The sequence below is a fragment of the Perlucidibaca sp. genome, from assembly GCF_057084925.1.
The window spans coordinates 1-57,671 of record NZ_JBXMRC010000022.1 but is presented as its reverse complement, the minus strand read 5'-3'; the positions used below and the strand labels follow the sequence as shown (position 1 = coordinate 57,671).

Below are 57,671 nucleotides of genomic sequence, written 5' to 3'. Positions count from 1 at the left end.
CCAGTTCAGGCCGCATTGCAAGCGCAGGGCGTGATTACTAGCGAAGATATTTGGCTGCGCTTACGCCTGGCGCTTGAGGCGAATGCTGCCGGTTTGGCGCGGCATTTAATGCAAACCTTGGGGGGCGATTTAACGGCAGATGCACTGAAGGCGTTGCAAGCCGACCCTGCTGCGTTTATTGCCAAGGCCGAGGTGAGCGATAGGGCGCAGCGCGAGCTGGTGGCCTATGCCTATGGCCGTTGGGCTCGCCTGGATCTCGCCGCTGCGAGTACGCAGTTATCGACACAAGCCGAGGCGCTGGCCGATCAAGCACCAGTGGCCTGGCGGCACGTCGCTCTAGCCGCTGCACGGAGCTTCAATGCAAACAGCGAAACGTATTTTCAGCGCAGCGAAGCCGCATTCTGGCCAGACAATCATCGTGAAAATCGCCTGCGTTTAAGTATTCGTTTCGGAGACTGGACGCTGTATCAAACGCTGTATCAGGCCTTGCCTGCACGCTTGCAGGATAGTCGTCCGTGGTTGTATTGGCAGGGCGTTGCCAGCAACGAGCTTGGTCAGAAGCGCGCCGCCGACTATATTTTTGTGCACTTGGCGCATGAGGATGACTATTACGGGCTACTGGCCGCTGAGCGGCTCGGCGATAAATCGCACCGCGCTATCGCCTCTGGTGTGATGACGGCCAAAGCCGATGTCGATCGCCTAGTGAAGTCGCCCGGATTCCAACGTGCTTTTGCGTTGCGCGCCTTGGGGCAGCGGTGGGAGTCGGTGAATGAATTTAATTGGGCGGTTAAACAGGCCGATCAATCGCTGGTGCTAGCGGCGGCTCAGGCGGCTAATGACGTGGGTTGGTATGACCGAGCGATTTATGCCGCTGAGCAGGTGTCTGGCGTGGAGGCAGTGCGCCTGCGCTACCTCATGCCGTATCGCGAATTAGCCCTGACGCTGAGTGAAGAACGCTCGCTAGACTCCGCCTGGGTCTATGGCCTGATGCGTCAGGAAAGTCGCTTTGTGCCGAACGCGAGTTCGGTGGTGGGCGCTGGGGGCTTGATGCAAATCATGCCCAACACGGCGCAATGGATCAGCAATAAGTTGGGCGTGCCCTATCAAGCAGAGGCGGTGAATGATCCTGAGCACAATATTCGCATGGGCACGTTCTATTTAAGCCATGTGCTAGAGGAGTTGGGGCATCCGGTCTTAGCGACTGCGGGCTATAACGCTGGGCCGCGTCGGGCTCGCGAATGGCAGAGTGACACCCCGCTAGAGGCCACGCGCTATATCGAAAGTATTCCGTTCTCGGAAACGCGAGATTACGCCAAAAAAGTCATGACCAATGCAGTGCATTACGCGCGCGCACTGGGGCAGGGTGAGACGCGTTTAAGTGCGCGTCTGGGCGATATTCCACCGCGTCCCACCACGGTCATTGAGGGGCCTTAAGCATGACATCGGTTTTTCGTATTTTTGTCTTTGTACTGGCCATTACCACGGGGCTGATCGGGGTCGCGGTCTGGGCAAAGAAAGCCTATTCCGAGCCTGCGGAAGTGCTGCCGGTATTGCGTTTGGGCGGCAATTTTGAGTTGCAGGATGATGCCGGCCGCTCGCGACAGCTCAGTGAATGGCGCGGCCGATTCGTGCTGCTCAGCTTTGGCTTTACGCATTGCCCCGATGTTTGCCCCATGACCTTGGCGCGTTATCGCGCGGTGCTTAAAGCGCTGGGTAAAGAGGCGAACCTGCTTCAGCCGATCATGATTAGTGTGGACCCTGCGCGGGATGCCGGTAAGGTCCTTGGCGATTACGTTCGCTACTTCGATCCGCGCATCGTGGGGTTAACCGGCGACTTGCCCACGCTGGCCGCAGTGCAGCGCTTATACGGCGCGCAAGTGGTGTTGTCGGCACCGGGCGAGCCGGTGTCGGTCAGTCATAGTGACTATTTGTATTTGATCGATGGCCAAGGCCAGACTCGTAAGCTCTTTGATCAGCAGGCGTCGGTTGCCATGATTGTTGAGGCGATTCAATTACTGCAGCGTGAGGCGGATGAGCGCTGACTTCCGGCCTTGGGCCGTCATCATGGAGTTGTCATGACCGTGTGCATTAATCGAGGAAGGCGTTGGATTGCCAGCCTGTTGCTGGTGCTGAGTGCGAATGCGTCGGCGGCGATTCTGGCAGAGCAAGCCTGGATTCGCGAAGTGCCGCCACAAAGCCCGGTGGCCGCCGCGTTTGTTTTACTGACTAATACGGGAAAGTCGGCTGATTATATCGTTGAGATGTCTAGCCCAATGGCCGGGCGCGTGGAGTGGCATGACATGCGCCATGAACACGGGCGCATGGAAATGACACAGCGGCTTCGGCCAGAGCTGCCCGCCGGCGTCACAACACCGTTGGCGCCGATGGCAAGTCACTTGATGTTGATGGAGCTGAAACAACCGCTGCGTGTGGGGATGAACGTGCCCATTCTTTTCAGACTGGCTTCTGGAAAAACACTGCGTGTGAGTGCGGAAGTTCGTGTCAGTGACTAAAAACAGTTCATCGGTTTCTATTAGATCTCGCTATTAAGCGTCAGGATGTGGTCATGCGATTGGTTTCTTTTACGGGGCGTGAAGTAAGCCCGGCCCTGCCGATGCTGGCGATCAGTTTGGCGTTTTTGGTCGGCTGTCAGCCGGCAGGATCTGATGCAGCGGCGGGTGCTAAAAAGCGGCCGCCAGCCAGCGTCGAAGTCATGCCAGTGCGTACCGGCGAATGGCAGTCTAGCTTTGCCACGCTCGGTACTTTGCGGGCCAACGAGTCGCTGGCCTTGCGTCCTGAAGTCGCTGGGCGAGTCACGGCGCTAGGCTTTCAGGAAGGTGCTTCGGTGCGTCGCGGCCAACTCATGGTGCAGCTCGATGACTCGGCCGCGCGTGCCGAGCTGAATCAAGCCCAGGCCAATCGCAAACTCGCCGAGGCCGATCTGGGTCGTGCGCGCAGCCTGGTTGCGTCTGGCCTGATTGCCGTCAACGAGGTTGAGCGCTTGCAAGCCCAAGCCGCGGTGGCCCGAGCCGCCGTGGACAAGGCGCAGTCGGCGCTAAGCAAGACGCGCTTGTTGGCGCCGTTCGATGGTCGCGCCGGTCTGCGCCAGTTCAGTCCCGGCGAGCTGGTGCAGCCCGGTCAGGCGCTGGTCACGCTGGTGTCGCTGTCGCCCATGAAGCTCGATGTGTCGGTGCCGGAGCGGGAGGCATCTAGCCTGCGCGTCGGGCAAGCCGTATCCGCGACCATTCCGGCCTTGAATAGTTTGCAGGTGAGCGGTCAGGTGCAGGCGCTGGAGCCGGCCTTGGACGGTGCTGCGCGAGCGCAGCAGGTGCGGGTGCTGGTGGCGAATCCAGCCGGCAAGCTGCAGCCCGGTTTGAGTGCGCAAGTACGCTTCCTGCAAGCCCAGCCACGCCAGGTTTTGCTGGTACCGGATCAGGCCATCGTGCCGCAAGGCGGACGTCAAGTGGTGTATCGCTTGCAAGGGGATGAAGCGGTGCTGACACCTGTTGGTGTAGGCGAGCGACAGAATGGTTTAAGTGAGGTGGTGTCCGGCTTGAAGGCGGGTGATGTGGTGGTGGTGTCCGGGCAGAACAAGTTACCTAAGCCGAGCCAAAAGGTGCGCGCTGTACCCTATGTCGACACCGTCGGGATGGCTCCGGCAGCGGGGCGCTAAGGCATGTCCTTTTCCGAGCTTTGCATTCGCCGGCCGGTGTTGGCCACCGTACTCAACCTGCTGGTCATGCTGGCAGGGGTGATGGCTTTCGACCGTCTGACGGTGCGCGAGTATCCCAATATCGATACGCCGGTGGTGACCGTGCAGGTCGACTATCGCGGGGCCAGCGCTGCCATCATCGAATCGACGGTGACCAAGGTGCTGGAGGACTCGCTGTCGGGCATCGAAGGCATCGATTTCATGACGTCGACCAGTCGCGCCGAGTCCACGCAAATTTCGCTGACGTTCAATCCGGATCGAGACATCGACAGTGCCTCCAGCGATGTCCGAGATCGCGTGGCGCGGGTACGCCAGCGCCTGCCGGAAGAGGTCGATGAGCCGCGCATTAGTAAGACTGAGGCCGATGCCAACCCCATCATCTGGCTAGCGCTTTCTGCGGACAAAAACTCGCAATCCGAGTCGGCGTCTCCCCTGGCGATTAGCCAGGTCGCTGATCGTGTGATCAAAGACCGCTTGCAAACTTTGCCCGGCGTTGCCGATATTCGTATCAATGGCGAACGCCGTCCGGCCATGCGAATTTGGTTGGATGCCCCTCGCTTGGCCGCGCAGAGCTTAACCCCGGCCGATGTCGAAGCAGCCTTGCGCGCGCAAAATCTGGAAGTGCCTTCGGGACGCATTGAGGGCACGCAACGTGAGTTTTCGGTGCTGGCCGAGACGGATCTGAACACGCCTGAACAGTTTGCTGCCGTTGTGCTCCGCAACAGCAACGGTCTGCTGGTGCGTCTGGGTGATGTCGCGCGCATCGAAGTGGGGCCGCTGGATGTGCGTCGCACCACACGCTTCAACGGTGTTGAGGGCGTCGGCATCGGCATCATTAAGCTATCCACGGCGAATCCGCTAACGGTGTCGCAGGCGGTGACGAAAGCGCTGCCGGAAATCCGTGCGGCCTTGCCCGAAGGCATGAGCCTGAAGCTGGCCTACGACTCCTCGGTATTCATCGATGCCTCCATTCAGAATGTGGCGCAGACACTGATCGAGGCCACGCTGCTGGTGGTGCTGGTGATCTTCCTGTTCTTGCGCAGCGCCCGTGCCACGCTGATTCCGCTGGTCACCATTCCGGTTTCGCTGCTCGGCGCCATGATCTTTATGCAGATCTTTGGCTTCTCGCTGAACACGCTGACACTGCTGGCCTTTGTGCTCGCCATCGGCTTGGTGGTGGACGATGCCATCGTGGTGCTAGAGAACATTTATCGCCACATTGAAGAGGGGCTGGCACCGATCGACGCCGCCATCAAGGGCATTCGCGAGATTGCCTTTGCGGTGATGGCGATGACGCTGACGCTGGTGGCAGTCTTTGCGCCACTGGCATTCACCACGGGCCGTACCGGCAAGCTCTTTACCGAATTTGCGCTGACGCTGGCAGCGGCGGTGCTGGTTTCCGGCTTCTGCGCGCTGACGCTGTCGCCGATGATGGCATCACGCGTGCTGAAGCCGGTGCATGGCACGCCGCCGCGCTGGTCGCAGGCCATCGAACGCGGGTTAAATGGCATCACTCAAGGCTATCAGCGGGCATTGGTTCGGCTTCTGCCCTGGCGCAAGACCGTCGTTGTCGGTGCGCTGGGCTTGCTCGGTATGGCGGTGATGCTGCTCATGGCGCTGCCGAAAGAGCTGTCACCTATCGAGGATCGCGGCATCATCATCGCCGCCGGCTCAGCGCCGGAAGGTTCGACGCCGGCCTACCTCAGCCGCTATACGCAGCAGGTGGAAACCGTCATGCAGGGGGTACCGGAGTGGGCATCGACTTTCATGATCATTGGCTTCCCGGACGAAACCCGCTTCATGAGTTTCAACCGCTTTCAGCCCTGGGCCGAGCGTGAGCGCAAGGTGCAGGAAATGGCTCCGATGCTGGCGGGCAAGCTGGGCAATATTCCCGGTCTGCAGATCGCGCCCATCCTGCCGCCGTCGCTGGGGCAGAGCAACCGCAGCAGCCCGATCGAATTCGTGGTGCAGACCAGCGCCGATTACGAGACGCTGAGCCGCGTCGTCAACGAGCTGATGGCACAGGCCAATGACAACCCCGGCCTGACCAATGTCAGCTCCGACCTCAAGCTCAACAAGCCGCAGCTGTCTATTCGAATTGATCGCGATCAGGCGGCGAGGCTGGGTGTGAGTGCCGCTGAAATTGGCCGGGCGCTGGAGTCTTTCCTTGGCGGCCGTGCCGTCACCACCTTCAAGCGCGACGGCTCGCAATACGATGTGCTAGTGCAGATCGAAGACAGCCAGCGCCGTCAGCCTGACCAGCTCGCGCAACTGTTCGTGCGCGCCGGTAACGGCGAGATGATCCCGCTCAGCAATCTGGTGCAGGTCAGCGAAAGCATCAGCCCGTCATCGCTGGGACACTTCAACAAGCTGCGCAGCGCCACCATCTCGGCCAGTCTCGCGGAGGGTTACTCTCAAGGGGAAGGTGTGGTCTTTATGGAGCAGGCGGCGAAAGCGCTGGCAGATCCCTTAGTGAGCACCGATTGGAGTGGCCCGACGCGCGAATTCCTCGCCGCCAGCGGCGCACTATCGATGACCTTTGTGTTGGCGCTGCTGTTCATCTATCTGCTGCTGGCCGCGCAGTTCGAAAGCTTCAAGCATCCCATTGTGATTCTATTCACCGTACCGCTGGCTATGCTTGGTGCTGTGCTGGCGCTGAGGCTCACTGGCGGTAGCTTGAATGTGTATAGTCAGATCGGCCTCATCACGCTGGTCGGCCTGATCACCAAGCACGGCATCCTCATTGTGGAGTTTGCCAATCAGCTCCGCGATCAAGGCGAGACGCCGGCGCAGGCCGTGCTCGATGCTGCCGTGCAGCGCCTGCGACCGGTGCTGATGACCACCGCCACCATGGTGCTCGGTGCTCTGCCGCTGGCGTTTGCCACCGGTGCCGGTGCCGAAGCCCGGCATCCGATAGGCTGGGTGATTGTCGGCGGCATGAGTCTGGGCACGTTGTTTACCTTGTTTGTGGTACCCGCGGTCTACCTGCTGGTGAGTGCGCGCGGGTCGTCAGGAGAGCTTCGCAGTGCATGAGAAAAACCCGGCGGAAGCGCTGCTGAAACCGCTCAAAGAACGGCTGGATGTGCTCAGCCAGCCGCGTCTGAAGCTGGCGGAAAACGACCACTTCAATGGCAGTCGTTTCTTCAATCCATGGCTGCGCACCGGCCATGGACTGCGTGATGCCCTGCGCTGGATGCGTACGCGCAAGCCCGCCGAATGGCCGCAGTGGCAGCATAATGAGCAGGCGCAAGTGCCGCCGGCCTGCTTCAGTCAGCGGCTGGATGATTGGCAGGTCACCTTCGTTAATCACGCCACCGTGCTGATCCAGATCGGCCCGTGGAATCTCCTCACCGACCCGGTCTGGTCCGATCGCGTCAGCCCGTTGCGCCAGATCGGTCCGCGCCGCGTGCGCAATCCCGGCCTGCGTCTGGACGAGCTGCCGACCATCCACGCCGTGCTGCTCAGCCACGATCACTACGACCATCTCGATGTGCGCTCGCTGATGTGGATTGCCCGGCGTGACGAACCGCTGATCGTGACCGGCCTCGGCGTCGGCGCGGTGCTGCGTCAGCATGGCATCGCGCGCGTCAGCGAATGCGACTGGTGGCAAAGCGTCGAGTTGGGGCCGCTGACCATCCACTTTGTGCCGGCCCAGCATTTCTCCGGACGCGGCGCGCGGGATCGCAATCGTACGCTCTGGGGAGGCCTGTATGTTGGTTGCGAGGCTGGTGGCTGTTTCTTCGCTGGCGATACCGGCTACGGCCCGCACTTTGCCGAAATCCGCGAGCGCCTCGGCGCACCGCGCTTGGCCTTGTTGCCGATTGGTGCCTACGAGCCGCGCTGGTTCATGGGCCCGGTCCACATGAACCCGGACGATGCCGTGCGTGCCCATGTTGATCTTGGTGCGCGCCGTTCGCTGTCGATTCACTTTAATACCTTTCAGTTGACAGACGAGGCCATTGAGCAGCCGGTGCTGGATTTGCAGGTGGCGCTAAATACGCATGGCGTGGCATCGTCTGCGTTTGCGGTGCTTAAAGAGGGTGCTGCGCTGCGGGTTTGAGTCAGCTCAGCTGAACCAGCGCGCCATCGCCACCTGCTCGTGCAGCACTCTTTCGGCCCCCTGCGGCAGCCAGTTGTGATGCGACACACAGGCCTGCTGCAGGAAATCAAACAGGGTGACATGACGGCGCAACACGCGCTCATGGCGATGTGGCAGCAGCGGATTGAACAGCCCCATCGGGTCCAGCAGCTGGCGCGGATTCTTCTTCATCCAGGCCCAGGAGCCCAGCTCCAGTGTGAACGGCAGGAACAGCTTTTCCGGCTGTTTCTGCCGGGCTTCATCGTAGAGAAAATCCCAGAGATCGCCGTGCGTGGTGTAGTTCAGGCACTGCGGCTCCATCAGGTAAAAACTGTGGTTGGGATAGGTACGATTGAACAGCGCGCGCAGGGCTTCGGCCTCGGCCAGATGCGGCAAGGGCTGCTGCGTTCGGGCATAGGGAAACCAGAGCTGATCGCGAAAGCCGAAGCCGGAATGGCAGTCTACCGCCAGGGAAAAGCGATGCGGCAGCAGACGCTCGCGCACGACCTTGAACACGGCTTCCGCTTCCGGCTGTAAGGGTTCGCCAACTGCGCCGCGATACCACGGCAGATGCGGGCTTAGGCGTTGACCGCCGAGCGGCCAGCGCACATCGCCATCGGCCTCGACCGGCGCATGCCGCATCAGATCCACACCGGCCGGGTTGGCGCGCGTGCCGCGGAGAAAGCCGCCGGGATTCACAATCGGAATGAAGACCAGGCGCAGCCGCGTCAGCAGGTCATGCAGCGTCACATCCCATTGCAGGCGCTCAACGAGGTTGCCGAGATAGGCGATCAGCACCTGACTGCCGATGCGCTCCACGCCGTGCACGCCGCCGAAGAAGCCGATGGCGGGTACATCCGGGCTGCGATTGCCCATGCTCAGGCACCACAGCGGCAGGCTGTGGCCATCCACATCAATCCGGGTGACGACTTCGCTGACCAGCCGGGAGCCGGCCTTGTCAATGAGCGCATCAAGCGCCAACAACTCCGGGCTGTTGGCGAGATGGTTCACAGCCAGTTGCGTCGTTTGAAGTAGAGAAAAGGCGTGACCGCCGACAGCGCCATCAGCCCGATGGCGAATGGGTAGCCGGCAGCCCAGTCGAGTTCGGGCATGAAGCGGAAGTTCATGCCGTAGATGCTGGCGATCATGGTTGGTGGCAGGAATACCACCGACGCCACCGAGAAGATCTTGATGATCTTGTTCTGGTTCACGTTGATGAAGCCGAGCGTGGTGTCGAGCAGGAACTTAATTTTGTCGAACAGGAACGAGGTGTGTGCGATCAGCGATTCGGAATCTCGGATGATGTCGCGCAGGCGTTCGCTGAGGTCGGCATTGAGCATGCCCGAGCGCAGCAGCAGGTAAAGCATGCGCTGCAAATCGACCATGGAAATACGCACTTTACCGATGATGTCTTCTTGTTGCGCGATCTCGGTCAGCAACGATTCCATGTCGTCGGTCTCGGCGTTGCCGAGCACCTGCGAACTGGTCACTTCGAGATCGGCGGCAATACGCTCGATCATGTCGGCGAGATTCTCCACCTTGGTCTCAAACAGGCCGATCAGAATGGATTTCGGGCTGCTGATGTTGACCAGACCCTTACGGGCGCGCAGGCGGAACAGGCGGAACGCGGCCAGCTCTTCTTCGCGTAGCGTGAACAGACGATCGCCGTTGAACACGAAGGCGGCAGAGATGTTGGTAGACGATTGGTCGGCGTAATTCAGGAAGTAGGAGCTGATGTGTAGGCCGTCATCGTTTTCATAGAATCGTGAAGTCGCCTCGATTTCATAGAGGTCATCGATGCTGGGTAATTCCTGGCTATAGGCCGTGCGAACCCACTCGCGCTCTTCGGCGCTGGGGTTGATCAGATCAACCCAGAGAATGTCAGCAACCAGGTCTTCAGCCGCGTTAATAGCAACCGGTTCGAGCAGCCCCTTGTTCAGGGTAAAAGCCATCAGCATGAACGGTGCATCTCCCAAGTGTTGGCGCATTTTAGCAATGCCGCGCCGGCACTAGCTACCCACATTATGCTGAATGAGTGACAAGCAGATGAATGCGGTCAGGTCATATCAGCTCAGGCAGGCAGTGTGCGCGCAATGACCAGAGTATGCACGGACTCTGCGCCCTGATTCAGTAGCGCGTCGCTGATGACGGATAGGGTGGCTCCGGTGGTCATCACATCATCCACCAGAACAATGGGGCGATGACAAAGTCGCTGGCCCGAGCAGGAGAATGCGCCTTGGAGATTGAATAGTCGGTCGTTGCGATGAAGGTTTTTTTGCATGGCGGTATCGCGCGTTCGCTTCAGCGACGTGGCATCGCACGCAAGTCCGCTGCGACGACTGATGGCGCGTGCGAGCAAATAGGTTTGATCGTAGCCTCGTGCGCGTAAACGATCGGGATGCAAGGGCACGGGCACCATCAGCGCGTGCTTAGGCATCGGTTGCAGTTTTGCTGCCATGAATTCGGCAAACAGATCGGTTAAAGCCAGTTGATGGTGATATTTGAACGCCGCAATTAGCCGATCAATGGGAAACTGGTAGTGGAAAACCGCCTGGGCCGACTGCCAGCGGGGTGGGGCGCTTTGGCAATCAAAGCACTGCTTGGCGGCTGACGTGGCAGGCATAGGCAGTGCACAACGCTCGCAAACCCGCTCTTGCCAGGGTAAATCGCCTAGGCAGCCTGAGCAAAGGCAGCGACTCTGAGCGGGTTGTAAGCACAGTAAACACTGATTGCCTCTCATATTGTCAATAATTTTTCTTGATGCAAGTTGACGATAGCGCGCCAGTGTCGCCAGAATCGGCCATTGCTTTTGAGCCACCTGAGTTTTCAATGCCATGACCTCATCCCTGAGTCGTTCCGACCTTCGCCATGATTGGACCCGCACCGAAGTGCGCGCCCTGTTTGAGCTGCCTTTCAATGACCTGCTGTTTCAGGCTCAGCAAGTGCATCGACAGCATTTCGACGCCAATGCCGTGCAGGTCAGCACCTTACTCTCTATTAAAACCGGTGCCTGCCCCGAAGATTGCAAGTACTGCTCGCAGTCCGGCCATTACGACACCGGTCTCGATAAAGAAAAATTGTTAGCGATAGAAAAAGTAGTACAAGAAGCGAAAAATGCTAGGGAGAAGGGTGCGTCCCGTTTCTGCATGGGTGCTGCTTGGCGCAGTCCGCGCGAAAAAGACATGCCCTATGTCATTGAAATGGTGAAGCAGGTGAAAGCGCTGGGCTTAGAAACCTGCATGACGTTGGGCATGCTAGACAGTGAGCAGGCCAGCCAACTCGCCCAAGCGGGTCTTGATTATTACAACCACAATCTCGACACCAGCCCTGAGCATTACAACCAAATCATCACCACACGTAGCTACCAAGATCGCCTCGATACCTTGGCGCATGTGCGCGATGCGGGCATGAAGGTGTGTGCTGGCGGCATCGTGGGTCTGGGCGAGAGCCGTGAGGATCGAGTGGGGCTGCTCACGCAGCTGGCCACCTTGCCAATGCACCCAGATTCGGTGCCCATTAACCAGTTGGTCAAAATTGCCGGCACACCATTAGGGGATGTAGACGATCTTGATCCTTTCGAGTTCGTACGCACCATTGCCGTGGCGCGCATTCTCATGCCGAAGAGCATGGTGCGCTTATCGGCAGGTCGCGAAAACATGCCGGAATCGCAGCAGGCGCTGTGTTTCTTGGCGGGTGCCAACTCCATTTTCTACGGTGAGAAACTGCTGACCACGGCTAACCCGGAAGCAGAGGCGGATCGCAAATTGTTTCAGCGCTTGGGGCTCACGCCCAAAGTAGAAGAGGCCATCACGCAGCCCGCCCAAATGCTAAGTGCGAAGCCGCTTGCCCAGCCGCTGTGGCGTGACGCCATGGCCGACGCTGTTCGCGTTTGAGCCGCGAGTGACAACAGGGCTTTCATCGAACTGGCAAGGTTGGCTGCAGGACACGCTGACGGCACGCCGCGAGCAGCATTTGTTGCGCGTGAAACGGCCCTTGCAGTCGCCGCAAGGGCCGTTAGTTCAGGTCGCGGGGCGTTGGCTGAACAACTTCTGCAGCAATGATTACCTTGGCCTGGCCAATGAGCCGGCACTGGCTGAAACCTTGGCCCATGCCGCACGCACGCTGGGCGTGGGGGCAGGTGCGGCAGGGCTGGTCTGTGGGCATCACCAAGCTCATGAGGCACTGGCGGAAGAACTGGCCCACTGGCTTGGCGTGGAGTCGGTGCTGCTCTTTGGGAATGGCTATCTGGCCAATGTTGGTGTGCTGCAAGCACTCGCCGGTAAGGGCGATGCCATTTTTCAGGATCGCTTAAATCACGCCTCGTTGCTGGATGGTGGCCTCGCCAGCGGTGCTCATCATCAGCGTTATGTTCACGGTGATGTTGCGGATCTGCAGCGACGACTCCGCGATAACCCCGCTCGGCGACGACTGATTGTGAGTGATGGCGTGTTCAGTATGGACGGCGATCTCGCACCGCTGGCCGAGCTGGTGCACTGCGCCCAGCAGCACGATGCCCTGCTCATGCTCGATGAGGCACATGCATTCGGCGTGCTCGGTGCGCAAGGGCGCGGCAGCGTCGATCATCTGGGTTTGCCGGCGGATGCTGTTCCGCTGCGCATTGGCACCTTAGGCAAGGCCTTTGGGGTTTATGGTGCCTTTGCCGCTGGCCCTAAGTTACTGATGGATGTGTTGCAGCAGACCACGCGTACGGCGATCTACACCACGGCGCTGCCTGCGGCTCTAGCAGAAACCACGCGCCATGCGCTGCGCTTATTGCGTGCGGATGATTGGCGACGCGAGCGTCTTCAGACGCTGACGGCCAAGCTGCGATCCGGCCTGCAGGCGCAAGGCTGGACCTTGATGGACAGTGCCACGCCCATACAGCCGATTCACTTGGGCTCGTCTGAGCGCGCTTTGGCCTTGAGTGCAGCGCTAGCCGAGCGCGGTTTCTGGGTGGGCGCTATTCGCCCGCCCACGGTTCCCGCTGGCACGGCGCGCTTACGCCTAACGTTATCGGCCAGCCATGACGATGCCGCGCTGGCCTCGCTGCTCTCAGCCATGGCTGAGCTGGCCCCCGAATTTGCAACAGAGATGAATACACGACCGCGTTAGTGCTTTACCACGACACCTATGCCTGCACCGGCCCTGCGGGTGCAGCGGCTCCGGACTTGGTGCTACTCCATGGTTGGGGCCTGCACTCGGTCGTCTGGGACCCCATCGTGCCGGCGCTGCTCGCGCATTATCAAGTCACTGTCATTGATCTGCCGGGGATGGGCCGCAGCCCGTTACCCCGAGGCGATTACGATTTGGACTATGTGATGTCGCTGGTGCTGGCGGTTGCGCCAGCTTCTGCCGTGTGGATGGGCTGGTCGCTGGGCGGCGAGATTGCCACAGCCATTGCCGCTCGCCATCCACAGCGGGTCAAGGCGCTGTTATTGGTGGCGACCAACCCCAGCTTTGTGCAGCGCGAAGACTGGGCGACGGCGATGGCCGCATCGCAGTTTCAGCAATTCCGTGACTTTTATGATGAAGACCCAGAAGGCACCCTGATTCGCTTTTTGTCGTTGCAATGCCGGGGCTCTCAACGCATGAAAGAGGACATCCGCTTTCTGCAAGAGATTGTGTATTTGCAGGGTTTACCCGCCCCTCAAGCCTTGCGCGGCGGCTTGCGTCTGCTGTCCGAGCTGGATGTGCGCGATGACTTCCGTCGATTAACGCAGCCCGTGATGGCGCTGCTGGGCGCAAACGATGTGCTGGTGCCGGCAGCGCTGGCACAGGCGTTGGCAGAGCTAAAGCCGGAGCTGGACTCGACAGCTATTTGCGTATTGGCGCAGAGTGGCCACACGCCATTTTTAGCGGAGCCAGACGCCTTTTTGGCGCATGCCATGCCGTTTTTGGTGGCGCAGCTTGGCTAGTCAGATGAGCGATGCCAAGGTGTTGATATGACTGCCTGGCAGCAGCTGTTAAGGCGTCGATTTGACCGCGCCGCCTCGCGCTATGACGACCTCGCGCAACTGCAGCAGCAAAGCGCCCAGCGCCTGTTGTTATCGGCGCTGCCGCACCTGCACGCGGCATCGCCATCGCTACGTATTTTGGATGTGGGCTGTGGCACGGGCTGGTTGATTCAGCAATTGCACCAACAAGCGGGTCTGGACTTGGCCACGATGTATGCCTTGGATCTCAGTGAGGGCATGTTATACAGCGTGAAATCCGCACCCCATGCATCGGTCTTTAAGGTCTGTGCGGACGCGGCAGCTTTGCCCTTTGCGTCGTCGTCTATGGATATCCTGTTGAGCAACTTTGCCTTGCACTGGTGTGATGACCCTTCGCAAGCACTGAATGAACTGCATCGGGTGTGTGCGCCGGGTGGCCAAGCCTTTTGCGTGATTCCCGTGGCGGGCAGTTTGTCGGCACGCGGGGCTGCCAGTGGAGCGGGAGCGTCCCTGTTGCCACTGGCGGATTGGCAACGAGCATTGCAGGTCTCGCCGTGGACTTTGCGGCAGGCAGAAATTGAAACCTATGAGGAGTTTCATGATTCTCCGTCCGCTTGGCTGAGCACGCTCAGGGAGTTAGGCGTAACGGCGCAGCGGCCCACGACCGTCCGTGCAAGCGTGTCACCTCGGCAAGCCTTGCAGCAGTTGCAGCAGCGATTGGAGGCCGCACGAGAATCGCGAGGCATCCCGTTGCGCTATGAAGTGTGGCGTATTCATTTACAGGCCTAGCGCTAAACCCAGCGCGCTCAGTTAGGAGGCAATATGCCCGCGTTTTTTGTCACTGGCACCGATACCGATGTGGGTAAAACCACCGTGGCGGTGGCCATGCTTCATGCCGCATCCGCGCAGGGCTATAGCACCCTTGGCCTGAAGCCGATTGCAGCAGGCTGCGAGATGACCGCAGACGGGTTGCGTAATTCCGACGCCCTTGCGCTGCTGGCCGCCAGTAACTCACCCAGGCTGATTTACGATGAGGTCAATCCGGTGGCCTTGCCAGAGGCCTGCTCGCCGCATATTGCCGCGCGCCTGGCGAATCGTCGCATCACGGCCGCCCAGCTCACGGGATATGTGCGAGGTAGCTTGAGTCGTCGTGCTCAGCTCACGCTGGTGGAGGGCGCTGGCGGATGGCGCGTGCCCATTAATGATCGCGAGTTATTGTCGAGCGTGGCAAAGGAGCTCAACTTGCCGGTGATCTTAGTCGTGGGCCTGCGCCTTGGGTGCTTGAATGCCGCCATTCTGACAGCGGAAGCGATATTACGTGATGGCCTTAAGTTGGCGGGTTGGGTGGGTAATCATCTCGCAGCGGATTGGCCTCATGCAGCCGATAACCTAGCGACTTTAAACAGCCTGTTGCCCGCACCCTGTCTTGGCATTGTGCCTTGGCAGCTGGTAGCTACCGCGTCTGATCGGGCGCAGACACTGAACTTAACGGCACTCTCGTTGCCGTCTTTAAGCTGAGCAGTATTTGTCCTAGTGCGGTGTGTCATCGATCAGCGAAAAATGCAGTCTGAAGCGAGTAGCGACAAGGGTTGTAAGTCGTGAACCATCAGTCACACAATGGGCTGGGTTGACTACCTTTTATTCACTACACTTCAGTGCCTTGTCGAAGTCGAGTCGGGTCTGTTTTCTCGCGGTGGCTCACTTCGCCAGATACGTTAGCGGGCATTGCCCATTCATTACTGAGGTTACTCAACATGGCATTTCAATATAAAGCTCCGCAGCGTGACATGCAGTTTGTTATGCACGACGTGCTGGGTTTGGAAAATTTCTACGCCGGCCTGCCTAAGTTTGCCGACACGAATCGCGAGCTGATCGACAGCGTTGTGGAGGCAGCAGCTCAGTTTTGTGAAGGCGAGCTGGCCCCAATCAACCGCTCCGGCGACGAAGAAGGCTGCCATTTTGACAACGGTGTTGTGACTACGCCTAAGGGTTTTAAAGAGGCGTATGCCAAATTCGTTGAGCTCGGCTTTGGTTCCTTGTCGGCGGAAGTCGACCACGGCGGCCAGGGTCTGCCCCCCACCGTTGGTATTGCGCTAAGCGAAATGATGGGCACTGCCAACTGGTCTTTCGGCATGTATCCCGGTCTGTCCCACGGTGCTATCAATACGGTTGAAGCACATGGCACGCCAGAGCAGAAAGAGGTCTACCTGACCAAGCTGATCAGCGGTGAATGGACTGGCACCATGTGCTTAACGGAATCGCACGCAGGTTCCGACCTCGGCCTCATCCGTACTAAGGCTGAACCGCAGGCAGACGGCTCCTACGCCATCACCGGCAACAAAATTTTCATTTCCGCCGGTGAGCACGACCTCGCGAGCAACATTGTTCATATCGTGTTGGCACGTCTGCCAGACGCACCTAAAGGCACCAAGGGCATTTCCCTGTTTATCGTGCCGAAGTTCCTGCCGAACGGCCAGCGCAACGGCGTTGCTTGCGGTTCTATTGAGCACAAGATGGGCATCAAGGCCTCCGCGACTTGTGTGATGAACTTTGATGGCGCAACAGGCTTCCTCATTGGCCCGCCTAACCGTGGTCTGAACTGCATGTTCACCTTTATGAACGTGGCGCGAATTGGTACCGCTGTGCAGGGTTTGGCCGCCGCCGAAGGCTCCTTCCAGGGCGCTCTGGAATATGCTCGTGACCGTCTTGCCATGCGTTCCTTGAACGGCCCGGTCGCTCCCGAGAAGGAAGCTGATCCGATCATCGTGCACCCTGCCGTACGTCAGATGTTGTTGACCCAGAAGGCGTTTGCCGAAGGCGGTCGTCTGCTCTGCTACTGGCTGTCCACACAGACCGACATTTTGCAGGGTTCGTCTGACGAAGCAGCCAAAAAGCAGGCTGATGAACTGCTGTCTTTCTTGACGCCGATCGCCAAGGCCTTCCTGACCGAAACCGGTTACGAAGCGGCGAACCACGGCGTGCAGGTATACGGTGGCCATGGTTTCATCCGCGAATGGGGCATGGAGCAGATCGTTCGTGACACCCGTATCGCGCTGCTCTATGAAGGCACCACGCAGATTCAAGCGCTGGACCTGTTGGGTCGCAAAGTGCTGCAGACTCAGGGCGCCATGCTGCGTAACTTCACCAAGATCGTGCATAAGTTCTGTGAAGCGGAAGCCGGCAATGCTGCCATGGCCGAGTTCACCGGCCCACTCGCCAAACTCAATAAGGAGTGGGGCGACCTGACCATGAAGATCGGCATGAAAGCGATGTCGAACCCGAACGAGGCCGGTGCAGCCGCGACCGATTACATGATGTATTCAGGTTATGTGCTGCTCGGTTACCTCTGGGCTTGGATGGCTAAGGTTGCTCAGGACAAGATCGCTGCTGGCGAAGGTGACGTGGCTTTCTACGAAGCCAAGGTCAAGACCGCGCAGTTCTACTTCAAGAAGATTCTGCCGCGCACGCAGTCGCACGCCGACATCATTGATGGTGGTGTTGATGTGCTCATGCAGTTGGATGCTGAAGCCTTCGCTTTCTAAGGTCGGATTTAGCACTCGTGGTACACAGAGGCCCGCATTCGCGGGCTTCTGTCTGTTCACTTCAGATTAAATTGCGGCGCGCTGGCTGAGTCAGGCGCCTTAGCTGAGAGGGATTTACTATGCCAGTTTTTAAGGCTCCGCTGCGCGACATGCGCTTTATCCTCGACGAGGTTTTTCAGGCTAGCGAACTATGGGCACGTTTGCCTGCACTGGCTGAGCAAGTGGATCGCGATACCGTAGATGCGATTTTGGAAGAAGCGGCCAAGTTCAACGAGAACGTAGTTTTTCCGCTGAATCGCAGTGGCGATGAAGAGGGCGCAGCGTTTAACAATGGTGTCGTGACCACGCCCGCCGGTTTCAAAGATGCCTTCAAGCAGTATGGCGAAGGCGGCTGGATAGGCTTGGGTGCCGATCCGCGTTGGGGCGGTCAGGGCATGCCTAAAATGGTCACGGTCATGACCGAAGAAATTCTCTTTGGTGCCAACCCGTCGTTTGCTCTGTATCCCTTGCTGGGCATTGGAGCGGCATTGGCGATGTCACAGCATGCGGGTGATGAGCTCAATGAGCGTTATCTGCCCAAAATCTATTCGGGTGAGTGGTCTGGCACGATGTGTTTGACGGAGCCGCATGCCGGTACTGATCTGGGCATTATCAAGACTAAAGCCGTCCCTCAAGCTGACGGCTCTTATGAAGTGTCGGGCACAAAGATCTTTATCACCGGCGGTGAGCATGACCTCACGTCGAACATCATTCATTTGGTGCTGGCCAAATTGCCGGATGCGCCCGCCGGCTCGAAAGGCATCTCGTTGTTCTTGGTGCCCAAGTTCTTGGTGAATGACGATGGCTCGGTAGGCGCACGCAATGCGGTATCTGCCGGTAACATCGAACATAAAATGGGCATCAAAGCTTCGGCTACTTGCGTGATGAATTTTGATGGCGCAAAAGGCTGGCTGGTTGGCGAAGTGAACAAAGGCCTCGCTGCCATGTTCGTGATGATGAACTACGAGCGCCTGTCGATGGGCTTGCAGGGCATTGGTGCCTCCGAAGTGGCGTATCAGAATGCGGCGGCTTATGCGAAAGACCGTATTCAAGGCCGTTCTGCAACCGGCGCTAAGCAACCGGAAAAAGCTGCCGACAGTATCCTAGTACACGCCGATGTGCGTCGTATGCTGTTAAAAGTGCGTGCCCACAATGAAGCCGGTCGTTGCTTTGCCATGTATGTGTCGAAGTATCTCGATCTCGCCAAATACGGCACCGACGCCGACGAAAAGGCGGCGGCTACTGATATCGTCGCGCTCATGACGCCCGTGGCTAAGGCCTTCCTCACCGATAAAGCCTTTGATGCCTGTGTTGAAGCGCAACAAGTCTTCGGCGGTCATGGCTATGTGCGTGAGTGGGGCATGGAGCAGTTAGTTCGTGACACCCGCATTGCACAAATCTATGAAGGCGCAAACGGCATTCAAGCGTTGGATTTGGTGGGTCGAAAGCTGGTGAGCAATCACGGTGCGTTCATCAACACCTACTTAGCGGAAGTTCGTGCGTTGGTCGCGGCGACTGAGCAGGATGCAGCGCTGACAGGGTTTGCCCAAGCAACGGCTGAAGCGGCCAATGACATTGCCTCGGCAGCCGAGTGGATTCTCTCGGTTGCACGTACGCAGCCCAATGAAATCAGCGGTGCGTCGGTGGACTTCCTGCATGCCTTTGGTTTGCTCTGCTACGCCCACATGTGGCTGCTCATGGCGCAGGCCGCAGGGAAGCAGGAGGGTGAGTTCTATGCCGACAAATTAGTCGTGGCCCGTTTCTTCTTTGCACGCTTACTGCCCGAGTTGAAGGCACGTGTGAGTGCATTGAAGGCCGGTTCAGACATGATGATGGCCTTGGATGCATCCAGCTTCTAAGCCCTTCATCCCTGCTGAAACAGGAAACCCGCTACGGCGGGTTTTTTGTTACCGGGCCTAATGAAACCTTGCCTTGAAGGGGGTTTGGTGTAACGATTCATAATCAAAAAATTACACAAAGTAACAATAAAAATAATAAGTGGATCGACCTATGCTTGCCATTACTCGTCTTGCACGCACGCCTTTTTCCGCATTTGCCACGGTAGCATCGCTATCGCTCGCCATAATGGGTTGCAGTGAAGTCACTACTCAAGACCGAAATCAGACCGGGCGATTTATTGATAGCCCCGTTCAAGGCCTGTTTTATCAGACAGAGTCTGCATCAGGTCAAACCGATAGAGAGGGCCGCTTCCTATACCGCCCAGGTAGTCAGGCGCGCTTTTCCTTAATGCCTAACTTGCCTTTAGGTGATGGCCCGATCTTGGCTAAGGCCATCATGACGCCCCGGGATATTTTTCCCGACGCTGCGCTCGATGATCGTCGCGTGCTTAACCTCGCACGCATTCTCCAAACGCTGGATGCCGATGAAAATACCGCCAATGGGATTGATTTGAGTGACGCGCAGGAGGACTTGAGTAAGTTGCCCGCCGGCGAGCAAATTACTGAAGTGAAGCTCAATGTGGCGCCAGAAAATCTGGCGGCTGAAAACCCTAAACTCATGGGTTACCTGCAGTCGAAAAACCGCAGCTTGGTCACGGCTGAAGTGGCTGGAAAGCATCTGGCGTGTAGTGAGCAGGATATTCAAAACAACCAAAATCCCGATGGCCAATGTGCGACAGATCCGGTGGTGATTTCCCCTTCATTGTCGACTCTATCGGTGCTGGAAGGGGCGTCAGATCAAGAGGTGCTGGTGGAGCTGAAACTTTCAGCAGCCAGCGACAAAATCGTCACGGTCAATTTTGAAACGGTCGCCGGCACCGCCAGTGCGGGCAGCGATTATGTGGCGACCAGTGGCACGGTCACTTTTCCGATTGGAAATGTCACGCAGCGTATTCCTGTCACCGTTCGTGGCGACAGTGCAGCCGAAGCCAATGAACGTTTCACGGTTTTGCTGAGCTCACCCAGCAATGCCACCTTGCCATCGACGGTGATTAACATCGACATCCTAGATGACGATACCGTGGGCGCCCCCGTGGTACTTACGCTGGCGCCTGCGACATTACCCGAAAGTGCAGGTGACACTGTCGTGACGCTATTGCGTCAAGGGCAGCTAGACCGAGCATTAAGTATTCGCGTGATGGCAACAAACGGCACCGCAAAAGCAGGCGAAGACTTTGTGCGTACCGAGTCGCTGCTGACCATTCCGGCTCAGGTCACGAGTTTCCAAATTCCGATCACCGTAGTTCAAGACACTCAAGTTGAGACCGATGAAAGCTTCAGTCTGGCGGTAACGGCTGTCGATGCGGGTGTTCAGGTGAATGGCTCGCCGACTACCATCACCATTCAAGACGATGACCGTGTTGAAACCCTGCCAACGTTGTCGTTGAAAAGCCTGTCGATAGCCGAGGGAAATGGCAGCAGTGTCGCGAATGTTGAAGCGACGTTGTCTGAGGCGGCGGATCGTGTGCTGGAACTGCACTATCGGACAACGCCGGGCAGCGCGCGGAGTAGTGGTGAGCGTGCCGACTTTGAGCCGATCACGCATGCTGTTGTGATGGTGCCTAAGGGGGCGACCTCTGTGCTATTACCGATCACGATTAAGGGTGATCTATTTGAAGAGCGTGATGAGTCCTTTGCGGTTGTGGCTAACTTAGTGAGCCAAGCGGAGAAGTCCGCAACGGTTCAGCTGAAAAATGATGAAGCATTAAAGCTATTCCAAGTTGGCAGCGCGAAAGCCGTTGCAACACCCACGAATTCACAAATTGCCGGTGAGTTGGAGTCTTACGCGGGTGGCACGCGTCTGCAGTTTTTCCACTTAGGCGGTTACGGCTTTGGGCCATTTAAGCTGCTGCCGGGCTATGGCCCACTGCCGGAGGTTCGTGCCGGTGAGCCTCCGCTGCCTGTATCCAATCCGCCTGCAGGAGCGCGGTGTTTCAGTCCGGAAATTAGCGCGACGAATCGCAATCCGGCGACCTGCGTGGATGACATTAATGTCCGCGTCATGGTCCTTTTAGACCCCAAAACATCGGAGCGCATCGCCTTCGTCACCCTGGATGCCATTGGTGCCGGTAACTTAATTCAAGACGCCGTTAAGGCTGCGGTGAATCGCGCAAGCTGCGAAATGAATCTCTGTATTCCTACGCGCAATGTCCTCTTTGGACAAACTCACTCGCACGCGGGCGCTGACTTGCAAGGCCTGTGGGGTGGGGTGCCTGAGAGCTGGCGTCAGCAAGCCTTAGTCGAGGGTACAGAGCGAGCCACCACGCTGGCCATCAACAACAGCCGTCCCGCCCGATTGAGTATGGCGCGTGGCGATGCAGATGAATTCAATAACTATCGCCGTCCGAAATATCGTGATGAAGCACAGCATCAAGCCGACCCCGCCGTTACCCTGCTAATGGCAAAGGCTGATGACACGGACAGCGAGAGTGATCAGTTAGTGGGCAGCCTGATGCAGTATGCGGCTCACCCAACATCCATCGGCAATGACGATTACAAGTTGCCTGATGGTACGGTGGTGCGAGTGCCTCATCCGGATTACCCCATTGGTGTCACCGAGGCATTGGAGGAGCGTTTTGAATCGACTGGCCTGTATTTTAACGGCCCGATTGCTGATGCATCCCCTGGCGGGCCCACTGAGGGCAGCACGGAATATGCTCGCGTTAAATCGCGCGGCAAGGCCTTAGCAGCCAAAGCCTTTAGTTATCTAGCCAGCAACGCGGTCGCGATTGATCCCGTCATGACTGTCGCCCACAAAGAAGCGGTGCTTCCCGTTTCCAACCCCTTGTTTGTGGCGCTGGGGCTGATGAGTCAGTTCAACGGCTACTACCAGTTTAGCCAAGTCCCCAAGGACGATATTCCCGGCTTTGACCAGTTGCCAGCAGACGCGGTGGCCCAGTTTGAGGCGGTGCAGAATCAGTTGCCGCAGCCGGCACCGGTGGCCAGAACACTGGTCAGTCGTATTAGTTTGGGAACGGACGATGCGACCAGTGCTGCAAAAAACCGTTTGGAAATTGTCACTATTCCGGGCGAAGCCACGAACACGTTTGGTCAAATGATTCGTCGTTTGGCGAATGATTCGCCGCTAACGCAGGCCAAGCCCGAGCGTCACACGCTATTACTCGGGCTGACGCATAACAGTTTTGGCTACATTATTCCGGAAGAAGAGTTTAGCTACGTAGATCCTTCGGGCGGTGCAGGGCTGCTAGTGCCCGGCACGGCCTATGAAGAGTTCGTATCGCTTGGTCCATTAACCGCGCCGTTATTGCGTGCTCAAGCCTATGCCCCCTTATTTGGTGTAGAACCACCGAATCCTTCATTTTTGCCACCAGCCATTACGGATTGCCAGATCGCGATGGACTTTGGTAGTTGTATTGTCGGTGTCGGTCAGGATCGGCTGATGCAGTTGCTCGGGCTTCCCGAGGGGCTATTGGGCAGTTTCAAAGACGGGATTAATTTCTTGGCAGAGGGCTGCCACAGCGTCGCGGGGCCACTTGAGCCAGCTTGCGCGGTGTTCGATGCGCTCGCCGAGGCTAGCGCTAGCATTCCAGGGCTTCCAGATGCTCCGGGTGGTGGCGGTGGAACTCCAGCGCCCGGCGGTGCCAGTGCGAACGATCTGGCGTTGCTGACCGATGTGTTGGACGCATCGGCGCGGGGCTGTGATTTTATTGATCCAGCCAATTGCCTGCTGCCATTCCCGAACAATCATTTCACCCAAGCGGGAGAAACTGAAACGGGCGTGCGAGTGAACTTTAACCCGCTGGCCATGCCACGCAATGTGGTGGGAAAGCCGATTGATCCTGCCGATCAAAATCGTGCCGATGGTTTCTCGCCAGGCCAAACACTGCTCATTCGCGTGCCCGGACTGAGCTTAGACAAAACGGCGGCTGTCGGCGTACCAGTGCCTCGAATCGGTAAGCCCGGCTTTGATCAGCGCATGGAAAATAGCTTGCATCCTGATTCGGCCATTGTGGTTTATGACGTGACCGACAATAAGCCGCACCTAGTTTGGGCGGAGTTGGATGCCAATATTACCGGCTACACGTCCTGTGATATTCCCGCGCCGCTTCAAACCTTGGCGGATTTGGGTGGGCAAGACGACATTACCAATGCCGTGCAGACTTTCCGCTCGGGCTGCAATGACGCCACCAAGCCCATTCACGATGCGCGGGATGGTAATGACCCTACCAGCGACCCCGGGCCGTTGCTCATCATTCGTCCGGGCATCAACTTTGAAAATGGTCACCGCTATATCGTAGCTCTGCGAAAGTTGCGTGACAGTGACGGTAAGCTCATTGCCTCCACACCCGGCTTCAATTTATGTCGTGATCAAGCCGATAGCCCACTGAGGCAATTGCCAGCGGTTGCGCAACGTTGTGCCGCGTTGGACGACGTTATGCTGACCCTGAAAAACAAGGCAGGCATTGATCCTAAATCGCTCTACAGCGCCTGGGACTTTACTGTGGCGAGTGAGCGCAGTTTGACGGGCCGGTTAGTGGCTATGCGTGACCAAGCGCTGGCGGCAGGTACGCCAGACTTCACCATCACCTCCGTGGTAGATCAGCCCTATGTGGCCAGTGCCGGTGACTGTCGTGATGGCGGCGCCACCGATAACTGTATCGCCCGTGTGATTAACGGCACGATGACGGTGCCGAATTTTATTGATCGCCCCGTGAGCAATACCGGTCAAGGTGATGTGGACAGACAGGTGGGCGGCAAGTTCTGGTTTGGTACACCCAACCCTGGTGTCTATGAGACACCCAAACCCTTCCCCGCTCAGCCGACCGTTAGCGTGCCATTCACCTGCCATATTCCTCGCGCAGCATTCTCGGGCAGCCGAAGCAGTGGCAGCGACACTCAAATGGTTGTTAAGCCATCGCGTGTTTCGCTGTATGGGCATGGCTTATTCGGTAGTCGCGGCGAGATCGGTCAGGGGCAGCTACGGCGCTTTGGTGGCGAGCATAACTACACCTTCTGTGCCACGGATTGGGTTGGTATGTCTGGCGTGGCCGATGTGGCCAATGCGGCCACGATCTTGCTCGATTTGTCGGGCTTTCCAACCCTGTCGGACCGCGTTCAGCAAGGCATCTTGAACTTTGTGGTGATGGGGCGTTTGCTGAAAGCAGAGGATGGCTTTATTGCTGATCCTGCGTTCCGCAGTGCCGATGGCCGTCCGCTGATTGATAACCGTGAAGTGTTCTATGACGGTAACAGTCAGGGCGGCATTGACGGTGGTGTGGTGGTTGCGGTATCGCCGGACATTCATCGCGGCGTACTGGGTGTGCCCGGTATGAACTACAGCACCCTCCTGCAACGCAGTGTTGATTTTGATGGTTATGCCCGACTCATGTACGCGGCCTATCAAAACACCATTGATCAGCAATTAGGGCTGAGTTTGATTCAGATGCTCTGGGATCGCTCCGAAAACAACGGCTACGCCCAAAATCTGGGGGATGGTGTGGGCAGCACCATAACGGTTGCTGGCCATAGCCATGTTCTCGGTAAGCCCAATCGGACCTTGCCTGGCTTGGACGGCAAGCCGCTGCCGGCGAAGAAGATTTTGCTGACCCCTGGTTTTGCCGATCATCAGGTCAGCATGACCAGTGCGGAAGTGATGGCGCGTACCCTAGGCGTGGAGGGGGCGGATGTCTTCTTTAAACGACCCAACCAGTGTTCCGGTGATGTGAAGCACTGTTTTGCAAGTCGTGCAGATCTCTTAAGACAACGTTACCCCGATGAAAGCCCGTTGGCTGGTTTAGATTTACTCGATGAAGCCGGCTATGCCGACCGTCAGCGCATTGCGGGTTCAGCGCTTATTGTTTATGACGAAGGTAAAACGGCGATTCCTCCTGCCGATAATCGGCCACCCAATGCGGATGACTTTGATCCGCATGAGTACCCTCGCAATACCATTATTGGTCGCTGTCAAAAGGCCAGATTCTTGCGAACAGACGGCCGCCTTGTCTATTCGGACCTGTTGGCCACTCCGCAAGCCTGTCCACAGATGGACGGTGCCGGCGTGTCGTTTACCGGTGATGCGGCGCCCTTGCCGCCGTCCAATACCCCACCGAGCAACGAGGTTGCAGAAGCCGGTTACGGAAGCGGCATCATGGGTGCTGTGGCGGAGTTCGGAGCCAACTTGAATGCGGTTATTGCGGCTTTGGTCAACGGCGATTTTGCCGGGGCTATGGATGCAGGTCAGTTTGCCTTCACCGAGTTTGGCGGTTCATTAGCAGATGTCTTCAGCGGTGATGATGGGCCCGCATCGGCCATCGCAGGCGCCGCATCAGCGGCGCCGGACCCGCAGGGCATGTTCGCGCGTTTGCTTGATGGCTTCGGCCGCTTCCTGGGCTTGCAAGATGATCCGGTGTCTGCTGTGGCCGCCATCAAGCCTGCACGCTCGGTGGAAGCGGTGGTACTGACCGGCGCGCAGTTGCCGGGATGGTCATCTCCAGCGGCACAGGGGCAGGGCTACCCCTTCCCTTCGGGCGCAAACATTACCGGGCAGTCGGGGGAGACCGAGTCGTTAGCGGCTCTGAATGCGATTCGAGATCCACTGAAAATCGGCGAAGTACGCGATGCCCATAACGGCATGATGCTCTACCCGGTTGCAGGTCAGGCCTTGCCATTGGGTACGCCCGTAGACGAGGTCGCGGCTTATAAATGGACAGGAACCGGCTTTGAAGAAATTCCGGTCCAGGTCGATGAGAAGTTTCCCTTTTTCTTGGCGAACGCGGGGTCCTCGTTCTCCATTTACTCGGGTACAGACCCTGAGCTGACCTATGCTTGGGATAGCGAAAATTGGGCCGCGGAAAATGCGCCGAATAATCCCTGTAAAGCAGCGTATCCTGCCGGTAAGAAAGACCCGATTGCCGCCTTAGATGACGATGATGAAGTCGTCTTTATGGCCAGTGATGCGGGCACGATGGCCCCTATCGGTCAGTTACCCAGCAAGGCGACTCAAGTACAGATGGTGCGCTTGCAAGATGTGGCGGACCCTCAGGCAGAGCGCGTGGTCTATGTGGTTAGGCAGGCGGGCGGCTCGAGCTTTAAACACAAGTCAATCTATGTGCGTTATTTACGCAGCGTAAACGCCGACCAATGGATTGATCGTAGCTTCTACACCCCCGATGACCCGGAAATTCTCGGTTCGAGTAACACCAACTATGGCCCTAACCGCAAAGGCAGCGTCTGCCGTGATGGCCGAACGCCGGTCGCCTCTACCGATCGCTTCCCGCGCGATGGCCTGGTGGTTGAAACGGATACCTACCGTTGGGAAGCCACGGGTCGTTGGATGGTGCGCGATATTCGAATCAAGGCTCCCGGCATCGCTAAACCGGATTGGGCGGCCATTAAAGACACGCGCCCCGATTTGATTGACCGCTGGAAAGGCCGCGCCTTCCAGCAATCTCCAGACTCCACCATCTCCTTGGTGGGCTTTGAGGATGAGCAAGTCAACTGGGAAGCAAACTCGACCTTATTGGGCGAGCGTTGCGGACCGGTTCGCTGCATGCGAGAAGTGTGGGGTGCGGACTCGGGCACGAATGTCACGAAAACGGAAACGTTCTATCGTGATGCCGTGTCGTATCGCTACCGAATTCGTGTGCATCCCATTCCGCCCGACGGCCTCTACACCAGCTGGGACTACAACCGAAATGCCATGTTGCCCACGGCCACTGAGCGAGCCAATGGTGTCGAGCCCGGTCGTTACTTCACCGCCCTGCGCCCGCAAGGGGTTCCAGTGGATGGGGTTAACGATGACTTCGGTCAGATTGATGCCATCACACCCATTGGCGGTCAATGCATAACCTCGGATGGCCCGCGTCCGCCCGATGCGAAGGGTCGCTGCCCGTTGTTCTTGGATGTGGCTGATCCCACGTTTAACTTGCCGCTTGCTTTTAATAATTGGGAGCAAATATCGGGCAAGGGTAATAGCGGATCGCTGGTCTATATCTTCGCGTTAAAGGGTGCCACCGCGTTAGGTAATCCCTTGGTAGTGCCCTATTACCGTGATGATGCCTGCTTGGATGATGGCACAGGGGATGACCCCGTTAAACGACCATGGCCAGGTGAGTCCAGTGCTGATGCACGGGTGATGGCGGCATATGCTCAAAACGATGCGATTGCACGAGGCGGTAATGGCAACGGGAAAGTGGATTGCGAGGAGCAGCAGGGAGTTTATGGCGCGAACGGTATTCACTATTTCGCCACGCATGACACAGATAACGCATTCCTGCCTCTAACGACGACCGAAGTCGATGGCGAACAATGGCAGTTCATGGTGCCGTCATCTCAACCGCGAAATGTGGGTGATAGCTACGCCAATATCATCCGTGTGCCACTGGTTGCCGTGGTGGTGCCGATGACGCCACCGTCGCTGCCATCTGCACCTGCTGCGCGACAAGAGTCCATGCTAACAGGGCGCCGTAGTGGCGCCCTGAGCTGGTTAACCTTATTTCATTAAGTCTTAAAAGCGCGTCGATAACCCGACGCGCTTTTGTTTGCGCTCAATGTTGCGCATGGTGGTCAAAGCCCGGTTATAACCTTCTTTCAAGCCGGCCAGTTCACGGACCGAGCTGGAGCTATTTTGATAGTACTCAGCGAGCTGTGCCGCGCTGGCATATTCCTCTTGCATCATCAGCACCGATAGATCGCGCATCAGCCGAACTTTTTGCTGTTGAAAACTAGTGCATGTAATGGATGGAACGATGCGCGTAAACTGCCAGCTAGGCTTGTAGCCCGACGCGGTATCACAGCGCCAGCGCTCTAGGCGCTGAGCGATCTGCCCATACAGTTTGGGCCTATCTAATAACTTGGGTCCCAATGCAGCACTGACGTTAGCTTTTAGGCGATTGACCGTCTTTACGTCCGCTTGCGCGTCCGGCTTAGCGGGGTAGCGTTGCAGGTCAGTCAGACGGCGAACTTGTGCTTGCTGGTAGAGCAGGCCTGCATCCACAAGACGGCCTTTTTTAAGTGCGGTATTTGCACCCACATACAGGGTTAGCGCATTCGCTTGCTGGCTATTTTTTAGCAAGCTATCTAGTTGACCCAACTGAAATCCATGGCTGCCAATAAACGCCGGGTTCTCTGCGCTCGCGTTAAAGCGATAGCTTGGAGAGGCCGGTGGTTTCGTCGGCGTCGGGCTCATTTTGCAGCCGGTCAACGTCAGTGCAATGGCACTTGAAATCAGTAAAAACGATAGCGAGGGCTGGGGTGCCTTCTTCATATCTTCAGCTCATCAGCATGGTTTTAAGCAAATCGTTTACCGCTGCTGGATTGGCTTTGCCGCGCGATGCCTTCATGACTTGTCCCACAAAGAAGCCGAATAATTTGGCTTGCTTGGTTTCGTCACTGGCGCGGTATTGCTCAACTTGTGCAGCATTGCTCGCGATGACTTCCCGAATGACGGCCTCAATAGCGCCGGTGTCGGTTTCTTGTTTTAAACCTTGCGTTGCAATGATTTCATCGGCGCTAGCGCCTTCCTTTGCCATCAGTGCGGCAAATACGTGTTTACCAATCTTACCTGATATGGTGTTGTCCGTAATACGTAAAATCAAGCCACCCAGCTGTTCCGGCGATACGGGTGAGTCGACAATCTCTAACTCAGCGCGGTTGAGCGCGGCGAGCAACTCACCGCTGACCCAATTAGCGGCTGCTTTTGCGGCAGAGACGCCGCCTGCGGCCATCATCGTGGCCTCAAAATAAGCCGACAGGTCGCGGCTCGCCACCAATACTCCTGCATCATACGCAGACAACCCCAGTTCGCTTTCAAAACGGGCGCGCTTGGCTGTTGGCAGCTCCGGCAGGCTGGCACGAATCTCCGTTAGTGTGGCGTCATCAATGATGACGGGTAGCAGGTCCGGGTCCGGGAAATAGCGGTAATCGTTCGCTTCTTCTTTGCTGCGCATGGCACGCGTTTCGTTCTTGGCGACATCGTAGAGCACGGTGGATTGCACAATGGATCGACCCGATTCCAATTCGTCCATCTGCCACAGGACTTCCGCCTGAATGGCTTTTTCGATGAACTTGAACGAGTTCACATTCTTGATTTCACGGCGTGTGCCGAAGGGCTGGCCGGGCTTGCGGATGGACACGTTGCAGTCGCAGCGCATCGAGCCTTCCGCCATGTTGCCGTCGGAAATATCCAGGTAGCGGATCAGCGCATGGATGGCCTTGGCGTAGGCCACGGCTTCTTTTGCCGAGCGCATGTCCGGCTCCGAGACAATCTCCAGCAGCGGCGTGCCGGCGCGGTTGAGATCAATGCCGGTCATGCCGGAGAAGTTCTCGTGCAGCGACTTGCCGGCATCTTCTTCGAGGTGTGCGCGTGTGATGCCGACGCGCTTCACCGTGCCGTCATCGAGCGTGATGTCGATGTGACCTTTGCCCACGATGGGGTGATCCATCTGCGAGATCTGGTAGCCCTTGGGCAGGTCGGGGTAGAAGTAGTTTTTACGCGCAAATACCGAGTGACGACCAATCTCGGCCTCGATCCCCAGCCCGAAACGGACAGCGTGGCGAACGGCTTCGGCATTAAGCACGGGCAATACACCGGGCATGCCCAGGTCAATGAGGCTGGCCTGTGTGTTCGGTTCTGAGCCAAAGGTGGTGGAGCTGCCAGAGAAGATTTTTGATTGTGTATTGAGCTGAACATGCACTTCCAGCCCGATGACGATTTCCCAAGTCATTTTCCGTGTTTCCTCAAGCGAAAGCGGTGGGCAGCTGGCGGTGCCAGTCGGTCACTTGCTGATAGCGATGCGCGACATTGAGCAGGCGAGACTCACTCCAATATGGCCCGATCAGTTGCAAGCCCACTGGCAAGCCGCGCACGAAGCCGGCCGGAATGCTCATGCCGGGCAGGCCGGCGAGATTGGTGGCAATCGTGTAGATGTCCTGCAGATACATCGCAATCGGATCTTCCTGCTTGGCACCGAGTGCGAACGCCGTTTCCGGCGCGGTCGGGCCGAGGATGACATCGCAGTGCTGGAAAGCGATGTCGAAATCCTGCTTGATCAGGCGACGCACGCGCTGGGCCTGCAGGTAATAGGCATCGTAGTAGCCAGCCGACAGCGCATAGGTGCCGATCATGATGCGACGACGCACTTCGGCACCGAAGCCCTCGGCACGCGAGCGCTTGTACAGGTCTTCGAGATCCTTCGGATTTTCACAGCGATGGCCGAAGCGCACGCCGTCAAAACGTGACAGGTTCGACGAGCACTCGGCCGGCGCAATCACATAATAGGCCGGCACCGACAGACCGCTGTTGGGCAGATCGACTTCCACCACCGTGGCACCGAGTTTCTCGATTTCCTTGATGGCGGCGTGAATCAACGCAGCGGTATCGGCATTCAGGCCGTCGCCGAAGAACTGCTTGGGCAGACCCACGCGCAGGCCTTGCAGCGAATCATTGAGGCTGGCGCGATAATCCGGCACCGGGTGATCAATCGAGGTCGAGTCCTTGGCATCGTGCCCGGCCATGACCTGCAGCAGCAGGGCGGCGTCTTCAGCGGTCTGTGTCATCGGGCCGGCCTGATCGAGGCTGGAGGCGAAGGCAATCATGCCCCAGCGCGAAATGCGCCCGTAGCTGGGTTTGAGGCCGGTGAGGTTGCACAGCGCTGCCGGCTGGCGAATCGAGCCGCCGGTATCGGTGCCGGATGCTGCCGGGGCTAGGCGCGCCGCCACCGCTGCAGCTGAGCCGCCGGAGGAGCCGCCGGGCACGCGGGTGACATCCCACGGGTTCTTCACCGACCCGTAGTAGGAGGTCTCGTTCGACGAGCCCATGGCGAATTCATCCATGTTGGTCTTGCCAAGCATGACCAGGCCGGCCGCGTCGCAGCGGCTAATGACTTCGGCGTTGTACGGCGAGATGAAGCTGTCGAGCATTTTCGAGCCGCAGGTGGTTTTCACGCCTTGAGTGCAGAAAATGTCCTTCTGCGCCAGCGGGATGCCGCTGAGCAGGCCGGCAGTGCCGTTGCTGCGGGCGGCATCGGCGGCGACTGCCTGGGCTAAAGCGCGCTCTGGTGTGACCGTGATGAAGCTATTGAGGCCGCCATTGGCGGCGCTGTCATAGCGGGCGATCCGATCGAGAAAATGCTGCGTCAATTCCACGCTGGAAAAGTCGCGGCGCTCCAGTCCGAGGGCTAGGTCGGCAAGCGTTAGGGTATGCAAAGTCATAGCGGCTTCTACTACTAAATTATTCGACGACGCGGGGCACGAGGTAACAACCATCCTGGACGGCGGGTGCAATGCTTTGATAAGCATCTCGTTGGTTTAATTCGGTTACGCGGTCGACGCGCAGCGGCTGGGTGGCATCCAGCGGATGTGCCATGGGCTCAATGCCCTGAGTGTTGGCCGCTTGCAGTTGATCGATCAGCCCCAGAATGTTGTTCAGACTCTCGGTGACGCGCAAATTTTCATCAGAGGGCAGTTGCAGGCGGGCAAGATGGGCGATACGCGCCACCTGATCGGTGGTCAGGGCCATGAGGGCGAACTCCAGACGATGCCGCCCTGCGTTTGCGGGCGGCCATAAAGGATTGCGAATGCATTAAAGAACGCAAGTTATCACAGAACAGAACTTGTCCAAAATGGTCTCTTTGTTTAACCTAGTACCACTTTAATGCTTGTCACACCTCTGTTGCAGGCTAGGCTTCTTTGCGCGGCGCCACGCGCTCATCAAATCGGAATTGCTCATGTTGTTTAAACGCCTCCTTGGGATGTTCTCCACCGATCTCGCTATTGACCTCGGTACCGCCAACACGCTGGTTTATGTGCCTGAGCGCGGTATCGTGCTGGATGAGCCGTCGGTGGTTGCTATTCGCACCTCGGGTGCCACTAAAACCGTTGTGGCTGTCGGTATGGATGCCAAGCGTATGCTGGGCCGCACACCGGGCAACATCGCCGCTATTCGTCCTTTAAAAGACGGCGTGATTGCTGACTTTGAAGTCACCGAAAAAATGTTGCAGTACTTCATCAAGCGCGTGCATGACACAGGCTTCATGCCGCCGCGTCCTCGTGTACTGGTCTGTGTGCCTTGCAAGTCGACACTGGTAGAGCGTCGTGCCATCCGCGAGTCCGTGCTCGGGGCCGGTGCCCGCGAAGTGCGCTTAATTGAAGAGCCGATGGCTGCTGCCATTGGTGCAGGCCTGCCGATTGAACAGGCTTGTGGCTCCATGGTTGTGGATATCGGTGGTGGTACCACTGAAATTGCCGTGATCTCGCTGTCGGGTTCGGTGTATTCCGACTCGGTACGAATCGGTGGCGATCTGTTTGATGATTGCATCGTGTCCTATGTTCGTCGTCAGCATGGCTGCTTGATTGGCGAAGCCACAGCTGAGCGCATCAAGCAAGAAATTGGTACGGCTTTCCCCGGTGGCGAGCTGCGTGAAATTGAAGTCCGTGGCCGTAATCTCGCTGAAGGCGTGCCACGCACCTTTACGCTCAACTCCGATGAAATTCTGGGCGCTATTCAGGACCCACTGGCGGGCATCGTGACGGCCATCAAGAGCGCACTTGAGCAGACACCGGCCGAACTGTCCGCCGATATCGCCGAGCGCGGCATGGTGCTGACCGGTGGTGGTGCGCTGCTGCGCGACCTCGACAAGCTGCTGGCCAAGGAAACTGGCCTGCCGGTGATCGTGGCGGAAGACCCACTGACCTGCGTCGCTCGTGGCGGCGGTCGTGCCCTCGAGTTCATCGACAATATCGCCTACGACATGTTGTTCCAGGACTAAGTCGTCGCTAGGTGGTAAGAGCCGGCCAATGTGCCGGCTTTTTCATATTTTCGTTGATGACATGGCTTGTCTCTGCGGCTAGGCCGTGTATAAAAACACAACGCTTTACGGTGCCTTCGGGAGGCCATCATCGACAACTCGTTGTTTACTCGCCAGCGCGGCGATCGAGTGCATATTGTCGCCACATTAACGCTTTCTGTGGCGTTGCTTGTGGGTGACAGCTTGCAATGGGGATGGCTTGCCTCACTGCAGCGCCAGCTCTACAGCTTGGTAGAGCCTGTGTATTTGGCTATTGCATTGCCTAGCACCGCGTTTGAAGAAGCGGCGGATAGCATTCGAATGGGGGCGGCACTGAAGCGGGAAAATGCGCAGTTACGTCAGGATAATTTAGTGCTGTCTGCCCGTGTTCAAAAGCTCTCCTATTTGAGTAATGACAATGCCAGGCTGCGTGGCTTAACCGTAGCAGCGGAGTCCATTGAAAGCCGTGTTTTAGTCACCGAGGTGATCGGTGTTGATCCCGATACGACGCATCATGTGCTCATCGTTAATCAAGGTGCTGAGGCAGGGTTGTATAAAGGACAGCCGGTGCTGGACGCGCGCGGTGTAGTGGGTCGCGTTCAGTTTGTGGGGCGGCAGACGGCTCGCATTATGTTGATCTCCGATCGTCAGCACTCGGTTCCCGTTCGAATTAACCGCAATGGTATACGCGCTATTTTAAGTGGCACGGGCGATCCAGAAGAGTTGTCACTGCAGTTTGTGCCGGAAACGGCAGATATTAAGAAAGGCGATTTGTTGGTGACTTCGGGGCTAGGCCAAGATTTTCCAGCAGGCTATCCCGTTGGGGTTGTGACGCGTATCCGTAAAGTGCCCGGCGAGCAATTCCTTGAAGTTTCTGCGCGAGCGGTCGCTGCTCTTGATCGCAGTCGCTATCTACTCGCCTTGTTTGAACGTCCAACGGTTGCGACAAGTGCACCTCTACCCGCTACCGATGACGTTATGACGCCTGCAGTCCCGGCGACCAGCGCGCCTATTCCGGCTACGGATGCATCGATTCCCGCCGTTAGTGCTCCCTCCGTTCCAGTCGCCACCGAGGTGCCCCGTGGCTAATCCCCGAAGCCCATTCCTGGCGATTATTTGGAGCTTGTCGGCCGCGTTGCTGATGAGCATTTTGCCATTACCTGATGCCCTGCAAGCGTGGCGGCCCGAATGGGTCATGTTAGTGCTGATTTTTTGGGTTATGCATGCGCCTTCCTGGGTGGGGCTTTGGTTTGCTTTGGTGATGGGCCTGTTGCTTGATGCCTTTCTAGCCAGCCCATTGGGTCTGCATGCTCTCGCGCTGGTGTTGGTGATTTATGTCGCCCGCATGACGCAGCGTTGGTCGGGCGTGTTTTCAGTTCGTCAAACCACTGCCTTGGTTTTCTTATTGATTCTGCTCGATCGCTCAGTCACGTATGCCGTGCTTTCTGTGCGCGGCGAAATGCCGACGGATCTGAGCTACTTTCTACCGGCGGTAGCCAGTGCCTTAATCTGGCCAACGGTGCTGCTGTCTTTGCGCCGCTGGACGCAGCGTTAATCATGCCGGGCGGATTGTATTTGGCCTCGGCCTCTCCTCGGCGCGCAGACTTACTACGCCAAATTGGTATCACCGCGCGTTGTTTACCTGCTGATGTCGATGAGTCCCTGCAGGCAGGCGAGTCGGCCAGCGACTACGTGCTTCGTTTGGCCAAGGCAAAAGCTGAAACGGTGGCTGCTCGGCTTGCTCATGTCCATGAGCCCATTTGGGTCTTAGCGGCGGATACGACGGTGGTGTCTAGCGGAGAAATCCTCGCCAAGCCAGAAAACTTTGCCGATGCCCAGCGGATTTGGCGGCACCTCACGGCGAATGATCATTGCGTACTGACGGGCATTGCTCTCTGGCATGCTGGAAAGACAGCGGATTGTGTCGTCAGCACACGTGTGGACTTTGCCGGCATTCCTGAAGCAGACCAAAAGGCTTATTGGGATACGGGTGAGCCACAAGACAAAGCGGGTGCTTATGCCATCCAGGGCCGAGCTGCGTTATATATTCGCGGCATAGACGGCAGTTATAGCAACGTGGTGGGTTTGCCATTGGCTGAAACAGCCGCCTTACTGCGGGACGCGAATTTTCCACTTTGGCCTTAAGGAGTGCTATGCGCACCCTCAGCACGGATGAAGTCTTAATCAATGTCACGCCCATGGAGTCGCGTGTCGCTCTGATTGAGAATGGCGTGGTGCAAGAGCTGTTTATTGAGCGAACGGCAAAACGCGGTTTGGTCGGCAATATTTATCGCGGCAAAGTCGTTCGAGTCTTGCCGGGAATGCAGGCTGCTTTTATAGATATTGGCCTAGAGCGTACAGCGTTCTTACACATCAATGAGGTGCGCATTCCACCCAAAGGCCTGCGCCCACAAACCATCCAAGAATGCATGCATGACGGCATGTCCGTTACTGTTCAGGTCATGAAAGACATGATGGGCAGCAAAGGGGCTAGGCTGACCATGGACTTGTCTATTCCCTCGCGCTACCTCGTCTATATGCCTTATAGCGACCAAATTGGCGTGTCGCAAAAGATTGAAGATGAGCCAGAGCGTGAGCGCTTAAAGCAGTGGATTCGTCGCTTGCGAGAGTCCTCTCCTGATGAGCTCGGTGGCGGCTTTATTATCCGCACGGTTGCTGAAGGCGCTCATGATGCTGAGCTTGATCATGACATGGCGTTTTTGCTCAAACTTTGGCGACATGTTCGCGAGCGAGCCATTTACACCAATGGCCCAGCCTTGATTTATGAAGAGCTGCCGCTTTCTTTGCGCACCTTGCGCGACATTGTTGGCGCCAGCGTGTTGAAAGTGCTCATAGACTCTCGTGAAACCTATGCCAAGGCGATTGAGTTCGTGCGCGAATTTGTGCCGGGCTTGGAGTCGCGCCTAGAGCATTATCCCGGCGAACGACCGCTCTTTGATTTATATAATGTCGAAGACGATTTGCACAAAGCCTTGCAGCGCAAAGTGCTGCTGAAGTCGGGTGGTTATCTGATTATTGATCAGACCGAAGCCATGACCACGGTGGACGTGAATACCGGTTCGTTCGTCGGCTCACGTAACCTCGAAGACACCGTGTTCAAAACGAACTTAGAGGCGACGCACGCGATTGCCCGACATCTGCGCTTGCGCAACCTGGGCGGCATCATCATCCTCGACTTTATTGACATGCAGGAAGAAGATCACCGCAGTCAGGTCTTGCGCTCGCTGGAAAAAATGCTCAGCCGTGATCATGCTAAAACGAAGATCACGCAAGTCTCCGAGTTAGGGTTGGTGGAGATGACTCGCAAGCGCACCCGGGAGTCGCTAGAGCATTTGTTATGTGAGAGCTGCCCGACCTGCGCGGGCCGAGGCACTGTGAAAACAGCGGAAACGGTCTGCTTTGAGATTTTTCGAGAGATTCTGCGGGAGGCGAGGGCCTATGATGCCGCTCACGGATACTCTGTCGTGGCCAATCAGCGTGTCATAGATCGTCTGCTGGGCGAAGAGTCTGCGGCTGTGGCGGATTTGGAGCACTTTGTGGGTAAGCCCATACGCTTCCAAGTCGAGGCGATGTATCACCAGGAGCAGTACGATGTGGTTTTGCTCTAACGCGCGTGAGTTGAGCGAGTGACACACACGGTGTCGCGCTTAGATCGTGTTTTGCATAGCAGCTTAATGGTATTGGCTGCTCTGCTCATCCCACTTGCCTTAGTGGTGGGCTTGGGTCGTGAGCTCATGCCCTATGTGGGTGATCAAAAGCAACATGTTGAACACTGGTTAAGTGCTAAATCCGGCTTAGATATTCGTATCGGTACGTTAGCGGGCGATTGGCGCCAATTAAGTCCTGTGCTCACCGTCAAAAACATTACGCTGCGCGATCCCGCTCATCCTGAGCAAGTGCTCTTAACCATTCCTTCCATGTCGACAACGCCAGACTGGTGGGCGACCCTGCTCGATCTCAGTCCACGATTACGCACCACGCTTTCAGGGCTGCAAGTGACGTTGTTGGCTGCCCCTGACGGCAGTATTCAGGTGAAAGAGTTTGCCAGTTTAAAGCAGTCCGATCCGGCGAATGCCATGAAAGGGTTGCGTTGGCTTTTGGCTCAGCCCGGGTTGACGCTAGAAGATAACCAATTGCATTGGCAGGTTTCAGGCCAACCCCGTTTGACCCTTAAAAAGCTGCACTTAACCCAATTTAATGCCGTATCGGATTACCGTCTTCAGGTGGGCTTTACACTGGCCGGTAGTGAGGTAGAGCAGCAAGCTCTGCTGGTCATGGGGCAAGATCCAATGGCATGGCGTGACAGCCCATGGCAGTTATATGTGCAAATGAACACGCTATCGGCTTGGCAGCCTTGGCTTAACAGTCTTAACTCCATTTGGCCGATACCGTCAGTCAGTGATTTGCAATTAAAACAGGGTGATTTAAAGCTCTGGCTGGCGAGCAAGGGAGGCGCTCCGCGCACGCTAACGGCCGCGCTCAATAACGTTGACGCCACGGTTGCATTGCCTGCACATGGGGCGCAGAGCATCGTCGGGCTAAGCGGCGTGCTGAACATGACGCATCACGCAGATAATTGGACATTTGCGGGCGATGATCTGGCGGGTCAGCTCAATGGATTGGCGCTGCCGTTGCGCCGATTTGCGGTCGATTTACGACCCAATAAAATGACTATTGCAGCGGCTCGTATGGTTCTGCCGCAGTTACAAGCTCATGCCCTACAGTTGAAATTGCTTCCCCAGCGGCTGGCGGATCAATTGGCAGTGGCGCAGCCGCAAGGCGTCTTGCCACGGCTTCATCTGCAGCTAGATAAGGCGCAGGCAGGGTGGCAATTTCAGCGTGTAGAAGCGGAGTTTAAAGCACTCAGTGTTAAACCTCAGGGCAAGCGCCCTGGCTTCGAGCGCATGGCGGGGTGGTTAAGAACAAGTACCCGCACAGGGCTGGTTTATTTCGATACGCGCCAAGCTCGATTGTTGCTGCCAGAGGTCTTTCGCGAACCGATCGCGGTAGATAGCCTGCAGGGTGGGATGCGCTGGCAGCATCGAGAGGGCTTATGGCATATCGATAGTGATGTGTTAAAGCTAGTGAATGCCGATGCTGAAGCGAATGCTCAGTTTGCATTGCGCCTGCCGGACAAAAATCCAGGCCAAGGTCAGTTGGAGCTACTCGCAGGTCTACGCAATGCCAAGTTGGCTAGTGCGTATCGCTATGTGCCATGGCATTCAGCGGGCGACAATACCTTGGCCTGGCTCAAAAAGTCGCTGACATCGGGAGACATTGAGCAGGCTAGCTTTGTTCATATCGGCCCACTTTACGGCGGCCCAAAGGGCGGCCGTCTGGATATGCAGTTCAAGCTCAAGAACGCGGTCCTAGACTACGTACCGGGCTGGCCCGTGCTTTCTGGCTTAGATGCTACCGTGGATATTTCTGGGCAGCGCTTAACCGTGCGCGGTGAGCGCGGCAACATACTCTCTGCTCAGGCCAAGAATCTGCTCGCTGACATTCCGGATCTTCACCGCCCCGTGTTGTCCATTAACGCGGACCTAGCGCTGGATTTAGCGGATGTCGATAAGCTATTAGCCGAGTCACCTTTAAAGAAACGGACTGCCGGGGTGGCTGAGCGGTTGGCATTGTCTGGTCCTGCGCAGGCTCGTTTGGCCCTTTCTGTGCCGTTGTCATCAGGCACTACCGCGGTGAAAGTAGATGCGCAACTGAATAACGCAGTCATTGAGCTGGCGCAGGAGAATCTGCGATTTGAACAGGTCAAAGGCGCCCTTCGATTTGATAATCAGCAAGGCCTTGATGCGTCATCTCTGCAGGCCGCTCTTTGGCAAAAACCAGTGACTATCCAATTGCGCGGTGAGCAGCGTCGGGGGCAGTGGTGGCAACAAAAAGTATTTGTTCAAGCCCCCATTGATATGGCGGCGTTAGGACGTTGGTCTGGCGTAGATGTTTTGCGCTACGCCCGAGGTCGCTCAGTGGCTGATGTGCAGGTGAATTTGCCTGTCTCGGCACCCGGGTTAAGTAGTTTGCAAATCAATAGTAGCTTGGTGGGCACACAAATCCTGTTGCCCGCGCCTCTGGGCAAGTTGGCGGCCACTCCTCTGCCGATGCACTACCAAACAACACTCGGCCAAGCGCCAGAGCACAAGGCCAGTGTGACACTGGGGAATGACCTGCGCATGGGTGTCGTCACCAAAAATGGTGGGATTCAACGCGCATTAATTCGCTACGGTGTACCCGGTTTAGCTTGGCCTAGTCAGAGCGGTATTTCTGCCGATTTGCGCGTCGCCAAAGTGAACCTTACCGCGTGGCAAGATTTTATCGCACAACCCGTATTGGCCTTGCCGGGTCGAAAATCAATGACGGCAGAATTGCCAGCATTGCATCAGATCAATCTGGAAACAGGCGCGTTGCAGTTGGGTGACGAGAGTTTTGCCAATACGCGCATTAAGGCCACGAAAATTGATAGCGCGTGGGACTTCCAGCTGAAAGGGCTGCAGCCTGCGCGCTGGCCTAATTGGCCGGTGACCGAAGTGTCGGGGGTGTTGCGACAACAAAATCAGTCATGGATGCTTTCGCCATTAACGCTCAAGCAGCCGCTTTTGAATTTCTCAGGCAGTGCCTCATGGGGTCTGCAAGGTGAAAAAATGACGCTGGTAAAGGGGCAGCTTGAGGCGAAGGATATCGGTGAAGTCATGGCCCAAATGGGTGTTGCCAATGCGCTGAGTAGTGAGTCCTTAGAGGCTAGCGGCGAGTTGTTTTGGCCCGGCGCTCCTAATGAATTTAGCCTTAATCAAAGCTCAGGCAATGTGACGGCGACGCTGAAGCAGGGACGTTTAAAAGAAGTGAGTGGCGTCAATTTAGCGACGCGAATTTTTGGCCTGATTAACGCCAGTAATTTATTAAGACGCCTGCGCTTCGATTTCACCGACATCACGCGCAAAGGCATTAATTACGACAAAATTATGGTGAAGGCGGACCTCAATCAAGGGGTACTCAAGCCTGCACAGTTCGATTTAGAAGGGCCCACGGTACAGATTCGCGGGCGTGGTTGGGTCAATCTCAATAATCAAACCTTAGATCAGCAGTTGCGTGTGGGCGTTCCCGTCAGTAGCGCTGTGCCAGTGCTCGCTGGCTTTTTGGCGGGGCCCATTGTGGGCGGCGCTTTAGTTGCGGCCGATCTTTTATTGGATAAGCAGCTGGCAAAGCTCACCTCAGTTCGCTATCGGGTTAGTGGTAGTTGGGAGAACTTGGTTGTTGACGATGAAGCTTTGGAATCGTTGCCAGCGAACCTGCCCAAGTCGGATGCAGCAACGGATCCCAAGCCATGAATAAGGCCTGCGTTGCTGCTTGGCAAATGGTGAGTAGCTCAAAGTGGTCCGATAATCAGGCCAGTTTAGCTCGCGGCTTTGCGCAAGCGGCCCATGCAGGCGTAAAACTGTTACTGCTCCCCGAGAATGCCGCCATTTTTGGTGCAGCAGCGCAGCTGGCTGAGGCTGGGCAGATTCAGCTCATCATGGCGTGGTTGTCCGAACAAGCGCGGCAGCATGAGCTGACTTTGATTGCTGGCACGCTCCCGCTTAGACAGCGCCCTGATGGTGTCACAGTACCTGAGGGCCGTGTGCGCAGTGCAACACTGGTTTTTGGCCCTAATGGTACTTTGCTGGGACGCTACGATAAGCGCCATCTCTTTGATGTCGACGTGGCAGATGCGCAGGGCCGCTATCAAGAGTCGGCTACCTTTGAGCCCGGCGATGACATTCCCCTGATCGAAACGCCCGTCGGCCGTGTTGGTGTGCTGACTTGCTATGACCTGCGATTTCCTGAGCAAGCCCGACATCTGCGTCGCTTAGGTGCGGATATCTTAGTGGTGCCTGCCGCGTTTACCGCGGTCACGGGTGAGGCGCATTGGCAGGTTCTGTTGCGTGCCCGCGCGATTGAGAATCAGTGTTTGGTTGTTGCGGCAGGTCAAGGTGGGCAGCATAGCGAGCAGCGCAAAACTTGGGGTCATAGCCAAGTGATCAATGCATGGGGTGAGGTTCTGGCAGAGCGCCATGAGTCGGGCGAAGGGTTGGTTACGGCGTTGTACGATGAGAGTGAGCAGCATGAATTAAGGCGACGAATGCCGGTGGAGCAGCATCGTCGTGATTGAGCAATGAGCCATCTTATTACATGGCTAGTGCCGCTAGCTCGCGTAAGTAGATCCACAGCTTATGGCGCGCAGGATGCGTCGTTTCATTAATGTCAGTGATACCGGCGGCCTCGGTGCTAGCCACTTCTTTTCGTGCCAAGCGAACCAACGTGCGTAGCGTGTGTCGGTCAGCGGCAGGGAAGCGTGTCATGACTTCGCCCAGCAGCTCATCGCCATGGGTCATAAGGCGTGCAAGCAATAGGTCTAGCTGTCGCTGCAGAGCCGGATTACGCAGAGGGTTGAGTGCCGCCAGCAGAGCTGCTTCATCCGCTTGCCGCATTAATTTGCCGATGTACTGACGCTGCCGGCGAATGGCCTCGTGAGCCTTGATGCGTTTGAAGTCGAGCAGGGCTTTCAGCAGGGCGTCTTCTAGCGGAAGTTTTTTAAGCTGCGCCTCGCTCATTTCAGCTAAGCGTTCGCCCAGCACTTGCAAGCGATCAGAAGATTTTTTCTGGTCGGTTTTGCTCGGACCAAAATCTTCGTAATCATCTTGCGGGGTAAAGTAGCCACTCATGACGCTCTCCAACAGCCGCGGGCATGGGCTGGAACGGCGTGGATGATAGCAAGGTTGCGCCTATTCGGCTTCGTCAAAACGTCTTGCGAGCAGACTTTGCACGGCGGCCACGGCGGCATCGGCATCATCCCCTGCGACGTGCAGTTGTAATTGGGAGCCTTGGCCCGCGCCCAGCATCAGTAGCGCCATGATGCTGCGAGCATCCACTAAGCGCTCACCGCGACCAATCCGTACCGTGGATTTAAAAGGGGCGACGGTTTCCACTAACTTCGCAGCGGCACGGGCATGCAAACCTAGCTTGTTAATAATATCCACGGTCAGATGGTGTTCAGCCATGCTGACCTCGGCGACTTAACTCACGATGGCGTAGTTGAAGATTCGGCAACTCCTCCCGTAAGGCGGCGAAGAGGCGCTCGGCAAGATAGACCGAGCGATGTTGCCCGCCAGTGCAGCCTATTGCGACCGTGACATAGCTGCGGTCGCTGGCTTGGAGCTCGCGTACCCAGCGCAGCAAAAATTGATAAATATCCAAGTACAGCTCTTCAACCAAGGTTTGACCCGATAAATACTCAATGACGCCGGTGTCCCGTCCGGTCAGGTCGCGAAGAGCAGCTTCCCAGTGTGGGTTGGGTAGGCAGCGGGCATCGAATACCAGATCGGCATCTAGCGGCACGCCATGTTTGAACGCAAAAGATTGAATCTGTACGGCCTGGTGTGCAGAGGTGACAGGCTCTAGTCGCTGCTTCAGCGCTTCGCGCAGGTCATGAACGGATAAGGCACTGCTATCAACACGTAAGTCCGCACGCTGAGCCAAGGGCTCCAGCAGTTCGCGTTCGTAGGCCAATGCCTCCTCAAGAGAGCGTTCGGCATTACTCAGGGGGTGGCGTCGGCGGGTAGAGCTGAAGCGGGCCAGCAAAATATCATCACGCGCATCGAGGAAAACGATTTCCGGGTCGCAGTTTTGCCCATGCAGCTGTTGCGCAATACTTTCGTAGCGACTGAGGTCGCGAATACGGTTGCGCGCATCAATGCCAACGGCAAGACGGACTGGGCGTTCTTCAACATCGTCACGAAAACTCGCCACCAACTCTGGCAACAAGGCCACGGGGAGATTATCGACACAGTAATAGCCTAAGTCTTCGAGCTGATGGAGCGCGGTGGACTTACCTGAGCCTGATCGTCCGCTAACAATGACGAGTTTCATGAGTTGAACCAGTCGCAAAAAGGGATGGCTCTATCCTCGTGGTGATACTGACGGTTGGCAAGTGACAAAGTGGTCATCAACCTAAAAACAAGGGTCTATAACGCAGAAATGCCCAGCATAGGCTGGGCATTCAATGGTAAGCAGTACAGTTACAAGTGCCTGGGTAAGGCTCAGTGCATCTGGTGCTTTTCTTTGTGTCGCACAATTTGTCGGTCTAACTTATCCGACAGCGCGTCGATGGCGGCATAGAGGTCCTCAGATTCTGCGATGGCAAAGAGCTTTGCCCCCGACGTTCGGATGACGGCCTCGGCCTTTTGGACCAGCTTATCGACGCTGAGAATAACTTGCATACTGGTGATGTGGTCGAAGTGTCGCTCGACCTTAGATAGCTTGCTGGCGGTGTAGTCTTTCAGCGCACTGGTGAGTTCAACGTGGTGTCCACTAATGGTCATCTGCATGAGACGCTTCCTCGCTTTCGTGGGTGACGACAGCGGGGGCCGGAGCTTCCAGCGTTCAGCGGGTCGGACGGGCAGAGTGGCCTTGCAGCCAAGGTGTCCGGGCGGCCTGTCGAGGATGGAAGCAGAGGTCCCCAGTTAAAACTGAGTGACACGGTACATACTTCACTACATTCAACAACCGGTATGCTTTGACTCTAGCATAGGGCCAAGGGCTTAAAGCAAGCGTTTTCTGTCGCTCGATGAGGCGATATTGAGTGACTCTCTGTACTTGGCGATGGTGCGTCTTGCAACTTCAATACCTTGCGCTTGAAGAAGATCAGCAATTTTGTTGTCGCTCAGTGGCTTTTTCGGGTTTTCGGCCGCAACCAGCTGTTTGATCATGGCGCGAATGGCCGTGGATGAGGCCTCGCCACCGGCACTGGTGCTGACATGGGAGGAGAAAAAGTACTTCAGCTCAAACAGGCCGCGCGGTGTATGCAGGAACTTTTGAGTCGTGACGCGGGAGATGGTGGACTCATGCAAACCCACTTCGTCCGCAACGTCACGCAAAATCAAGGGTTTCATGGCGACGGGGCCATCGTCTAAAAAGCCCCGTTGATGCTCCACGATGCAGCTGGCGACTTTAAGCAAGGTCTCGTGGCGGCTTTGCAGGCTCTTGATGAGCCAGCGTGCTTCCTGCAAATGATCGCGAATAAATTGGTTGTCACGGGTGCTGTCGGCACGACGCAGCATAGAGGCATAACCACTGTTAACGCGCAGTCGTGGGGCTGCATCCGGATTCAGCTCGACACGCCAGCGGCCATTCATTTTACGCACGACTACGTCCGGAATGAGGGCCTTGTCATCGGCGCTTGCCCAGCCTTCACCGGGGTGCGGCGTGAGTTCGCGGATAAGTTTAAGTGCACGATGTACAGCCGCTTCGCTGAGCTTTGTGAGGCGCATCATGCCCGCTAAATCGCCATTGGCGAGACGGTCGCAATGATCGCGTAAAAGCAATCGAGCGTCGGCGAGTCCGGGGGTGGCGTCATCACGCTGTCCGAGCTGAATGAGTAGACATTCAGCTAAGTTGCGAGCGGCGACACCGGGAGGATCGAATTGCTGCACTCGATGTAGAACAGCAATGATTTCATCTTCTTCAGCTTCTTGCTGACGCCAATGCAGGGCCGTAGCTGCCAGCTCTTCTAAGCTAACGGTGAGATAGCCACGCGCATCGAGACCATCAATAATGGCTTCAGCAATGAGCCGATCGAGGTCTGAAAAGCGCGTGAGGTTGAGCTGCCAGCGTAGGTGATCTTGCAGCGTCTCAGCCAGAGCACTGCGGCTTTCGATGGGATCGCCATCTTCATCGAGGCTGTCGCCACCGCCACTGCCGCTGGTGCCGGCATAAATATCATCCCAAGCGGTATCAACGGGCAATTCGTTGGGAAGGTCGTGCTGGTGATCTAGATCCAGCGTTTGGCTTGCCGCATCAACCGTTTCGGGCGTTCCGGCAGTTACCTGAGTGATGGGGTCGGAGGATGCATCAGATCCGTCATCAAGCTCTAGCAGGGGATTACTGTCGAGCGCCGCTTGAACCTCTTGTTGAAGCTCAAGTGTAGACAGTTGCAGCAGCTTAATGGCTTGCTGCAGCTGCGGCGTCATGGTGAGGTGTTGCCCTAGCCCCATTTGGAGCCCGATTTTCATCACAGTGAGAACTGCTCCCCAAGATAGACTTCACGCACCAATGGATTGGCTAAAATCTCAGCGGGCGTGCCCTCGGCAATTTCAACGCCGGCGCTAACGATGTAGGCCTTCTCACATATGTCGAGTGTTTCGCGCACATTGTGGTCGGTAATTAAAACGCCAATGCCCCGCTGCTTCAGGTGCATGATGATGCCTTTGATGTCGGCCACCGAAATCGGGTCGACACCGGCAAATGGTTCATCGAGCAAAATAAACTGCGGGTCACTGGCGAGTGCGCGTGCGATCTCAACACGACGGCGTTCTCCGCCAGACAAACTCATGCCAAGGTTGGTACGAATATGGCCAATATGAAACTCGGCCAGCAGGGATTCAAGCTTGGCTTGCTGAGCGGCTTTATCCAGGTCGTTACGTGTTTCTAAAATCGCTAAAATATTGTCTTGCACGCTGAGCTTGCGAAAAATGGACGCCTCTTGCGGCAAGTAGCCAATGCCTTTCTGGGCGCGGCCGTGCATGGGTAGGTGCGAAATGTCCTCGTCATCGAGGCGAATGCGACCGTTATCCATGGGGACGAGGCCCACAATCATATAAAAGCTAGTGGTTTTTCCGGCGCCATTAGGGCCGAGTAGACCAACAATTTGCGCGCTTTCTACGGCTAAGCTCACATCTTTAACAACGGTCCGACCTTTATAGCTTTTAGCTAAACCATCCACCCGCAGGATGCTCATGGTTTCGCACTCCCAGTGCTGCTGGCGGGCGAGGGTGTTTTAGTGCTGTTGCGAGCCGAGGGCGGAAAGGTGAGCTGTACACGTTGACTGGCGTCACTGGTGGCCTCTATTTGCTTACGCAACGTGGAGTAAACGATGCGCGGACCGCTGAAGCTCGCATTGTCTTGGCGCAAAATGGCATTGCCCAACAGCGTGATCACGCCGGTGGTGTTATCAAAAATAATCTCGTTCGCATCCGCTTTGACTAAGCCTTTGGCGGGGTCCGTTTTTTGCTCATAGTGCGCAGGCTTGCCCAAAGTGCGGGCATTTAAGAGGTTGCCCTCTGCATCGACTTTAAGGGTCAGTGAGTCGCCGTTTACCCGTAGCGTACCCTGCACAATTTGAACTTTGCCGCGATAAATGGCCTCACCTGACTTTTCGTCAAAGCGCGCATTGTCGGCAGTGATTTGAATGGGTTGCTGAGCATCTTCGGGCAACGCTAAGGCGGTATTGGCAGCACAACCTATGAGCAATAGAGCGGCCAGTTTTTGCATCCAAACCTTAGTAAGACGGGGCATAGCGAACCTCTACAGAAGATTTTAATTCGACAGACTTGGCCTGCAAATCCGTGCTCATACCAATGCCTGAAATGCTTCCTTTCGGGCTAATGACCGTGACTTTTTCGGGGCTATCAAATCGATTGGCCTTAGGGTTGGCATGCAGGCGTGAGGTCTCCAAACGCAACGGCTCTTGCCCCAGTAATCGTTGCGCAACGACTTGGCCAGACAGCCAAATATCGCTGGCAGGATTCGGGCTATCCGCCTGTTTGGCGGTCAGGCGCCAAAGCAGCTGGCCATTGCTGTAAAGCTGAATGTCCGGCTGCGTTAAATGAAAGCGTTCCGGAGCGGGGTGATGCGTTAGTTGCTCACTTTGCATGCGTCTTAATACATTCCCTTGGCTATCGGTTTGCCAGAGTTGCACTTGCTCAACGATATAGTCCGGTTTGCCGCTGTTGTCTGTAACAACATTGTCAGCCGTCAGCCCGCCCCAGCCATAGTAGGCGCCGGCACTCACTGCAATTAGCACCGTCGATAATTGCAGCAGTGGGCGAATATCCATAATTAGATGGCCAAATAGGGCGCTAGCGCCGTGTCATAACGGTTCTGCGCATGCAGCAACAAGTCACAGACCTCGCGAACAGCTCCGCGACCACCGGAGAGGGTCGTGACGTGATCAGCGCGTGTTCTGAGCTCGCTGTGTGCATTCGCGACCGCGACACCGAGCCCAGAGGCGAGAATCGCGGGCAGGTCTGGCCAGTCGTCGCCAACGTAAGCCACTTCGTCCAGATCGTAACCCAGCTCGCTAATAAGCTCTTTCAGCGCCACCAATTTGTCTTCACGCCCTTGCAGGAGATGCTTGATTTTCAGGTTGGCGGCGCGGCGTTGAACGAGAGCGGTGGTGCGGCCTGTAATGATGGCAACTTCGATGCCGGCACTCTGCAGCATTTTGATGCCGTGGCCATCTTGGGTATCGAAGGTTTTAAGCTCTTGGCCGTCTTCGGCGAAATACAAACGACCATCCGAAAGTACGCCATCCACATCCAGCGCCAGCAAGCGAATGCGTGCGGCCTTCTCTTTGATACGAACCGAGAGCATCAGACCACTCCTGCCTTGAGAAAACCATGCATGTTGACCGCCCCGAGTGGGCGGTGTTGAGCATCGACTACCACCACGCCGTTAATGCGGCGAGCTTCCATTTCTGCAAGGGCCTGAGCCGCCAGAATGCCGGCAGGTACCGTCAGGCAATTGGGTGTCATGACCTGTTCAATGGGCGTGATGCGAATATCGAGATTTTGGTCGATGGTGCGGCGCAAGTCGCCATCGGTGAAGAGTCCGACCAAGCTGCCATCGGCATCGACCACCGTGGTCATACCCAAGCCCTTGCGGGTGATTTCGAGCAACGCGTCGCGAATGGGCGTGCCTACTTTAACAATGGGCACTTGCTCGCCCTTATGCATGATGTCATCGACCAAGAGCAGCAAGCGACGGCCGAGTGCGCCGCCAGGATGCGACAGAGCGAAGTCCTCTGCGGTAAAGCCGCGAGCTTCCAACAGAGCCACGGCGAGGGCGTCGCCCAGCACCAGTGTGTTCGTGGTGGAGGAGGTGGGAGCTAGCCCCAGTGGGCAGGCTTCTGGCGATTTTCCAATGGTGAGTGCGACATCGGCATGACGACCCATGCTGCAATCAGCCAATGCCGTAATGCTGATGAGTTTGGCGCGCAGGCGCTTGATCACTGGAATAATGGCGAGAATTTCATGGGCCTCGCCCGAGTTGGAGATGGCAATGACCACGTCCTGTGCGGTGACCATACCCAGGTCGCCATGACTGGCTTCACCGGGATGCATGAAAAAAGCGGGAGTGCCCGTGGAGGCCAGTGTTGCTGCAATTTTGTTGCCGATATGGCCGGATTTTCCCATGCCAGTAATCACAACGCGTCCCTTGCACGCCATGAGCAATTCGCAGGCGTGACTGAAATCATCACTAATTAGCGGTCGGAGAGCCTCTAGGGCATTCAGTTCGACCTGAAGTACGCGTTGGCCGGTTGCGACGAAATCGACATTACTCATGGCATTAATCCTAAAAGCACATACAAATTCAGTGCCAACTCTGTCAGGTAATTATGGCCAAGCCAAGCACTTGTCACCAGCCCTATGCTTTGATTCCGCAGAAAAAGATCCAGTGCTATGATGCGCGACTTTATTGGCTCGAAATGATTGCCATGGCAGATACTTCCAGTGACCTCGTCCACATTCGCGACCTCAGTTTTAGTCGCGGGAATCGCGTTATTTTCGATCGCGTTAATGTTCGCATTCGTCGCGGGCAGGTCACCGCCATCATGGGGCCGTCGGGCTGTGGCAAAACCACACTGCTGCGCTTTATTGGCGGTCAGCTGCGACCAGACAGCGGCGAGGTCTGGGTGGATGGACAGAATGTCCCCGCACTTTCGCGCGATGACCTCTTTAAGCTGCGCGCCCGCATGGGCATGCTCTTTCAGTCTGGCGCATTGTTCAGTGACCTCACCGTGCACGAAAACGTGGCGTTCCCGCTGCGAGCGCACACTCAGCTCAGTGAAAGCCTGATTCACGATATTGTCTTGATGAAATTGGAGTCTGTTGGTCTGCGAGGTGCGGAACAACTCATGCCTGCGGAGCTTTCCGGTGGCATGGCGCGCCGTGCTGCGCTGGCTCGCGCAATTGCGCTCGATCCGCATTTGATCATGTATGACGAGCCTTTTGCGGGCCAAGATCCCATGGTGATGGGCGTGCTGGTGCGGCTCATTCGTACCCTGCGTGAAGCGCTCGATCTGACCTCGGTTATCGTCTCGCATGATGTAACGGAAACGTTATCGATTGCAGATTACATTTACGTATTGGCTAATGGTGCTGTGGTTGGCGAAGGTACGCCGGAACAACTGCGCGCATCGGAGTCGCCCTTTATTCAGCAGTTCCTCAATGGCAGCGCAGAAGGCCCCGTGCGCTTTCAATATTCATCGCAGCCTTGGGCTGACGTGCTGGGAGCTTGAGATGCTGACGCGTGTGCAGGCACTGGGTGCTCGTGGTTTAGATGTGGTGAGAACAATCGGCGCTGCGTCCGTATTTCTTTGGCAGGCCTTGGTGTGCTGGCCACGCTGGCGCTTAGCCATACCGTTATTAATTCAGCAAATCTACGCCGTGGGTGTGTTGTCCTTAGTCATCATTATCGTGTCGGGCTTGTTTATTGGCATGGTGCTGGGCTTGCAGGGCTACAACATCTTAATAACCTACGGCAGTGAGCAAGCGCTGGGTACGTTGGTGTCACTGACCTTGACCCGTGAGCTTGGGCCGGTGGTTACCGCATTGCTTTTTGCGGGTCGCGCGGGATCTGCGCTGACCGCGGAGATTGGCCTGATGAAAGCCACCGAGCAGCTGTCCAGTATGGAAATGATCGGTGTTGACCCTCTTCGTCGCATCATTGCACCACGCTTCTGGGCCGGTGTGCTGACCATGCCCATGTTGGCCACTATTTTCACGGCGGTGGGCATCCTCGGCGGACGCTTGGTCGGCGTGGACTGGCTGGGCATTTTTGAAGGCTCGTACTGGGCCAATATGCAGCAGTCGGTCGAGTTTATTGATGACGTGCTGAATGGCTTAATCAAGGCCTTGGCCTTCGGTATTGCTGTGACCTGGATTGCTGTCTTCCAGGGTTACGATTGCGAGCCCACCAGCGAGGGCATTTCACGTGCCACAACGCGTACGGTGGTTTATGGATCTTTAGCGGTGTTGGCACTGGATTTCATCCTCACCGCTGTCATGTTTGGAGGCGTCTGATGCGCATTAAATCCTTAGAGTTGCTGGTGGGTGCTTTTCTACTGCTGGCGTTTGGCGCGCTGATGTTTTTGGCCATTCAAGTCAGCGGCTTGTCCGGCGAGACCAGCAAAGAGTCGTACCGTGTGCATGCGCTATTTCAGAATGTGGGCGGCCTCACCGAGCGCGCCAAAGTCACTATTGCTGGCGTGAGTGTCGGTCGCGTCGAGTCCATTACTTTGGACGCTAAAACGCAGCAGGCCCGCGTTGAGATGGCCATTAATAGTGAAGTCAATGACATCAGCACCGATGCGGTTGCCGCTATTTTGACTTCCGGCCTGCTCGGCGAGAAATACATTGGTCTGACGCCCGGTGCCGACGACACGTTTTTGAAAGAAGGTAGTCGTATTGAGCAAACGCAATCGTCCTTAGTGCTGGAAGATTTGATTGGTAAATTCCTGTTCAATAAAGCCACGGAAGCTCCAAAGGCAGCGCCAGAAGCGTCAGCCGATTCGGCAGATGCAGCGTTTTAATGCCTGAAGCTACTTTAAGGACTATGTTATGAAGCGTTTAATGGGTTTGATGATTGTTTCCAGTGTGATTGCTGCACCAGCGTTTGCTGCGGTTGCGGTGAATGCCTCTGCATCAGTAGCCGCGGTGGTGAATGCGCCGGAGGCGAACCCGCAAGTCGTTGTGCAAAAATCTATCGACAATCTCGTTGCGCGTATCGTCAAAGAGCGTAAGGCGCTACTGAAGAGCCCGGCCGCGCTGTCGGCACTTGTTGATCAAAACATTACGCCGTTTGTCGATATTCCGGGTATTGCCCGTGGTGTCATGGGTCAGTATTTCCGTCAGGCTAGCCCAGAGCAGCGGGATCGATTTGCCACGACGTTCAAACAGAGCTTGATTCGCACCTACGCCAATGGCTTAGCGGGCTATAACAATCAGAAAATTGTGGTGAAGCCCTACACGCCGGGTGCTGATATGAATCGCGCGCAAGTGGATGTTGAGGTCACACTGGAGTCCGGCACGATGGTGCCTGTAACCTTCCAGATGGTTCGTGATGGTTCCGGTGTTTGGAAGGCACGCAATTTGATCATTAATGGTTTGAACTTAGGTTTGACCTTCCGCAAACGTTTCGCGGATGTGGTTGAGCAATCGGCTGGCAATTTGGATAAGGCCATTACGGCATGGTCGCCCGATGCAGCAACCATCGATGTGGTAAAGGCCAAATCATGACGGCTGTTGTGTCACGCCTACCAGATGGCAATGGCTTCGTGCTGAGTGGCTCGGTGGATAGCGCGAACGCGGTGCAGTGTGAGGCCGAAGGCTTGGCACTTATTGCCGATCTGGCCGCCGGCCCCTGCATCTGTGACCTGTCTGGCCTAACCACGGGCAATAGCGTGTCGGCAGCAGTGCTCATGTCGTGGCGCCGCGCGGCTGCCAAACGTCAACAGACCTTGACGCTACAAGCCATCCCCACACGCTTGCATGCGATTCTGCAAGCCAGCAATCTTCTCCCTGTTTTTACGCCTACTTAATAACGAGTTCCGATGAACGCTGCCGAAATTCAGTCCCTGCTGACTGCTGCCATTCCTGAAGCCCAACACATTGCGGTCACTGGCGATGGCGGTAAATTTACCGTCACGATAGTGCATCCGGCGTTTGAAAGCCTCCGACCAGTGGCGAAGCAGCAGCTTGTCTACGCGCCGTTGCAGACGCATATTGCCAGTGGCGCCATTCACGCCGTCAGCATGCAAACCTTGACGCCTGAAGAGTGGCGCAAGATGAAGTTATTCGGCTGATTTTTTAACATTTTTAAGGCGGCGCTTCATGGATAAATTATTGATTACCGGTGGTCGCGCATTAAGCGGCGATGTCCGTATTTCCGGTGCAAAAAATGCGGCATTGCCGCTCTTGGTTGCCCCTCTGTTAGCGGATGGCATTGTGCACATTGGCAATGTGCCTCATCTGCAAGACGTCACGACCATTCTGCAAGTCTTGGGTTGCATGGGCGTTACCGTGACCATGCACGATAACAATCAAGTCGAAATTGATGCACGTACGCTCACCAGTGCCGTGGCGCCATACGAGTTAGTACGCACAATGCGTGCTTCTATTCTGGTGTTAGGCCCCTTGCTGGCTCGTTATGGTGAAGCCACGGTGTCGTTGCCCGGCGGCTGTGCGATTGGATCGCGCCCGGTGGATCAACATCTCAAGGCATTAGAAAAACTCGGCGCAGAAATTCGCGTCGAGAATGGCAACGTCCACGGCAAAGTGAACGGTCGCCTGAAGGGTGCGCACCTCGTGTTCGATATGGTCACCGTGGGGGGCACCGAAAACATTCTAATGGCGGCCACCCTCGCTGAAGGCACCACCATTATCGAGAACGCGGCACGCGAACCCGAAATCGTTAACTTGGCGAATATCTTGATCGCCATGGGTGCTGATATTGAAGGCGCCGGCAGTGATCGTATTGTGGTGCGTGGCGTTGAGGCGCTGCATGGCTGCCAGCACAATGTTATTCCAGACCGAATTGAAACCGGATCGTATCTTTGCGCAGGTGCCATCACCGGTGGTCGCGTCCGTACCACAGCGGCGGACCCTACTCAGCTTGATGCCGTCTTGTTGAAACTACAGGAAGCGGGTGCGCACATTAATACTGGCGCCGATTGGATAGAGCTGGATATGCAAGGTCGTCGCCCCAAAGCGGTGAGCTTCCGTACGGCGCCTCACCCCGCCTTCCCAACCGATATGCAAGCGCAATTCATGGCGCTGAATACGGTTTCAACGGGCGTCAGCACGATCAGCGAAACCATTTTCGAAAATCGCTTCATGCATGTGCCGGAGCTCAGCCGCTTTGGTGCCAAGATCGCTGTTGATGGCCACACCGCGATCATTACCGGGGTGGAAAAGCTCATGGCGGCTCCCGTGATGGCCACTGACTTACGCGCGTCGATGTCACTGGTCTTGGCGGGTTTGGCTGCCGAAGGCAGCACGGTCATTGATCGTCTCTATCACATGGATCGTGGTTATGAGCGTCTGGAAGAGAAGCTCGTTGGCTTGGGCGCTGACCTGCGTCGCATCTCTTCGCGGAGCGGTCGATGAGCTTGATTATTGCCCTCTCGAAAGGACGTATTCTCAAGGACACCTTGCCCTTGCTCGCCGAAGCCGGCATCGAGTTGCTGGAAGATCCGGACAAGAGCCGCAAGCTGATTTTCCCCACCACACAAGAGGGCGTGCAGATCGTTATCTTGCGTGCCACCGATGTGCCCACCTTCGTGCAAAATGGCGCGGCAGATATCGGTGTGGCGGGTAAAGATGTGCTGGTAGAGCATGGCGCAGAAGGTATGTACGAGCTTGTCGACTTGCAGATCGCCCGCTGCCGCCTCATGGTAGCTGGCAAGGTCGGCGCGACGAAACCGGCTAGGCGTATGCGTGTGGCCACCAAGTTCGTCAACGTCGCCAAGCGCTACTATGCCGAGCAGGGCGAGCAAGTCGAAATCATTAAGCTGTATGGTTCGATGGAGTTGGCGCCGATCATGGACCTCGCGGACCGCATCGTGGACGTGGTGGACACCGGTAAGACGCTGAAAGAAAACGGCCTAGAAGCCCTAGAATTAATTATGCCGGTGAGCTCGCGATTAATCGTGAACAAAACGGCGATGAAACTGAAACAAGCTAGAATTCAACCTTTGGTCGATCAACTTCAGGCTGCGGTAACCCGCCGAGAAGTTGCCCACGCCTAAGACCACCGTCGGCCCCGTCGTGACGATGCCGGGCCGTGGGTCCGGCAGAATACGATGAGGAACGACATGTCGGTAATGCAACGCTTCAATAGCCAAGATGCTGATTTTGGTCGCACGCTAGATCAACTGCTGGCGTGGGAAGGCGTCTCCGACGCAGCCGTGCAAGCCACCGTCAATGAGGTGATCGCTCGTGTTCGTCGCGAGGGCGATGCCGCTGTGGTTGACTTCACCAATCGTTTTGATCACGTCGCGGTGGCCGATATGGCTGCGCTCAGCATTCCATTGCCACGCTTACAGGCAGCCTATAACGGCTTGCCGCCAGAACAGCAGAACGCTCTGACAGTCGCGGCCGATCGCATTCGCCGTTATCACGTGCACCAACGCCAGGGTTCCTGGCAATACACCGAGGCAGACGGCACAGTGCTCGGGCAGCAAGTCATGCCACTGGATCGCGTTGGGATTTATGTGCCGGGCGGTAAGGCCTCTTACCCCTCATCAGTGTTGATGAACGCCATCCCGGCCAAAGTGGCCGGTGTTGCAGAAGTCGTGATGTGTGTGCCCACGCCACGTGGCGAAGTGAATGAGTTGGTGCTGGCCGCCGCCTGGATCGCCGGTGTTGATCAGGTATTTACCATTGGCGGTGCGCAAGCCGTCGCAGCCTTGGCTTATGGCACAGAGTCCGTGCCACGCGTGGATAAAATTGTTGGCCCGGGCAATATTTATGTTGCTACAGCCAAGCGTCAGGTCTTTGGTCAAGTTGGTATCGACATGATTGCGGGGCCGTCGGAAATTTTGATTTATTGCGACGGCAAAACCGACCCGGCTTGGATCGCCATGGATCTTTTTTCGCAGGCCGAACATGACGAACAGGCGCAGTCGATTTTGCTCAGCGCCGATGCCGACTTCCTTGATGCCGTTGCTGCTGAAGTTGAGCGGCTATTGCCAACCCTTGAGCGCGAGGGCATCGCACGTATTTCGCTGACAGAACGAGGCGCGCTCATCCAAGTTCGTGATGAGGCCGATGCCTTGGCGCTCATTAACCGGATTGCGCCGGAACATCTCGAGCTTTCCGTGGCTAATCCGGAAGCGCTGCTGCCGGAGATTCGCCATGCCGGGGCCATTTTCATGGGGCGCTTTACCCCGGAAGCGTTGGGTGACTACTGTGCTGGCCCTAACCACGTTTTGCCGACCTCCGGGACGGCACGCTTTTCTTCACCACTGGGTGTGTACGACTTCCAAAAGCGCAGCAGCTTGATTGGCTGTTCTGCTGCCGGTGCGTCCACCTTGGCCAAGGTGGCTTCCGTGCTGGCGCGTGGCGAAGGGCTGACGGCCCACGCGCGTTCCGCCGAGTATCGTTTATTGCCGGATGACGCGGAGGTGAAGTCGTGAGCCGCTTTTGGAGCCCCTTCGTACGTGATCTCGTCCCGTATGTGCCGGGTGAGCAGCCGAAAATTGCCAATTTGGTGAAGCTCAATACTAACGAGCATCCCTTTGGGCCATCGCCACGCGCCTTAGCGGCCATGCAGGCCGCCGTCGGCGACGACTTACGTTTATACCCGGACCCCAATGCCGATCAGCTGAAAAGCACCATCGCAGACTATTTTGATCTGGCAAGTCAGGGCGGAGATAAGTCCTGGGTCTTTGTGGGTAACGGGTCGGATGAAGTCCTTGCGCATGCCTTTCATGGCCTGTTTCAGCACGATAAGCCGTTGCTGTTTCCAGACATCACGTATAGTTTTTATAAGGTCTATGCAGGTCTGTATCACATCGCCTATGAAACGGTGGCCTTAAACCCCCAGTTCCAGATTGACCCCACGGACTATGCCCGCCCGAACGGCGGCGTGATTTTTCCAAACCCGAATGCCCCCACCGGTTGCTTATTACCTTTGCTCGCGATTGAGCAAATCCTGCAAGCGAACCCAGAGGTTGTTGTGCTGGTTGATGAGGCCTATATCGACTTCGGCGGTGAGAGTGCGGTGAGCCTGGTCGGGCGCTACGACAATTTATTGGTCACGCAGACGCTTTCAAAGTCGCGGGCTTTAGCTGGCCTGCGTGTGGGTCTGGCTGTGGGTCAGCCGCATTTGATTGAAGCACTGGAGCGCATCAAAAACAGTTTTAACTCCTACCCCTTGGGGCGCGTGGCACTGGCGGGTGCACAGGCCGCGTTTGAAGATAAGTCTCACTTTGAAGCGATGCAGCAAATGGTCATCATGCAGCGTGACTCGCTTGAATTGAAACTTCAGCGACTGGGCTTTGATGTGCTGCCTTCGGGCGCGAACTTTGTGTTTGCACGCCACCCCAACCATCGTGGCGCTGATTTGGCTCAGGCTTTGCGCGAGCAGGCGGTATTGGTGCGGCACTTTAAGCTGCCGCGGATTGAAGACTTCTTACGCATTACGATAGGCACGCCCGATCAGCATCGGGCGCTCTTGTCGGCGTTAGAGACGATTTTGGCTTAACGCCTCATTGCTCTCGGCTACGCTGCTTGGGGCGCTCACCAATGGTGACATTAAGTGTGCGCAGCTTGCCTTCGCGCAAGACATCAATGTCGGCAGTGGTATTGGGCTTGAGCCCGGCAATCTGCCGAATCACTTGGTCGGCGCTGATGACGGTTACACCCATCACTTTCTTCAGCTCATCCCCAGCTTGCAGGCCACCTTTATCGCCGGGTCCATTCGGCATCACACCGGCAATAATAATGGGCTGAGGGTTATGCGCTGTGCCCATATCTGCACTGCCAGCGATCTCAATGCCTAACCAGCCGCGCACCACATGGCCTTGGCGGATGATGTCTTGCATGACCTGTTTAGCTAAAGGAGCGGGTATGGCAAAGCCAATGCCCATGCTGCCGCCTGAGCGTGAGTAAATCGCCGTATTTACACCCAAGAGATTGCCGCTGACATCCACTAAAGCGCCACCGGAGTTGCCGGGATTGATGGCGGCATCGGTTTGAATAAAATCCTCATAGGTATTAATGCCCAGACCACTTCGGCCGATGGCAGAGATAATGCCTTGGGTTACCGTTTGTCCCACGCCAAACGGGTTGCCAATAGCCAGCACCACATCGCCCACGGCACTCGCCGATGTTTTGAACGGTAATACCGGCAGCTTATCTAGCTCAATTTTCAGTACGGCCAAATCCGTGTCGGGGTCTGTGCCAATGACCTTGGCGCTGATCTCTCGGCCGTCCCTGAGTGCAACAACAATGCTGTCGGCACTGGCAACGACATGATCATTGGTCAGGATGTAGCCATCACTCGACACAATCACACCTGAGCCCAGGCTAGATGCCGTTCTTTCGCGCGGCATTTGTTCGCCGTGAAAACGGAACCACGGATGCTCGAGCAGCGGATGCGACAGCGTCCTGACTTTTTGCGTGGTGTAAATATTCACCACAGCAGGTGCGGCACGATTCACTGCGGGGGCATAAGAAATAGGGCCCGAGCTTGCTGCCGTATGACTGGGCAAGGCAAACTCTTGTGCCAGCTGAGGATCGTTCGGCGCGACGCGGCTAGGCCAGCTATCATGCCAAGAGATATAGCCGACGACGCCCGCAAGCGCGAGCCAAGGTAGGGCGTTTGCTACACGCATATCAACACTCCTGTAGAGCCTGAGGTTTTGGCTCAGGTTTAAAAACACTGAATTTAATATGGGGCTGCACTGAGTTACTGACAAGTGGGCAGCACAGAGGTTAATGATGCAACTTAACGCGTTGGTTCGAGCACTCGATGACCTGCTACAGGTGAAGAAGTTTTCAGACTATTGCCCGAATGGCCTGAGATCGGAAGAGCACAC

General features: G+C 56.7%; 48 protein-coding genes and 1 pseudogene (1 of these 49 running past the window's edge). 31 read left to right on the top strand and 18 right to left on the bottom strand.

The window, feature by feature from the left end; all coding sequences use genetic code 11:
- The 6 genes in view from AC14IB_RS06210 to AC14IB_RS06185 are tightly spaced (at most 53 nt apart) and all read left to right on the top strand, a layout consistent with a single transcriptional unit that may run on beyond the window.
- Positions 1-1,434 carry the 3' portion of a lytic transglycosylase domain-containing protein gene (locus AC14IB_RS06210; protein WP_484231057.1) on the top strand. Its footprint begins 510 nt before the window's first position, so only the last 1,434 of its 1,944 coding nucleotides appear in the window; its start codon lies off the left edge, out of view; it ends in the stop codon at positions 1,432-1,434.
- A 2-nt stretch (positions 1,435-1,436) separates the two neighbouring features.
- Positions 1,437-2,042 carry an SCO family protein gene (locus AC14IB_RS06205; protein ID WP_484231056.1) on the top strand — a complete coding sequence of 202 codons (606 nt, stop codon included), beginning with the start codon at positions 1,437-1,439 and terminating at the stop codon, positions 2,040-2,042.
- Between the two features lie 33 nt (positions 2,043-2,075).
- On the top strand, positions 2,076-2,513 hold the full coding sequence (locus AC14IB_RS06200) for a copper chaperone PCu(A)C (RefSeq protein WP_484231055.1): 438 nt from the start codon (positions 2,076-2,078) through the stop codon (positions 2,511-2,513).
- A gap of 53 nt (positions 2,514-2,566) precedes the next feature.
- Entirely contained in the window at positions 2,567-3,673 is a 1,107-nt protein-coding gene (locus AC14IB_RS06195; protein WP_484231054.1) for an efflux RND transporter periplasmic adaptor subunit, read from the top strand.
- A gap of 3 nt (positions 3,674-3,676) precedes the next feature.
- Complete coding sequence (locus tag AC14IB_RS06190) at positions 3,677-6,745, top strand: efflux RND transporter permease subunit (RefSeq protein ID WP_484231053.1); 3,069 nt, start codon at positions 3,677-3,679, stop codon at positions 6,743-6,745.
- The gene (locus AC14IB_RS06185; protein ID WP_484231052.1) at positions 6,738-7,772 is read left to right on the top strand and encodes an MBL fold metallo-hydrolase; all 1,035 of its coding nucleotides are present in this window, start codon (positions 6,738-6,740) and stop codon (positions 7,770-7,772) included. The genes AC14IB_RS06190 and AC14IB_RS06185 overlap by 8 nt, the downstream gene beginning before the upstream one ends.
- Positions 7,773-7,778: 6 nt before the next feature.
- On the opposite strand, the gene AC14IB_RS06180 is transcribed toward AC14IB_RS06185, so the two are convergent.
- The 3 genes from AC14IB_RS06180 to AC14IB_RS06170 form a co-directional block, all read right to left on the bottom strand.
- Positions 7,779-8,801 carry a M14 family zinc carboxypeptidase gene (locus tag AC14IB_RS06180; RefSeq protein ID WP_484231051.1) on the bottom strand — a complete coding sequence of 341 codons (1,023 nt, stop codon included), beginning with the start codon at positions 8,799-8,801 and terminating at the stop codon, positions 7,779-7,781.
- Positions 8,798-9,748, bottom strand: a complete 951-nt coding sequence (gene corA / locus AC14IB_RS06175) for a magnesium/cobalt transporter CorA (RefSeq protein WP_484231050.1) — start codon at positions 9,746-9,748, stop codon at positions 8,798-8,800. The genes AC14IB_RS06180 and corA overlap by 4 nt, the downstream gene beginning before the upstream one ends.
- 113 nt (positions 9,749-9,861) lie before the next feature.
- On the bottom strand, positions 9,862-10,413 hold the full coding sequence (locus AC14IB_RS06170; protein WP_484231049.1) for a ComF family protein: 552 nt from the start codon (positions 10,411-10,413) through the stop codon (positions 9,862-9,864).
- 211 nt (positions 10,414-10,624) lie between these two features.
- On the opposite strand from AC14IB_RS06170, the pseudogene bioB reads away from it, so the two are divergent.
- From bioB to AC14IB_RS06130, 8 genes and pseudogenes are all read left to right on the top strand, one after another.
- Positions 10,625-11,593: pseudogene (bioB, locus tag AC14IB_RS06165) on the top strand (biotin synthase BioB); the annotation flags it as partial.
- A 97-nt stretch (positions 11,594-11,690) separates the two neighbouring features.
- Entirely contained in the window at positions 11,691-12,902 is a 1,212-nt protein-coding gene (bioF, locus tag AC14IB_RS06160) for an 8-amino-7-oxononanoate synthase (protein ID WP_484231048.1), read from the top strand.
- Positions 12,902-13,705: a pimeloyl-ACP methyl ester esterase BioH gene (gene bioH, locus AC14IB_RS06155; RefSeq protein WP_484231047.1), complete on the top strand. Its 804-nt coding sequence runs from the start codon at positions 12,902-12,904 to the stop codon at positions 13,703-13,705. The genes bioF and bioH overlap by 1 nt, the downstream gene beginning before the upstream one ends.
- Positions 13,706-13,732: 27 nt before the next feature.
- Positions 13,733-14,512, top strand: coding sequence for a methyltransferase domain-containing protein (locus AC14IB_RS06150; protein WP_484231046.1), 780 nt, complete (start codon positions 13,733-13,735; stop codon positions 14,510-14,512).
- A 33-nt stretch (positions 14,513-14,545) separates the two neighbouring features.
- Positions 14,546-15,241 (top strand): dethiobiotin synthase, encoded by a 696-nt coding sequence (bioD, locus tag AC14IB_RS06145; protein WP_484231045.1) that lies wholly within the window; start codon positions 14,546-14,548, stop codon positions 15,239-15,241.
- A gap of 236 nt (positions 15,242-15,477) precedes the next feature.
- Entirely contained in the window at positions 15,478-17,265 is a 1,788-nt protein-coding gene (locus tag AC14IB_RS06140) for an acyl-CoA dehydrogenase C-terminal domain-containing protein (protein WP_484231044.1), read from the top strand.
- A 119-nt stretch (positions 17,266-17,384) separates the two neighbouring features.
- Positions 17,385-19,163 (top strand): acyl-CoA dehydrogenase C-terminal domain-containing protein, encoded by a 1,779-nt coding sequence (locus tag AC14IB_RS06135; RefSeq protein ID WP_484231043.1) that lies wholly within the window; start codon positions 17,385-17,387, stop codon positions 19,161-19,163.
- A 151-nt stretch (positions 19,164-19,314) separates the two neighbouring features.
- Positions 19,315-27,726, top strand: coding sequence for a Calx-beta domain-containing protein (locus tag AC14IB_RS06130; RefSeq protein WP_484231042.1), 8,412 nt, complete (start codon positions 19,315-19,317; stop codon positions 27,724-27,726).
- A 3-nt stretch (positions 27,727-27,729) separates the two neighbouring features.
- Here the strand turns inward: AC14IB_RS06130 and AC14IB_RS06125 are convergent, their stop codons facing one another.
- The 4 genes from AC14IB_RS06125 to gatC are packed head-to-tail and all read right to left on the bottom strand — an operon-like array spanning position 27,730 to position 31,740.
- Complete coding sequence (locus AC14IB_RS06125; RefSeq protein ID WP_484231041.1) at positions 27,730-28,488, bottom strand: hypothetical protein; 759 nt, start codon at positions 28,486-28,488, stop codon at positions 27,730-27,732.
- 4 nt (positions 28,489-28,492) lie between these two features.
- On the bottom strand, positions 28,493-29,947 hold the full coding sequence (gatB, locus tag AC14IB_RS06120; protein ID WP_484231040.1) for an Asp-tRNA(Asn)/Glu-tRNA(Gln) amidotransferase subunit GatB: 1,455 nt from the start codon (positions 29,945-29,947) through the stop codon (positions 28,493-28,495).
- Positions 29,948-29,960: 13 nt separating this feature from the next.
- Positions 29,961-31,427, bottom strand: a complete 1,467-nt coding sequence (gene gatA, locus AC14IB_RS06115) for an Asp-tRNA(Asn)/Glu-tRNA(Gln) amidotransferase subunit GatA (RefSeq protein ID WP_484231126.1) — start codon at positions 31,425-31,427, stop codon at positions 29,961-29,963.
- A 25-nt stretch (positions 31,428-31,452) separates the two neighbouring features.
- Positions 31,453-31,740 (bottom strand): Asp-tRNA(Asn)/Glu-tRNA(Gln) amidotransferase subunit GatC, encoded by a 288-nt coding sequence (gatC, locus tag AC14IB_RS06110; protein WP_484231039.1) that lies wholly within the window; start codon positions 31,738-31,740, stop codon positions 31,453-31,455.
- Between the two features lie 211 nt (positions 31,741-31,951).
- Here gatC and AC14IB_RS06105 point away from each other — a divergent pair, with 211 nt between their 5' ends.
- The 7 genes from AC14IB_RS06105 (at position 31,952) to AC14IB_RS06075 (ending at position 41,183) form a co-directional block, all read left to right on the top strand.
- Complete coding sequence (locus tag AC14IB_RS06105) at positions 31,952-32,989, top strand: rod shape-determining protein (protein WP_068860795.1); 1,038 nt, start codon at positions 31,952-31,954, stop codon at positions 32,987-32,989.
- Positions 32,990-33,157: 168 nt separating this feature from the next.
- A complete protein-coding gene (gene mreC / locus AC14IB_RS06100; RefSeq protein WP_484231038.1) occupies positions 33,158-34,096 on the top strand; it encodes a rod shape-determining protein MreC in 939 nt (312 codons plus the stop codon).
- Positions 34,089-34,562 carry a rod shape-determining protein MreD gene (mreD, locus tag AC14IB_RS06095; RefSeq protein WP_484231037.1) on the top strand — a complete coding sequence of 158 codons (474 nt, stop codon included), beginning with the start codon at positions 34,089-34,091 and terminating at the stop codon, positions 34,560-34,562. Before mreC ends, mreD begins: the two co-directional genes overlap by 8 nt.
- A gap of 2 nt (positions 34,563-34,564) precedes the next feature.
- On the top strand, positions 34,565-35,152 hold the full coding sequence (locus tag AC14IB_RS06090) for a Maf family protein (RefSeq protein ID WP_484231036.1): 588 nt from the start codon (positions 34,565-34,567) through the stop codon (positions 35,150-35,152).
- 8 nt (positions 35,153-35,160) lie between these two features.
- Positions 35,161-36,636, top strand: a complete 1,476-nt coding sequence (rng, locus tag AC14IB_RS06085; RefSeq protein WP_484231035.1) for a ribonuclease G — start codon at positions 35,161-35,163, stop codon at positions 36,634-36,636.
- Positions 36,637-36,654: 18 nt separating this feature from the next.
- Positions 36,655-40,362 carry a YhdP family phospholipid transporter gene (locus AC14IB_RS06080; protein ID WP_484231034.1) on the top strand — a complete coding sequence of 1,236 codons (3,708 nt, stop codon included), beginning with the start codon at positions 36,655-36,657 and terminating at the stop codon, positions 40,360-40,362.
- Positions 40,359-41,183, top strand: a complete 825-nt coding sequence (locus AC14IB_RS06075; RefSeq protein ID WP_484231033.1) for a carbon-nitrogen hydrolase family protein — start codon at positions 40,359-40,361, stop codon at positions 41,181-41,183. The genes AC14IB_RS06080 and AC14IB_RS06075 overlap by 4 nt, the downstream gene beginning before the upstream one ends.
- Before the next feature lie 16 nt (positions 41,184-41,199).
- Here AC14IB_RS06075 and yjgA read toward each other — a convergent pair whose 3' ends face one another.
- From yjgA to AC14IB_RS06025, 10 genes are all read right to left on the bottom strand, one after another.
- Positions 41,200-41,736, bottom strand: a complete 537-nt coding sequence (gene yjgA, locus AC14IB_RS06070) for a ribosome biogenesis factor YjgA (protein ID WP_484231032.1) — start codon at positions 41,734-41,736, stop codon at positions 41,200-41,202.
- Between the two features lie 60 nt (positions 41,737-41,796).
- Positions 41,797-42,072 carry an HPr family phosphocarrier protein gene (locus AC14IB_RS06065; protein ID WP_484231031.1) on the bottom strand — a complete coding sequence of 92 codons (276 nt, stop codon included), beginning with the start codon at positions 42,070-42,072 and terminating at the stop codon, positions 41,797-41,799.
- Positions 42,065-42,940 (bottom strand): RNase adapter RapZ, encoded by an 876-nt coding sequence (gene rapZ / locus AC14IB_RS06060; protein ID WP_484231030.1) that lies wholly within the window; start codon positions 42,938-42,940, stop codon positions 42,065-42,067. Before rapZ ends, AC14IB_RS06065 begins: the two co-directional genes overlap by 8 nt.
- Before the next feature lie 170 nt (positions 42,941-43,110).
- Positions 43,111-43,398 carry a ribosome hibernation-promoting factor, HPF/YfiA family gene (hpf, locus tag AC14IB_RS06055; protein WP_068860356.1) on the bottom strand — a complete coding sequence of 96 codons (288 nt, stop codon included), beginning with the start codon at positions 43,396-43,398 and terminating at the stop codon, positions 43,111-43,113.
- 213 nt (positions 43,399-43,611) lie between these two features.
- A complete protein-coding gene (locus AC14IB_RS06050; RefSeq protein WP_484231029.1) occupies positions 43,612-45,081 on the bottom strand; it encodes an RNA polymerase factor sigma-54 in 1,470 nt (489 codons plus the stop codon).
- Positions 45,081-45,806 carry an LPS export ABC transporter ATP-binding protein gene (gene lptB / locus AC14IB_RS06045; protein ID WP_484231028.1) on the bottom strand — a complete coding sequence of 242 codons (726 nt, stop codon included), beginning with the start codon at positions 45,804-45,806 and terminating at the stop codon, positions 45,081-45,083. The genes AC14IB_RS06050 and lptB overlap by 1 nt, the downstream gene beginning before the upstream one ends.
- Positions 45,803-46,363, bottom strand: a complete 561-nt coding sequence (lptA, locus tag AC14IB_RS06040; RefSeq protein ID WP_484231027.1) for a lipopolysaccharide transport periplasmic protein LptA — start codon at positions 46,361-46,363, stop codon at positions 45,803-45,805. Before lptA ends, lptB begins: the two co-directional genes overlap by 4 nt.
- On the bottom strand, positions 46,347-46,904 hold the full coding sequence (gene lptC / locus AC14IB_RS06035) for an LPS export ABC transporter periplasmic protein LptC (RefSeq protein ID WP_484231026.1): 558 nt from the start codon (positions 46,902-46,904) through the stop codon (positions 46,347-46,349). Before lptC ends, lptA begins: the two co-directional genes overlap by 17 nt.
- A gap of 2 nt (positions 46,905-46,906) precedes the next feature.
- The gene (kdsC, locus tag AC14IB_RS06030; RefSeq protein ID WP_484231025.1) at positions 46,907-47,440 is read right to left on the bottom strand and encodes a 3-deoxy-manno-octulosonate-8-phosphatase KdsC; all 534 of its coding nucleotides are present in this window, start codon (positions 47,438-47,440) and stop codon (positions 46,907-46,909) included.
- Positions 47,440-48,411, bottom strand: coding sequence for a KpsF/GutQ family sugar-phosphate isomerase (locus tag AC14IB_RS06025; protein ID WP_484231024.1), 972 nt, complete (start codon positions 48,409-48,411; stop codon positions 47,440-47,442). The genes kdsC and AC14IB_RS06025 overlap by 1 nt, the downstream gene beginning before the upstream one ends.
- Before the next feature lie 152 nt (positions 48,412-48,563).
- Between AC14IB_RS06025 and AC14IB_RS06020 the strand changes: the two genes are divergently transcribed.
- The 10 genes from AC14IB_RS06020 (at position 48,564) to hisC (ending at position 56,335) form a co-directional block, all read left to right on the top strand.
- A complete protein-coding gene (locus AC14IB_RS06020) occupies positions 48,564-49,367 on the top strand; it encodes an ATP-binding cassette domain-containing protein (protein WP_484231023.1) in 804 nt (267 codons plus the stop codon).
- 1 nt (position 49,368) lies between these two features.
- A complete protein-coding gene (gene mlaE / locus AC14IB_RS06015; RefSeq protein ID WP_068860342.1) occupies positions 49,369-50,151 on the top strand; it encodes a lipid asymmetry maintenance ABC transporter permease subunit MlaE in 783 nt (260 codons plus the stop codon).
- Positions 50,151-50,660, top strand: coding sequence for an outer membrane lipid asymmetry maintenance protein MlaD (gene mlaD, locus AC14IB_RS06010; RefSeq protein ID WP_068860340.1), 510 nt, complete (start codon positions 50,151-50,153; stop codon positions 50,658-50,660). Before mlaE ends, mlaD begins: the two co-directional genes overlap by 1 nt.
- A 28-nt stretch (positions 50,661-50,688) precedes the next feature.
- Entirely contained in the window at positions 50,689-51,366 is a 678-nt protein-coding gene (locus AC14IB_RS06005; protein WP_068860338.1) for an MlaC/ttg2D family ABC transporter substrate-binding protein, read from the top strand.
- Positions 51,363-51,668 carry an STAS domain-containing protein gene (locus AC14IB_RS06000; protein ID WP_484231022.1) on the top strand — a complete coding sequence of 102 codons (306 nt, stop codon included), beginning with the start codon at positions 51,363-51,365 and terminating at the stop codon, positions 51,666-51,668. Before AC14IB_RS06005 ends, AC14IB_RS06000 begins: the two co-directional genes overlap by 4 nt.
- Positions 51,669-51,680: 12 nt before the next feature.
- Complete coding sequence (locus AC14IB_RS05995; protein WP_068860334.1) at positions 51,681-51,932, top strand: BolA family protein; 252 nt, start codon at positions 51,681-51,683, stop codon at positions 51,930-51,932.
- A gap of 28 nt (positions 51,933-51,960) precedes the next feature.
- The gene (gene murA / locus AC14IB_RS05990) at positions 51,961-53,235 is read left to right on the top strand and encodes a UDP-N-acetylglucosamine 1-carboxyvinyltransferase (protein ID WP_068860332.1); all 1,275 of its coding nucleotides are present in this window, start codon (positions 51,961-51,963) and stop codon (positions 53,233-53,235) included.
- Positions 53,232-53,876: an ATP phosphoribosyltransferase gene (gene hisG / locus AC14IB_RS05985; RefSeq protein WP_068860330.1), complete on the top strand. Its 645-nt coding sequence runs from the start codon at positions 53,232-53,234 to the stop codon at positions 53,874-53,876. The genes murA and hisG overlap by 4 nt, the downstream gene beginning before the upstream one ends.
- A gap of 66 nt (positions 53,877-53,942) precedes the next feature.
- The gene (gene hisD, locus AC14IB_RS05980) at positions 53,943-55,265 is read left to right on the top strand and encodes a histidinol dehydrogenase (protein ID WP_484231021.1); all 1,323 of its coding nucleotides are present in this window, start codon (positions 53,943-53,945) and stop codon (positions 55,263-55,265) included.
- The gene (gene hisC / locus AC14IB_RS05975) at positions 55,262-56,335 is read left to right on the top strand and encodes a histidinol-phosphate transaminase (RefSeq protein ID WP_068860326.1); all 1,074 of its coding nucleotides are present in this window, start codon (positions 55,262-55,264) and stop codon (positions 56,333-56,335) included. Before hisD ends, hisC begins: the two co-directional genes overlap by 4 nt.
- Before the next feature lie 4 nt (positions 56,336-56,339).
- Here hisC and AC14IB_RS05970 read toward each other — a convergent pair whose 3' ends face one another.
- Positions 56,340-57,467 carry a trypsin-like peptidase domain-containing protein gene (locus AC14IB_RS05970; protein ID WP_484231020.1) on the bottom strand — a complete coding sequence of 376 codons (1,128 nt, stop codon included), beginning with the start codon at positions 57,465-57,467 and terminating at the stop codon, positions 56,340-56,342.
- Positions 57,468-57,671 lie beyond the last annotated feature (204 nt).

What these genes read in the sequence shown, in the direction of transcription:
- AC14IB_RS06205 (WP_484231056.1), top strand. Translation starts at nt 1,437, where the DNA reads ATGACATCGGTTTTTCGTATTTTTGTCTTTGTACTGGCCATTACCACG.
- AC14IB_RS06200 (WP_484231055.1), top strand. Translation starts at nt 2,076, where the DNA reads ATGACCGTGTGCATTAATCGAGGAAGGCGTTGGATTGCCAGCCTGTTG.
- AC14IB_RS06195 (WP_484231054.1), top strand. Translation starts at nt 2,567, where the DNA reads ATGCGATTGGTTTCTTTTACGGGGCGTGAAGTAAGCCCGGCCCTGCCG.
- AC14IB_RS06190 (WP_484231053.1), top strand. Translation starts at nt 3,677, where the DNA reads ATGTCCTTTTCCGAGCTTTGCATTCGCCGGCCGGTGTTGGCCACCGTA.
- corA (WP_484231050.1), bottom strand. Translation starts at nt 9,748, where the DNA reads ATGCTGATGGCTTTTACCCTGAACAAGGGGCTGCTCGAACCGGTTGCT.
- AC14IB_RS06170 (WP_484231049.1), bottom strand. Translation starts at nt 10,413, where the DNA reads ATGCCTGCCACGTCAGCCGCCAAGCAGTGCTTTGATTGCCAAAGCGCC.
- AC14IB_RS06150 (WP_484231046.1), top strand. Translation starts at nt 13,733, where the DNA reads ATGACTGCCTGGCAGCAGCTGTTAAGGCGTCGATTTGACCGCGCCGCC.
- bioD (WP_484231045.1), top strand. Translation starts at nt 14,546, where the DNA reads ATGCCCGCGTTTTTTGTCACTGGCACCGATACCGATGTGGGTAAAACC.
- AC14IB_RS06140 (WP_484231044.1), top strand. Translation starts at nt 15,478, where the DNA reads ATGGCATTTCAATATAAAGCTCCGCAGCGTGACATGCAGTTTGTTATG.
- AC14IB_RS06135 (WP_484231043.1), top strand. Translation starts at nt 17,385, where the DNA reads ATGCCAGTTTTTAAGGCTCCGCTGCGCGACATGCGCTTTATCCTCGAC.
- AC14IB_RS06130 (WP_484231042.1), top strand. Translation starts at nt 19,315, where the DNA reads ATGCTTGCCATTACTCGTCTTGCACGCACGCCTTTTTCCGCATTTGCC.
- AC14IB_RS06125 (WP_484231041.1), bottom strand. Translation starts at nt 28,488, where the DNA reads ATGAAGAAGGCACCCCAGCCCTCGCTATCGTTTTTACTGATTTCAAGT.
- gatB (WP_484231040.1), bottom strand. Translation starts at nt 29,947, where the DNA reads ATGACTTGGGAAATCGTCATCGGGCTGGAAGTGCATGTTCAGCTCAAT.
- gatC (WP_484231039.1), bottom strand. Translation starts at nt 31,740, where the DNA reads ATGGCCCTGACCACCGATCAGGTGGCGCGTATCGCCCATCTTGCCCGC.
- AC14IB_RS06090 (WP_484231036.1), top strand. Translation starts at nt 34,565, where the DNA reads ATGCCGGGCGGATTGTATTTGGCCTCGGCCTCTCCTCGGCGCGCAGAC.
- rng (WP_484231035.1), top strand. Translation starts at nt 35,161, where the DNA reads ATGCGCACCCTCAGCACGGATGAAGTCTTAATCAATGTCACGCCCATG.
- AC14IB_RS06075 (WP_484231033.1), top strand. Translation starts at nt 40,359, where the DNA reads ATGAATAAGGCCTGCGTTGCTGCTTGGCAAATGGTGAGTAGCTCAAAG.
- yjgA (WP_484231032.1), bottom strand. Translation starts at nt 41,736, where the DNA reads ATGAGTGGCTACTTTACCCCGCAAGATGATTACGAAGATTTTGGTCCG.
- AC14IB_RS06065 (WP_484231031.1), bottom strand. Translation starts at nt 42,072, where the DNA reads ATGGCTGAACACCATCTGACCGTGGATATTATTAACAAGCTAGGTTTG.
- rapZ (WP_484231030.1), bottom strand. Translation starts at nt 42,940, where the DNA reads ATGAAACTCGTCATTGTTAGCGGACGATCAGGCTCAGGTAAGTCCACC.
- hpf (WP_068860356.1), bottom strand. Translation starts at nt 43,398, where the DNA reads ATGCAGATGACCATTAGTGGACACCACGTTGAACTCACCAGTGCGCTG.
- AC14IB_RS06050 (WP_484231029.1), bottom strand. Translation starts at nt 45,081, where the DNA reads ATGAAAATCGGGCTCCAAATGGGGCTAGGGCAACACCTCACCATGACG.
- lptB (WP_484231028.1), bottom strand. Translation starts at nt 45,806, where the DNA reads ATGAGCATCCTGCGGGTGGATGGTTTAGCTAAAAGCTATAAAGGTCGG.
- lptA (WP_484231027.1), bottom strand. Translation starts at nt 46,363, where the DNA reads ATGCCCCGTCTTACTAAGGTTTGGATGCAAAAACTGGCCGCTCTATTG.
- lptC (WP_484231026.1), bottom strand. Translation starts at nt 46,904, where the DNA reads ATGGATATTCGCCCACTGCTGCAATTATCGACGGTGCTAATTGCAGTG.
- kdsC (WP_484231025.1), bottom strand. Translation starts at nt 47,440, where the DNA reads ATGCTCTCGGTTCGTATCAAAGAGAAGGCCGCACGCATTCGCTTGCTG.
- AC14IB_RS06025 (WP_484231024.1), bottom strand. Translation starts at nt 48,411, where the DNA reads ATGAGTAATGTCGATTTCGTCGCAACCGGCCAACGCGTACTTCAGGTC.
- AC14IB_RS06020 (WP_484231023.1), top strand. Translation starts at nt 48,564, where the DNA reads ATGGCAGATACTTCCAGTGACCTCGTCCACATTCGCGACCTCAGTTTT.
- mlaE (WP_068860342.1), top strand. Translation starts at nt 49,369, where the DNA reads ATGCTGACGCGTGTGCAGGCACTGGGTGCTCGTGGTTTAGATGTGGTG.
- mlaD (WP_068860340.1), top strand. Translation starts at nt 50,151, where the DNA reads ATGCGCATTAAATCCTTAGAGTTGCTGGTGGGTGCTTTTCTACTGCTG.
- AC14IB_RS06005 (WP_068860338.1), top strand. Translation starts at nt 50,689, where the DNA reads ATGAAGCGTTTAATGGGTTTGATGATTGTTTCCAGTGTGATTGCTGCA.
- AC14IB_RS06000 (WP_484231022.1), top strand. Translation starts at nt 51,363, where the DNA reads ATGACGGCTGTTGTGTCACGCCTACCAGATGGCAATGGCTTCGTGCTG.
- AC14IB_RS05995 (WP_068860334.1), top strand. Translation starts at nt 51,681, where the DNA reads ATGAACGCTGCCGAAATTCAGTCCCTGCTGACTGCTGCCATTCCTGAA.
- murA (WP_068860332.1), top strand. Translation starts at nt 51,961, where the DNA reads ATGGATAAATTATTGATTACCGGTGGTCGCGCATTAAGCGGCGATGTC.
- hisG (WP_068860330.1), top strand. Translation starts at nt 53,232, where the DNA reads ATGAGCTTGATTATTGCCCTCTCGAAAGGACGTATTCTCAAGGACACC.
- hisD (WP_484231021.1), top strand. Translation starts at nt 53,943, where the DNA reads ATGTCGGTAATGCAACGCTTCAATAGCCAAGATGCTGATTTTGGTCGC.
- AC14IB_RS05970 (WP_484231020.1), bottom strand. Translation starts at nt 57,467, where the DNA reads ATGCGTGTAGCAAACGCCCTACCTTGGCTCGCGCTTGCGGGCGTCGTC.